This window comes from Polaribacter sp., assembly GCF_965656025.1.
GTDB lineage: Bacteria > Bacteroidota > Bacteroidia > Flavobacteriales > Flavobacteriaceae > Polaribacter.
In genome coordinates this window covers 20,532-63,778 of record NZ_CBFHJT010000001.1, presented here as the reverse complement: position 1 = coordinate 63,778, position 43,247 = coordinate 20,532, and the positions used below count along the sequence as shown (strand labels likewise).

Here is a 43,247-nt window from a genome sequence, read left to right as displayed (position 1 = left end):
TGGAAACACAAATATAAGAAATAACCACTATTTTAAAAGGCATATAGTAGCTTTTTTAGCTTATATTTTCTTTAGAAATAAACTAGTAAAAAAAATGATTAAGTGTACTAAAATAGAAATTATAAAGAGGATGATGGCAATGCCCAAAACTGTTTCAGAATTATTGTTAACAAGGTTTAATTCTTTGGGATAATTATTACCAACCCAATTCCAATGATGTTTTGTCAATAGTAATAAAAGAGAAATACTTTGTAAGAGTAAATGACTTAGTGTTAACCACATATTTGGTGTTTTTTCTGCCCAATGTAGAGAGAAATAATTAAGGCCAATTAAGGCAAAAAAAATAGCAGAAATATAGAACCAAAAATGCAATCCGACTACATAAAAAGTATCGCCAATATTAATATCTAAAAATGCACCTTTATTTATAATACCTAAGATTGTAAAAGAAATACATAACCCAAAAAAGAACAAATGTGGTTTAGCAATAATTTTCTTCACTATAATTATTTTTTAAAATAGTTGTATGATGTTCTGTGTGATGTGCAGCCCACATTACGATTTCTCTTATGGTCATTTTACCCATCAATGGATGTGGAATTACCAAAGTGTCTAAATTTAAATTACTAATTCTTTTAAACTTGAATTGTAGTTTTTTGTTTTGTATTTGCAATCTGTTTATCAATCTTTCTCTATTTTTTTGAAGTGGTTTTTTTAATTTTTTATTAAAAATAGCTGCTTTATCTTGGTTTGCTTTTAATTTTTGTTGATATTTTTCTACAATAGTGTCATAGCTTCTTGTGGGTCTATTACACACCCCAAACTTGTATTTTAAAAAAAACCTTGGGTAACTAAGCACATTATTTAATAGTTGTAAAGAGTTTACTACATGCAGGACTTGTTGTCCTGTGGTCCATTTATTATCTGGTCCTTTACCCCAATTTTCTTTAGGTTGATTGATTAACCAATCTAATAATTCTTGGTGTTTTTCTTCTAAAAGATTTAGAATAGCCTCTTTTTCCATGGTCTATTATTTACCATAGTAAGGTACAAAATTTAAGGGAAAAAAAATGAACTGATTTTTCAGCCCATTTTTTAAATATTATTTTTCTTTAGGAATAAAATTTAATGCAACACCATTAATACAATGACGTTTTCCTGTGGTTTTTTGAGGACCATCATCAAAAGAATGCCCTAAATGACTACCACAAGTATTACATTTTAATTCTGTTCTTGCGTAACCTATCTTATAATCAACATCTAACTCCACATTTCCCTTGATAGCTCTATCAAAAGAGGGCCAACCAGTTCCAGAATCAAACTTATGTTCAGATTTGTATAAAGCTGTTTTACATGCAGCACAAACATAAGTACCTTCTTTGTAGTTCTTATTTAAAGGACTTGTAAAAGCTCTTTCTGTACCAGCCTCTCTTAGTACATAATACTCTTTATCTGTTAATATTTTTTTCCACTGTTCTTCTGATTTTACAAATGCATACTTTTTACTTTCTTTTTTATTTTGTGCTTTACTATTACAACTAATAAAAAATAGGATTGCTAAAAATGGAATTAATTTATTCATTGCTATGTTTTTAGAGTTTTGTTCTTTTATTTTGGTCGAAATTGTAATCAATTTCATACACAAATATACAAACCGGTTTTCTTAAAGAAAACCCAATAAATTTTAGAGATTATGCTTTTAAGTTATTTTAAAACGTAATTGAGCACTTGTATTATAGATATAATTTTTAAATTGCTAACTTTAAATAAGAACTATAAAATTATCAATAATGAAAAAATATGCCATCCTTTTACTTACCATTTTTATACTTACAGATTGTAGTACAGTACCTATTACAGGTAGAAGTAGAGTCAATTTTGTAAGCGATTCACAAGTTTTGCCAGCAAGTTTTGCTCAATACAAAGGTTTTTTAGAAGAAAATAAATTATCTACAAATACAGCAATGACCAACCAAATTAAAAGTGTAGGTAAAAATATTTCTGCAGCTGTAGATAGGTTTATGAGGGCAAATAATATGACACAAGAAGCAAATGCATACCGATGGGAGTTTAATTTGGTTGAAGATAAAACCGTAAATGCTTGGTGTATGCCAGGTGGTAAAGTGGTTTTTTATACAGGTATTATGCCAATTTGTGCTAATGAAGATGGTGTTGCTGCAGTTATGGGTCATGAGGTTGCGCATGCTTTTGCAAAACACGGACAAGAAAGGATGTCTCAAGGTCAATTACAGCAAATTGGAGGTTTAGCAGTAGCTTTAGGAACTTCTGGAAAAGATGCCAAAACGCAACAAATTTGGAATACAGCATTTGGTGTTGGTTCTGGTTTAGGAATGTTAAAATTTAGTAGAGTTCATGAGCAAGAAGCAGATAGATTAGGCTTAGTTTTTATGATTATGGCTGGTTATGATGGTACAGAAGCTCCAGAAGTTTGGGTTAGAATGAGTCAAAGATCTGGTAAAAGTTCTCAACCAGCAATATTAAGTACTCACCCATCAAACGAATCTAGAATTAAAGATTTAAGAACTTATTTGCCAACAGCAAGAAAATATGCAGCAAAATTTAATGGAGTTGTAAATACAAACACAAATCAATAGAAAAAAACTTTTACTATATTGTATGCCGTTCAAAATAAAATGAACGGCATTTTTTATTTAAAATAATTTTTATGTTAAAAAAGGGAAGTAAAAAACTAATAAATGCTTGGGCATTTTACGATTGGGCCAATTCTGTATATTCTTTAGTAATTAGTACAGCTGTTTTTCCATTATTTTATGATGCAATTACAAAAGGCGAAACCGTTCGTTTTCTTTGGATGGATTGGGGTTACCCTGATACTTTATACAGTTATTCTTTATCATTTTCATTTTTAGTTGTAGCGCTTATGTCGCCAATATTATCTGCAATTGCAGATTATACAGGTAATAAATTAAAATTTATGAAATTTTTTTGTTGGTTGGGTGGTTTGTCTGTAATAAGTATGTATTTTTTTGAAGATGTTAGCACAACTTGGATTGGAATAATTTGTACAATTTTGGCTAGTATTGGCTTTTGGTCTAGTATCGTTTTTTACAATTCTTATTTACCAGAAGTGGCACATCCAGAGCAACAAGATGCAGCAAGTGCCAAAGGATTTATACATGGGTATGTGGGGTCTATCATACTTTTATTAATTAGTTTAGGTATGATTTTACAACCTGCATTTTTTGGGTTTGATTTAAGCATACCAGAAAATATTGCTACAAATGGCTCTGAAGAAGAAATTGCAACAGCTTTAGAAACGGCTAAAAATGTTGCTTCATTAAAAGCTATGAGAATTTCTTTTGTAATGGTTGGTTTATGGTGGATTGGTTTTGCACAAATAACTTTTAAAAAACTACCTAATAATGTGCATAATAGAAAACCCGAAAAAGATTATATATGGAAAGGGTTTAAAGAATTAAAAAAAGTGTGGATTGAGCTTAAAAATTATCCAACGTTAAAAAACTTTTTGATTGCCTTTTTTTTATTAAGTGTGGGGGTACAAACTATTATTTTATTGGCAACTATTTTTGGATCTTCAGAGTTAGGTTTGGGTACAGTTAATTTAATAGTTACCGTTTTATTAATACAATTTGTAGCTATTTTAGGCGCTTATGTGTTTTCTAATATATCTAAAAATTACGGTAATTTTAAAGCCATAAAAATTACGTTATTTATTTGGATTTTAGTCTGTTTTAGTGCTTTTATGCTAGAAAAAGAATTACCTAATGTTGAGTTTTATTTTTATGCTTTGGGTGGTTTGTTAGGCTTAGTTTTAGGGGCAATACAATCTTTAACACGTTCTACCTATTCTAAATTATTACCAAAAACACATGATAATGCAACGTATTTTAGTTTTTATGATGTTACAGAAAAAATAGCTATTGTTTTAGGAACTTTTGTATTTGGTTTCTTAATTTATTTAACAGATTCTATGCAATGGAGTGTACTATCTTTGGCTTTATTTTTTGTAGCTTCTTTTATTGTTTTAAGTAGGTTAAAAAGTACTAAACATGTTTATTAATAAAATACTTTTCTAATCAGTATAAAAACAAAAATTAATACTGAGTAACCTATAAAAAAAGGTATGATAAACTCTTTTAAATTAAAAACCAAAAGTAAACTTATTATTAGTAGTTGAAAACCCAAGCCGAAAGTAGAAACCAACGTCATCAGCCAATTAGGAAAAGGTTTTCCTAAAGATGCATTTTTATCTAAAGCATAAATTATTTTATCAAAAACACCATAAAATAAGGTATACAAAAAGTAAAGAATATTTACATTTTTTTGCTTTTCACCAGGTAATGCAATGGGTAATGAATTTTCAAAAACTCTACTTGTCGTATCTCCAGAAAATCGATTTCTAAGAATAACGTAGTAATAGTTGTATAAAGTACCTTGTAATTGAATACCGAAAAAAGCCAACAACATCCAATAAAAATTGATTTCTGTTAGTTGCCAAATGGTTATAAAAATAATAAAGTTTAAAATAATATCAGAAACTGAGTCTAAAAATCGGCCAGTATAAGAAGGTGTTTCTTTAATTCTAGCAAGTTCGCCATCTGCAGCGTCTAAAATAGATTTAAAAATTAAAAAAAATGCAGCCATCCAATAATGTCCCTGAGTAATACAGTAAACACCTATTAAACCAGAAATTACAAATGCAATGGTTACGTCTACAGGTGTAAAAGAAGTTGTTTTTAGTGAGTTTGCAATAACTTTTGCAACTGGTCTGCCATAATCTGACAAATCTATAAATTGATGTTTCTTAGGTAATTTAGACATAAAAATGCTTTTTTATTCGAGCATTTTTATCACTTTAAAAAAGATCTAAAACAGCACATTTAATAATTGCCAAAAATAAGAAAAAAGTGCTGCTTTTGAACAACACTTTTTTCAAAATTTTTATATTCCTTTAAATTGTAAAATTTAAACCTACAACAATATTTCTTCCTTGATTAAATATGCCATCATTTTTTAATCTTGATAAATGATGGATATATGTTTTATTTAATAAATTATTTACTGAAATAGAGGTAGAAACCTTGATGTTTTTAAAGTTAATATCACCACCAAAACCTACATTTAATAAATTATAACCTTCTGTAGTTGTTTCAAATGTGCTAATATTATTTTGTGCAAAAGTACTTTGTAATGTTACAGAGCTATATCCTTGTTGCAACCATTTTCCAATAGAAAATTCTGTTCTAAAAGTATTTCTCCATGTATTTGCAGGAATTAAGGGCAAATAATTTCCATTACTTTGTTTACCAATAACAGTTTCAAATACACTTTCTAAATGCAACCAATCTTGTGGATGTGGATGTAAATGAAAACCAAATTCGCCACCATATAATTTTGCATTTTCTTGAATGTAGGTAAAAACTTGTTCACCATCTTCAATTTCATTAGTTGGTGTAATAAAAATATAGTCGTTTAAATGATTGTAAAAACCATTTGCAAATAATTCAAAATGTTCTGTTTTATATTCTACAGATACATCTATTTGCGTGTTTTTTTCATTTCTTAAATTAGCATTTCCTTTTTCGAATCTATTGGTTCCATGATGAACACCATTAGAGCCTAATTCTGCTAAATTTGGTGCTCTAAAACCAGTAGCAACATTTAATCTTGCTGTAATTGCATCAGTAAAAGAAGATTTTAAACCTAAAGAAGTAGTAAAACTGTTAAAAGTTTTGTCAATAGCCTCAAAAACATGTGTTTCAGTATCGTGCACAACTTCCATTCTATCTGTTGAAATTTGTCTATTATCAAAACGAATACCAGCTTGTAAAGTGTTTTTATTCCATGTGTAATTTGCTGTAGTAAAAATACCAAAGTCTTTTACATTTGCATCTGGTATTAGAATTTCTTCACCGAAATTAGTATTTGTTTGTTGTAAGCCTTGTATACCAGAAAGTATTTCTAAATTACCAATTTTAGGAAAATGATATTTTGCATTGTAAGAAAACGTTTTTAACTTCATTCTTAAAGCAGCTTTTTCATGTTCTAAGTGTTCTTCTTCAGTTTCATTTTCGTTATGGTCTTCATGTTCTTCAAACTCTTGTCTATCATTAAAAGTATATCCTAAATCGATGTCTAACTTCGATTTTCCAAAGAAAAAATGATTGTGAGAACTCAAGATATGATTATCGATAAATTGATAAGGCTCTAACAATTCTTTACTTTTAGATTGCAAAGCAATACCTTCTGTTAAGCCCAATTTAGAACGATTAAAATTATATCGAAGTTCAGTTGTAAATTTGTTTTTAGAGTAAGCTATACCTGATTTAAAATCTTTTTCATTAAAGCGTGTATTAGTAACACTTTCATCTGAAGGTATTTTATAATCGGAATGATTTGCATAGGTACCTCTTGCTAAAAACTTCCAATTTTCTTTAGATAGTTTAGCTCCTACTGATGTGTTTGTACCTATTGTATTGCTAAAAAAACGTTGATTTATATTAAATTCCGAACTATTTTCTAAGGCAAATTTTTCTGGATTTAAATATAAAACTCCACCTAATGCATCAGAACCATAAAGCAGAGAAGCAGGTCCTTTTATCACTTCTACAGAGCTAATGCCAGCATCATTAATACCCAAACCATGTTCTCCACCAAATTGCTGGTTTTCTAAACGAATCCCTTGTGTATATACTAAAACCCTATTTCCACTTAAACCTCTTATAACTGGTTTTCCAATAGAAGTTCCTGTAGATATTTGTGAAACTCCAGCGATGTTTGTAATACCCTCAGATAATGTGGTGTTACCAAGTTTTCGAATAGAAACAGCATCTAAACGTTCTACTTTCATTACATTTTCTGACTGTAATTTATTAAATGGGGTGGATACTATAATTTCGTCTATTTGAAAAAAACTTTCTTCTAATTGAATATTTATTATTTTATTTTCCGAATTTATTTCTAGGTTTTTTGTAATTGTTTTATAGCCTAGATAGGTATAGGTAATTTTAATTTTTCCATTCGGAATATTTTTAAAAACATAGGTTCCGTTTGCTGTTGTAACAGTTCCTTTATGAATTTCTTCTATATAAATTTGTACCTTTTCTAAAGGGTTGTTTTGATTGTCTGTAACTTTTCCTGAAATGCTATTTTGTGCATTTGTGGTATATATTGCTATAATAAATAGCAGTTTTATAATTGATTTCATGTAATTATTTTACTGTTGATTGCATATAGATATATAAATCTATATGTGTTAAAAAAATGATTAGAATTATTTTTCTAAACTTATGTTAGAAAACTATTTTTTAAACAGTAAAAAAAGGTGGGCCTCTTGGAGGTTGTTTTAATTGATAAACATCTAATGATTTTTGAGGTTTATCAACAAAAGAAGTTTTATAAAAATGTTGTGGTATTACATCATAGCTTGAACCAATTTCTTGAGAAAAAACAGTTAATTGCTTATGAAATTCATCACAATTTATATCTTTTTTATGTATGTGTTGTTCACCAAAAGAAGTACAAACAGTATGTTCATGATTTTCTAAATCATGTAAAATTTCTATTGATGCTGGTAGCATCAACAGTAAAAGAAAAAAAATACTTATTAGTTTTTTATACAAAACTTTACTTTTTTCTGATTCTTAAATTCAGCATTTCTACACCTAAAGAAAATGCGATTGCAAAATACAAATATCCTTTAGGAATAGCTCCTACAGTTTTGTTAAAAATTTCTGTATGCGATAAATGAGCACCTTCTGTAATTAGCATAAACCCAATTAATATTAAAAAAGACAATGCCAACATTTGTATGGTAGGATTTCTGTTTACAAAACTACTAATTGAGTTTGCAAAAATCATCATAATTAAAATAGAAACAATTACTGCAATTATCATAATTGTAAGGGCACCATCAATTCCATTTGTCATACCCACCGCTGTTAAAATACTATCAAAAGAAAAAACGATATCTATTAATATTATTTGAATAATAATATTGGTAAAAGATATTTTTTTAGGTTCATTTAAAACTTCATCTTCATTTGTGCCTTCCATTTTCTCTCTAATCTCTTTGGTACTTTTATACAAAAGAAAAAGACCACCAAGAAATAATATTACAGATTGCCCCGTAAAACCAGCTTTAAACCAACCAGTATCTATTTCTAAAAAAGGTTCTTTTAAAGCAATTAAATAAGATACGCCAAAAAGCAACATTATTCTAGTAATCATAGCCAAAGCTAGTCCTAAAATAGTGGCTTTTTTAACTTGTTTTTCGGGTAATTTATTTGCAGCAATAGAAATAAAAATAATATTATCTATCCCTAATATTATCTCTAGAAAAGTTAGGGTTAACAAAGCAACCCAGGTATCTGCATGTGCAAAAATTTCCATATTATTTTACTTTGTAAATTGTGCCATCCGTCGCAAATTTGCTAAAGCCAATTTTAGCAGAAAAATCGTAAGAGGAATCTTTTACCTTTGTTATTTGTACATAAATAGCATCTTTATCTAATTGTTTTTTTGGAGATTTCATTTTAAGGCTATAAAAGAAATTATTTTTCCATTTTATATATAAAGTATCGATGTGTTTTACTCTTTTTTCTGAATTTACACTGTCATTAGAAATACTTATAATTTTTTCGTATTCTTCTATTTGTAAACTATCAATTCTGGTGATGATCGTTTTGCTGTAACCATCTCCAGCTGGTATTTCAAAAACACCCTCTTTAAATCTATTGCCATCTGGTTTTTCTGACGAACAAGAAATAAATAAAAAAAATGCGGTTAGAAGTAGAATGCATGAAGTCTGAATATTGTTTAAAAACTTCTCAAATTTAGCTTCACTTTTAAAGCTTTTAAAAATATTTTTAATGATTACCATTTTATTATTTTTTAAATTACTTCCAACTAAAACTATATTCCTGTATAATTAGCAGGTGTAATTGCTTTTAATTCTTTTTTAATTTCTGATGAAACCCCTAAAGTATCAATAAAATTACCTATCAATTTTTGATTGATTTTTTCATTCGTTCTGGTTAAACCTTTTAAAGCCTCATAAGGGTTTGGGTAAGCTTCTCTTCTTAAAATAGTTTGAATAGCCTCTGCTACAACCGCCCAATTATTTTCTAAGTCTTGCTCAAACTTTTCTTTATTTAACAATAATTTATTCAATCCTTTTAGGGTAGAGGTAAAGCCGATAATTGTATGTCCAAAAGGCACTCCAACATTCCTTAAAACAGTACTATCTGTTAAATCTCTTTGCAATCTAGAAATTGGTAATTTGGCAGAAAGATGCTCAAAAACTGCATTGGCAATTCCTAAATTTCCCTCAGAATTTTCAAAATCTATTGGGTTTACTTTGTGTGGCATAGCAGAAGAACCCACTTCGCCTTTTTTAATTTTTTGTTTAAAATAATCCATAGAAACATAGGTCCAAAAATCTCTATCTAAATCTACAATTATGGTATTTATGCGTTTTAAACAATCAAACAAAGCAGCCATATGATCGTAATGCTCTATTTGGGTCGTAGGAAAAGAGTGTTGCAAACCTAATTGTTCTTGTACAAAATTACTACCAAATTCTTTCCAATCAATTGTTGGATAAGCTACTTTATGTGCGTTGTAATTACCAGTTGCACCACCAAATTTTGCAGCACTTGGTATATCATTTAATAAATTGAATTGTTCTTTTAAACGAACTACAAAAACATCAATTTCTTTACCCAACCTTGTTGGAGATGCTGGCTGACCATGAGTTCTCGCTAGCATAGAAATATCTTTCCATTCAATTACTAATTCTTGTAATTTTTCTAAAACTTCAAAATAGTGTGGCACATATACATCATTCATCGCTTCTTTTATAGAAAGCGGAATTGCAGTATTGTTAATGTCTTGTGAAGTTAAACCAAAATGAATAAACTCTTTATATTGTTGTAACTCTAAATTGTCAAATTTTTCTTTTATAAAATACTCAACAGCCTTTACATCATGATTGGTTATTTTCTCTATATCTTTAATCTTTTGAGCATCTTCAGTGGTGAAATCTATATAAATTTTACGTAAAGCATCAAAAAGAGAAGTATTAAAACCTGTTAATTGTGGCAAAGGTATTTCGCACAAAGCAATAAAATATTCTATTTCTACTCGAACACGATATTTTATTAAAGCTTCTTCCGAAAAATAATTGGCTAATTTTTCAATTTTTCCTCTATAACGTCCATCAATTGGAGATACGGCATTTAGTTTTGTTAAGTTCATTTTTGTTGTCTTGTAAGCAACAAAAATAAGCATTAAAACACATTTATTAATGTGATTTTAGATGTTTTTCAATCAAATTTATAACATGTTTTCCTCGTGCTTTTGTACCCTTACTTTCGTGTATTATTTTGGTTTCTATAAGATGTTTTAATTCTGGGTGAACCCAATCTTTTTCTAAGCCAAATAGGTATAAAGTATTCATAGTATAAGCTCTAACTGCAATTTTTTGAGGCGTTATTAACCAATCAAAACCGGTTTCTACAATAGCATCTATATGTTGTTTGGTAAGTTTTTCTTTTGTTCTGTTGGGTGTTTTTGCATAATATGCTGTTGCCAAGTGTTCACATATTTTTGCACAAGGTCTAATTGCACTGTCAAATTTTAAGGCACTTATTTTACTGGTAAATTCATCTAAGTAAGGTAAAATATATTCTAAATTGTGGTGTGTGCAAATCCATTCTAATACCCAAGATGCTTTTATAGACACTTTTTCATCTATCCAAAACGTTATAGTTACCAATTCCTCTAATAAAAAAGATTGCGCTAACACAATATTAGCAACTCTTTGTCTGTTTTCCTTTTTAGCGGTTTCTAAGTTGTTTAGTTGTTCTAAAAGGTATAATTGATTTGTTTTTGGCATTATTAGTTTAAAAATGACTCTTTGGATTTTAATTCAAAGTGTCTAATTAGTTTGTTTTTCCTCTGAAAACAGGAATCTAAGTAAAGATTAAAAATAATCTTTATTGTATATTTGTATTAAAATTCTATAGAAATGATAAATATAAAAAGACTCCTTTTTATTTTTGCTTTTTTTACTTTTTATTTTTCAGTAAATGATTGTAATGCTCAGAAAATCAATCAATTTGATGAAAATAAAAAAAGAACAGGTGTTTGGAAAAAATATTATCCAAATAAAAGAATACGTTATACGGGGCAGTTCAAAAACGGTAAAGAAGTAGGTGTTTTTAAATTTTATGATATTACAACCTCAGAAAAACCAGTAATTATAAAAACTTTTTTCGAAGATTCAGATTCTCTATTTGTACAATTTTATACGCTAAAAGGACAAATAAAAACAGAGGGAATTATGAATGGTAGAGATAGAGTTGGTAATTGGAAATATTTTTATCCAGATGGCACTTTAATGTCTGAAGAGAATTACAATAAAAATGGACAGTTACATGGAGAGCAACTAGTATATTATCCTGATGGACAAGTAACTGAATTTGCCGTTTATAAAAACGGTAAATTAGATGGTGTTTCTAGTAAATACTCTAGTAAAGGAGTCCTTATAGAAGAAATTACCTATAAAAATGGCAAACCAAATGGATTGGCAAAATATTTTGAATTGAATGGCAATTTAAAAGAAACAGGCATTTATAAAGATGGAAAAAGAGTAGGTAAGTGGGAGTTTTATTTGGATGGAGAAATAGCTTCAGAAAAAGATAAAAAGAAGAAAAGTACGTTTACTAGAAAAAAAGAGAATTAGATTGAAGCTGGAAGTTTAAAGATTTAAGCTGGAAGTTGGAAGTCTGAAAAGATTGATTAAAATTTTAACCATCAACCACAAACCACAAGCCATCAACCAAAAACCATCCTACCTTTAAAAATCATTTGTAATGTTGTATCTTTGCAGCTTCAAAAATAGAAAATGAAACGAGTAGTTGTAGGTCTTTCTGGTGGTGTAGATTCTAGCGTTACAGCGCATTTATTAAAAGAACAAGGTTTTGAGGTTATTGGGCTTTTTATGAAAAATTGGCACGACGATTCTGTAACCATTTCTAACGAATGTCCTTGGTTAGAAGATAGTAATGATGCTATGATTGTTGCCGAAAAATTAGGCATTCCTTTTCAAGTAGTAGATTTAAGCGAGCAGTATAAAGAGCGTATTGTAGACTATATGTTTGCAGAATATGAAAAAGGAAGAACACCAAATCCAGATATTTTATGCAATAGAGAAATTAAGTTTGATGTTTTTATGGACATCGCCTTAAAATTAGGAGCAGATTATGTGGCAACTGGTCATTATTGTAGAAAAGGTGAAGAAATTATCAACGGAAAACCAGTTTATAAATTATTAGCAGGCAAAGATAACAACAAAGATCAATCTTATTTTTTATGTCAATTATCACAAGAACAATTGGCAAAAGCTTTATTTCCTATTGGCGAACTTACCAAGCCAGAAGTTAGAGAAATTGCCAAAAAAGCCGATTTAATTACTGCAGAAAAGAAAGACTCTCAAGGTTTATGCTTTATAGGAAAAGTGCGATTACCTGAGTTTTTACAACAAAAACTACAACCAAAAGATGGTGAAATTGTTACTATTCCTTCAGATTTTTCTCAGTACACAAAATCAATACCAAAATTTGAAAATAAAGAAGCTGAATTAAATTATTTTGCTACAAAATATAGTTATCAAAAAGAAGATGGTAAAGTTGTAGGTAAACACAATGGTGCTCATTATTTTACGAAAGGTCAACGAAAAGGCTTAAATGTTGGGGGTACAAAAGAAGCTTTGTATGTGATTGAAACAGATGTAAATAGTAATATAATTTTTACTGGAGAAGGTAAAAATCACGCTGGATTATATAGAGATGTTTTATTTGTTGCTAACGAAGAAATCCATTGGATTCGTGAAGATTTAACGCTACAAGTTGGAGAAACTTTAAGTGTGGAAGCAAGAATACGTTACAGACAAGCTTTAGAAAAAGCAACCTTATATAAAGTAGCAACTGGTTTGTATGTTGAATTTGAAAATAAACAATCTGCCATACAAGAAGGGCAGTTTGTGGCTTGGTACAAAAATGAAGAACTGTTAGGATCTGGAGTAATTTCTTAAAAACTTTTTTTAGCTTAATTAAAGTAGTATTTTTATAATTCATTTATAGAACTATGAAAAACTTTCTACTTTTTTTTACTTTTATATATACCACCACATTTTTTGCACAGCAAGAAGATGCTTGGTTGTTTTTTAAAGACAAACCTAATGCAGCTCCCTTTATCGCGAGTCCTTTAACAATGCTTTCTCAAAAAGCTATTGATAGAAGAGTAATGCAAAATGTATCTATTGATGAAACAGATGTTCCTATTCATCAAACTTATAGAGACGCAATAAAAAATACTTCTGGAATTACTATTTTAGGAAAATCAAAATGGTTGAATGCATTACATATTCAAGGTTCAGAGACTGATATTAAAAACCTTAAATCAACGTTTACTTTTGTAGATAAAATTGAATTTGCAAATAAAAATTTAAATGCAAACAACAAAAGTGCTTCAAAAAAAATAGTAGCCAATCATCTTAATAAATTCGAGAACACTCAGACAGATTTTACTTACGGAAGTACAGAAAATCAAATAAAAATGTTAAAAGGAGATTTTTTACATCAACAAGGTTTAACAGGAAAAAATCAAACTATAGCTGTCATTGACGCTGGTTTTCCAAATGTAAATACCTTACCAGCATTTAAAAGATTAAGAGACAATAATCAAATTTTAGGAGGATATAATTTTGCAGATAGAAATACTAATTTTTATACAAGACACAATCACGGAACCAATGTTTTGTCTACAATTGGAGGCTATTTAGAAAATCAATTTGTGGGTGCTGCACCAGATGCAAAGTTTTATTTATTTATTTCTGAAATTGCAGAAACAGAAACCGTTTTAGAAGAAACTTTGTGGGTAGAAGCAGTAGAAAGAGCAGACAGTTTAGGCGTAGATGTGATTAATACGTCTTTAGGTTATTCTACGTTTGACAATCCAAAACATAGTTATACTTATGCAGATATGGATGGCAAAACTACTTTTATATCTAGAGGAGCAGAAATTGCTGCTAATAAAGGTATCTTAGTTGTCAATTCTGCTGGTAATGAAGGTGGGAACTCTTGGAATTATATTACTGCGCCTGCAGATGCACTTTCTGTAATAACCGTTGGTGCAGTAGATGCAAACGGAAATATTGCCAATTTTAGTTCTTTCGGGCCAACTTCTGATGGCAGAATTAAACCTGAAATTTTAGCACAAGGAGTAAATGCAGCGATTATAAATCATGGTAATGGAACCATTGTAGGTGCTAATGGTACCTCTTTTTCATCTCCAATTATGGCAGGGTTAATTGCTTGTTTAAATGATAATGAAGGGTTTCTTTTAAAATCATCCAAACAACAAAGTAAAAACTTTAATACTTATTTAAAGGAAGCAGTGTACGAATCTGCAGATAGATTTAGCAATCCAACAGCACAACATGGTTATGGTATTCCTAATTTTGAAATGGCTTTAAATAATTATATAGGTTCTACAGGTTCTGTAGAAAATCATTTTTTTGAGAATTTAAAAATTGCTCCAAACCCAGTTCTAAATACTTTTAAAATTGAAGGGTTTAAAGGAAGTTTACAAGATTACGATTTTCAAATATTTAATGTTTTAGGAAAAATGGTGTATCAACAACAAAAATTAACCAATAATACTTTAGATATATCAACCTTAGAAAAAGGTTTGTACTTGCTTAAAATATCGAATAATAATTTCCAGAAAACTATAAAAATTATAAAAAAGTAATGCAAAATAAAATTACCAACTTATTCAATATACAATATCCAGTTATTCAAGGTGGCATGATTTGGGTTTCTGGCTATAAATTGGCTTCTGCAGTTTCCAATGCAGGTGGTTTGGGGTTAATTGGTGCAGGTTCTATGTATCCAGATGTTTTAAGAGAACACATACAAAAATGTAAAAAGGCCACCAATAAACCTTTTGGAGTAAATGTGCCCATGCTATATCCTGAAATAGAAAAAATTATGGATATTATTGTAGAAGAAGGTGTTAAAATCGTTTTTACTTCTGCAGGAAACCCTAAAACTTGGACATCCTTTTTAAAGGAAAAGGGAATTATAGTGGTGCATGTGGTTAGCTCTGTAAAATTTGCATTAAAAGCAGAAAGCGCAGGTGTTGATGCTGTTGTTTGCGAAGGTTTTGAAGCTGGTGGACATAATGGAAGAGAAGAAACCACCACTTTTACTTTAATACCAATGGTGAAAGAACAACTTAAAATACCAGTGATTGCTGCAGGTGGTGTGGGTTCTGGTAGAGGCATGCTAGCAGCTATGGTTTTAGGTGCAGATGGTGTGCAAATAGGAAGTAGGTTTGCAGCAACTGAAGAATCTTCTGCTCATAAAAACTTTAAAGACACTATTGTTAATGTAAAAGATGGTGGCACACATTTAACTTTAAAAGAATTGGCGCCAGTACGTTTGGTAAAAAATAAATTTTATAATGATGTACAAGAATTGTATCAACAAAAACCAACTTTAGAAGATTTAAAAAAATTATTAGGTAGAGCACGTGCAAAAAAAGGAATGTTTGAAGGAGATTTAGATAATGGAGAGCTAGAAATAGGTCAAATTGCAGGATTAATTCATCAAATAAAGCCCGTAAAAGAGGTTTTTAAAGAAATTATTGAAGAATTTAATGATGTTAAAGCCTTTATTCATAGGCTTTAAGAGATTTAATTAAAAGAAAATCAATAATTTACATTACTTTAACATAATTGGTATTATCTTTGCGTTATAATAAACGTTGTTAGTAATTAAACTAATAACACAATAATTTTTTATAATGAATAAAGGTACCGTAAAATTTTTCAATGAATCTAAAGGATTCGGATTCATCACTGAAGAAGGAACAAACAAAGAACATTTTGTACATGTGTCAGGATTAGTAGACGAAATTCGTGAAAACGATGAAGTTGAATTTGACTTACAAGATGGAAGAAAAGGATTAAACGCAGTAAACGTAAGAGTTATATAACAATATATATTACTAGTTAATTTTTTATCTAAAAGCCTATCAATAATTGATAGGCTTTTTTTATTTTCGTTTTTTTAAAAATAACTATGATTGACGGAAGACAAAGAAAAAACATTAAAATAGGGTTGTTTGTAGAGATTGTACAAAAACCACATCAAAAATCTGGGGAATTAACAAGTGGTAAGATCGCCAAAATACTTACAAAGTCTCCAAATCATCCTCATGGAATAAAAGTACAATTAGAATCTGGTATTGTGGGTAGAGTAAAAAATATTTTAGAATAATTATTTTTCTAAAGGTACTTTGATATGGTATAATTTTCTACTTTTATTATTCAGTTTATTCTCTCTTAACCAAGGGTTTAATATCTTTAGCTCTTTATAATTCATGCCAAAACCTTTAGCAAAAACAGCTAAATTACGAATTACAGTATCAACTTCAACTGTTCTAGTTGGTTCTAAACTGTATAAATCTGTTTTTTCGAATACAAAACCGTATTTTTTTGGGTTCGAAATAATTTCTTTCAGCGCTAAAATTCTAAAAACATATCTTTCTGTTTCGTCTGGTAAAAGTGCTTCATAATAAGAATTTACTTGCTGAGTTTCTAATCTTTTAGAAACGCCATAATTACCTGCGTTGTAAGCAGCTGCAGCAAGTGTCCAGGTTCCTAAACGTTCTTTAGACTTTTTTAAATATTCAGCAGCAACTTTAGTAGATTTTTCAATATCATATCTTTCATCTACGTTTCTATTTATTTCTAAACCATATTCTCTACCAGTAGCTTTCATAAAATGCCACATACCTGCTGCACCTGCAGAAGAAGTTTCGTCTATAAAACCACTTTCTGCTAAGGCTAAAAATTTAAAATCGTCTGGTAAATTGTATTTTTTTAAAAGTGGTTCTAATATAGGAAAATACTTGTTAGCTCTTTTTATTAGTAATAAGCCATTAGATTGCCAATAAGTATTTACTAACAATTCTCTTTCCATTCTTTCTCTTACATCTGGTATTTCTACAGGAACTCTCTCACCTGCCAAATTTAAGTTATCTGGTAGTTTTAAAGATTTAATTTTATAGGTCTTGTGAGTTTGTATTTCTGGTTCTTTAGATATATGGCTATCTTCTACTAATTGATTTTTGTTAATAGCATTATAAAACAGAATCGTTACAATAACAATACTTAAAAAAGAGAATATACGTTTAGATGTTTTCATATTTTTTTACAATTATTTAGCATAAAAATAAGAAAACATGGTTGTTTTAACAAGTTAAAACGTCATCAATAATTTTAGATATTTTTTTAGCTTTTGTTAAAATCATGGTATGGTTACCGCCTTTAATTGCTATTGGGTTTTTAATGTTTTCTATAGGAAAAACAGTGTCTTTAGTACCATGTATATGCACAATATCTTTTAAATTACTTTTTTGTTCCCATTTTATAACATTATAAATAGACCACTTTAAATACTTTTTACCTCTTACATATAGATATTTATTATACAAAGCAGCTTTCTTTTTAAGTGATTTTCCTAAAAAGTAACGCGCATATTCCTCAAAATTTTCTACAACTACAGTTGGAAAAAACTTATAGATTTTTGTAAACCTTGCAAATTTGAATTTTTTAGGAAGTTCATCCTCATGCTTAACACTAGAAATAATAATAATTTTTTTAGGATTCACAAATTTTGCCAATTCTTGTACCATAATTCCACCAAAAGAAACGCCCACCAAAACAGGATTTTTCTCTTTTATTTCATCACACAATCTGCAAGCATAATTATCTATATCTTCATCTACAGATAAAGGTTTTATCCATTTTAAATAATGTAAACTATATTTTTCCGTATCTAATTCTAATTTTTCAAAAATATTTGGACCAGCAGCTAAACCAGGTACAAAGTAAATAGGGGTTTTCTTCATATTATTTTTTTAAATTTATTTTCTAATCATCAAATAAGATGCCAATATTAAATTTTTAAAATTGCTTTTTTATTTTTTTCAAATTGTAATCTTACCAAACCATCATCGTCTATTTCTGTAAGTTTTATTTGATGTAATGTGTTAACCAAATCTGGATTCCAAGGTGTTTTTACTTTTACATAATTTTCTGTAAATCCATGTATATATCCTTCTTTGTTTTCACTTTCAAAAAGTACTGTTAACGTATTTCCTAGTTGAGATTCGTAAAAAGCGCGTCTCTTTTTAGCAGATAAGCCACGCAACATTTTACTACGTTTTGCACGCACTTTTTTAGGAACAACACCTTCCATTTTAATGGCCTCTGTATTTGGTCTTTCAGAATAGGTAAAAACGTGCAAATAAGAAATATCTAACTCATTTAAATAATTGTAGGTTTCTAAAAATAATTCTTCTGTTTCTCCAGGAAAACCAACAATAACATCTACACCAATGCAAGCGTTAGGCATTACTTGTTTAATTCTAGTAACTCTATTTGTGTAGGTATCAGATAAATATCTACGTTTCATTTTCTTTAACAATTCATCACTACCAGATTGCAAAGGAATATGAAAATGAGGTACAAAAGAATTAGAAGAAGCGACAAAATCAATAGTTTCGTCTTTTAGTAAATTGGGTTCAATAGAGGAAATTCGTAAACGATGAATGCCGTCAACTCTATCTAATTCTTTTACCAGCTCTAAAAAAGTGTGTTCGTGTTTTTTATTACCAAACTCACCTTTTCCATAATCACCAATATTAACCCCTGTTAAAACAATTTCTTTTATACCTTTTGATGATATTTCTTTGGCATTATCTAAAACATTTTGCAAAGTATCGCTTCTAGAAATACCTCTCGCTAAAGGAATTGTACAATAGGTACATTTATAATCACAGCCATCTTGTACCTTTAAAAAAGCACGAGTTCTATCTCCAATAGAGTAGGAGCCTACATAAAAATCTGCATCAGAAATTTCACAAGAATGTACTTCTCCAACATTATTTTTAGTTAAATCGTTAATATAGCTAGTAACATTAAATTTTTCTGTAGCACCTAAAACCAAATCTACTCCATCTACATTTGCTAGTTCTGCTGGTTTTAATTGGGCGTAACAACCCACAGCAATTAAAAAAGCATCTTCATTATTTTTAAGAGCGTTTTTTACAATACTTTTAAAGCGCTTATCTGCATTGTCTGTAACAGAACAAGTATTTATTACATAAATATCTGCCTTTTCATTAAAATCGACTCTATCAAAACCTTCACTTTCAAAATTTCGGGCAATAGTAGACGTTTCAGAAAAATTTAATTTGCAACCTAAAGTGTAAAAAGCAACTTTTTTATTCGCATTCATTTTGTTACATTTAAGACTTGCAAAAATACGATATTATTCATGATTTTTGAAACAGAAAGATTACTAATTAGAAAACTGAAATTTATAGATTTAGATGGTTTTCATAAATTAGAGAGTAATCCAAATGTGCTTAAGTTTTCTGATGGAGAAGTAAAGTCATATCATCAAAATAAAAAAGAATTGAAAGATTTAATATCTAAATATGCTAATGCTTCTAATGATTTTTGCCATAGAAAGAAAATCTGACAAACAAATTTTAGGCACATTAGCTTTGGTAAAAGATGGTAAAGATGATGAAATTGGTTATCGCTTTTTAGAAAAATATTGGGGACAAGGTTATGGATTTGAAGTTTGTGAGGCTGTAATTAAATATTGTAAAAAATTAGGAATTCGTAAAATAGTCGCTTTTGTGGCTGATGAGAATAAAGCTTCCTCTAAAATTTTAGAAAAATTGAATTTTAAGGCTGCACATAAAACTATTATTAAAGACATTAAGTTGCCAGAAACAAAATATGAATTAGAATTATGATTGTAGATCATTTAAAACCTCCTTATTATGCTGTAATTTTTACCACAGTGATGTCAGATGATACAGGAGGATATATAGAAACTGCAGAAAAGATGGAAGTATTAGCTAAAAAACAAAAAGGCTATTTGGGTATTGAATCTGCTAGAAAAGAGGTTGGTATTACAGTTTCATATTGGCAAAATTTAGATGACATTGCTGTTTGGAAAAACAATATAGAGCATGCAGAAGCTAGAATTTTAGGAAGAAAAAAGTGGTATAAAAAATACCAATTACGTATTTGTAAAGTAGAGCGTGAGTATGGTTTTGATAATTTAACAAGCAACTAATTTATGGATAGTATTATAAAAACAGATGTTTGTATTATTGGAGCTGGTCCTTCTGGGGCAGCAACTTCTATGCAGTTAGCAAAGTCTAAAATTACGCATTGTATTATTGATAAGGCTGTATTTCCTAGAGACAAAACCTGTGGAGATGGTTTGATATTATACGCTTATAAAGCGATGAAATTATTAGATGAATCTCTTTTTACCGACTTTTTAAAAAGCCCAAAGTTTTTACATTCTAAAACCATCAACTTACATATAAATAATAATTTAAAAGTAAGTTTTAAAGAAACAGAAGATAGAGAAATGGTAATTTCTTATGCAAAACGCATCGATTTTGATAATTTTTTGGTGGAACGTATTTCGAATACATATGCTCAAAAGTTTTTTGGAAATAGAGCTGTGAGTTTGCAAGAGCAAGAAAATGGAATTCTTATAAAACTAAAGGATGGTACTAAAATTTTAGCAAAAATGATTGTTGGTGCAGATGGTGCTCAATCTATAGTTTCCAAAAAATTAGCAAAAAATAAAATTGAAAACACCTTAAAATCTACTTTTATTAGTGCTTATTTTTCTGGTGTAGAAAATATGGTAGCCAATTACGAGGCAGAAGTTAGAATTATTTATAAAAAAGTACCCTTATTTTTTTATGTTTTTCCACTTGCAGATGGGCAAGTAAATGTAAGTCTTGGTGGACGAACAGATCAAATAACAAAATTAAACATCAATTTAATAGATGAAATTGAGCATATCTTAAAAACACATCCATTTGCAAAAAATATGTTTAAAAATGCTAAAATGGAAAGTAAATGGAGGGGTTGGCTGATTCCTTTTCAATTTGATAAACAAAAAATTATAGGAAATAGATTTTTATTAGTAGGTGATGCTGCAGGTTTGGCAAATGCCTTTTACAAAGAGGGTGTAGGTACAGGTATGATGTCTGGTATTTTAGCAGCAAATACTATTGAAAAATGTATTATTGCAAACGATTTTTCTCAGAAAAAATTAACTGAATACAAAAAAAACATCCAAAAAGAATTTAAAAAACTTTTAAGATTTAGTCATTATGCATTAAGGTTTGCTAGATTTAAAAGTCTTTTTTCAAACATGGTAACTGTATTTAAAAAAACAATAGAACGTAAATCTTTTAAATTGATAAAAAACAGAAGTTATTAAATACTTACCAGTTAATTTTACTTTGAATGGCAAAATGGTCTGAATATTTTTCTGAAAAAGTTGAAAACTTATTTACAATTGCATCATTATCAGTTAAAATAAAATCGATTCGCATAGGAAACCAATAATTAAATGTTTTACCAAATCCTTTACCAGCTTCTATAAAAGCATCTTTTTTATTTTTAGAAATTTTATCATACATCCAAGAATAACTAGTATTATTAAAATCTCCACAAATTATTTTTTTTCCTTTCCAGCTTTGTTCGTGCTTTAAAAACAGCTCTGTTTGTAAGGCTTGTTTTTTAAATGCATTTGAAACTCGTTTTAATAATTTTTCAGAATCAGATTCCCCAAAATTATCCTCATTGGGTTTTATTCTTAAAGATTCAAAATGTGCGTTATAAATTCTAATAGTATCTTTTTGTTTTAAAATATCGGCAAAAATGATATTGTTTCCATCGCTTTTTAAATTTAATGTACCCGAATTTATAATTTTGTATTTCGAATAAATAGCCAAACCATATTTTCCTCTTTTTGTTTTTATATATTGATAAGGAAATTCAATATCTATTTTAGATGATTTGTAATACTCTTGTACGGCTAAAATATCTGGATTTTTCTCTTTTAAAAAAGCAAAACCATTTACGGTGCTATCCTCTTTTTTGGTAAATAAATCAAAAGTTTTTACATTATAACTCATCAACTTTAAATCTGAATTTAAAGAAGAGTTTTTACCAGATAATTTATAAAAAGGAGTCATAATCATCCAACCTAAAATTAAGATGAGAAAAGATAAAAGAAACTGTTTTTTTAATTTTAGCAACCAATAGATTACAAAAAATATATTTACAATTAATAGTACAGGTACAAAAAGACTTATTACAGCAAAATCCGGAAAACTTTTAGGTGATATATGAGGTAACAAAAAAGATAGCAGCAGTAATACAGCTAGTAAACTGTTTATTAGGTAAAGTATTTTATCTAAAAAAGCTAACTTTTTCATTTAATTTTTGCCTTGCTTAAATAAAAACTCTTTTTCCGCTTTTGTTAAGGTGTCATAACCAGATTTGCTAATTTTATCTAAAATAGCATCTATTTGTTGTTGGCTGGGTGCTTTGGTTTTTTTTGCTGTTTTTTTAGTTTTCGATTTATAAACAGTTTGTAAAGGTTTTTCTTTTCTTTTAAACAAAGAAAAAAAGCTGCCCAAAATATCTATTTTTTTGTTACTAGCCTGATTAACATATAAAAAACCAAATAGAGCACCTCCTAAATGCGAAAAGCTTCCACCCGCATTGGGGCCAATTAAACCAATAAAATCGAATGCCAACCAAATTGCAGCCAAATGCCAAACTTTTACAAAACCAATAAACCGAATACTTATTTGGTAATTGGGCATATAGGTGGCTAAACCGATAAATATAGCAGAAACACCTGCAGAAGCACCGACTAAACGTGACGAACTACCTTCGAATAATGGAAAATAGTTCTGACTTAAAAGATAAAAGATACCGCCAAAAACAGTTCCTAAAATATAAAAGTTTAAGGCTTGTTTTTGTGTAAAATACTGAATGAACAAATTACCAATAAAATACAAACCAATCATATTGAATAATAAATGGATAAAGCCTGAATGTAAGAAACCGTAAGAGACAATGGTCCAAGGTTTTGTAAGTAGATTGTTAAAATTATCGTCTAAAGAAAACCACTCTATAATAAAGCTTGTTTGCCCTCTATACAAACCTTGTAAAACTGTAATTAATAATGTTAGCGCAAAAATACCAATATTAATATAGATTAGTTTCTCTATAATGCTACCCGTTTTAAACTTGTATTTTATGTTTTCTATAAAGCTCATTAATATCTCTTAAATTGATTTTTTTTCCAATAATAAGCAATGATAAAGCCAATTAAAGCCCCACCAACGTGTGCAAAGTGTGCAATATTTCCTACAGAGTATTTTGTCATTCCAAAAAATAAATCACCCAAAATCATCACAGGAATAAAATATTTTGCTGCTATAGGTACTGGAAAAAAGATTAAGGCTAATTTGGCATCTTTAAAATACAAACCAAAAGCTACTAAGACACCATAGACTGCACCTGACGCACCAACAGCAGGTGTACTGTAAAGCATTGAAATTTTGTTAAATTGTTCTTGAGAAATTGCATTTATTACTCTCGAGTCGTTTGTACTTCCTTTTTCTAAAATTGATAAAATTTCTGAAGGATTTAATCCTGCATTTATAAAGAGATCATAAATTCCATTAAATTGATAATAATTAACCAAAGTATAAATTAATCCAGCACCAATACCTGCAGAAAAATAGAAGAAAATAAATTTATTTTTACCCCACATTTGCTCTAAAGGTCCACCAAAAGCCCATAAACCATACATGTTGAATAATATATGAGGAAAACTACCATGCATAAACATATGGGTAACGTATTGCCAAATGCCAAAATGTTCATTTTCAGGAAAATGCAAAGCCAAAATATTTGTAAAATCTAATTGTAAAAACTGTGGAGCTACAAATAAAATTACATTTATAATAATTAAGTGTTTTATGGCGTCTGTAAGTTTCATCATATAATTAACTATTAAATAAATTATCTATTTGGTTTAATGTTAATGTTTTAAAGGTTGCTTTTCCGAAAGGAGATGCACTTGGTTCTTTGCATGAAAATAAATCGTTTACCAAACTTTCTTGCTCTTTTTCAGACAATAAGGTACCAGTTTTTATAGACAATGTTTTTGCAAATGATTTTGCCATAATATCAAAATGACTAAAACTGGTATCTGGTACTTCTAAATTAATGTCGTTTAACAATTCTTCTAAAATGATGGTAATTTTACTTTCGGTTACAGAAACTGGTATTCCTTTTATAGTAACACTATCTTTTGTAAATTCATCAAAAGAAAAACCAGCATTTTCTAATTCTGTTTTAATGGTGTAAATCATTTCTATTTCTGCAGAAGAAAAAGAAATTTTAACAGGAAACAATAATTGTTGGCTATTGGCTTCTTTAACAGTGATACTTTCTAAAAATTGTTCGTATAAAATTCTTTGGTGTGCCAAAGATTGATTGATTAAAACCACCCCAGATTTTATCAAACTCATCACATATTTACGTTGTATTTGAAAGGTTTTTTGTGTTTTTTCTGCTTCTTGATGCTCAAATAAACTTTCTGTAGTTGTTTCAGTAGAATCTACAGAGGTATATAAAGCTTCCCAATTTTGGGTTTGTTTTTCTTTTTTTGAAGAAAAATTATTATTGTTTTGTTTGTCCTCTTTAAACGGATTAAAATCTGGATCCACAGAAATTTTTGGTACTGTTGCAGTTTTAGCAGCTGTTTTAAAGTGGTAAGGCGTATCTAAATTGGCATCTCTATTAAAATCTAAAACAGGTGCAACATTGTATTGTCCTAAACTGTGCTTTACAGTAGCTCTTAACATGGCATACAAAGCCTTTTCATTATCAAACTTTATTTCTGTTTTTGTAGGATGTATATTAATATCTATCGTATTTGCAGGTACTGTTAAATATAAAAAATAGGAAGGATGTGCACCTTGTTCTAACAAACCGTCAAATGCATTTACCACTGCATGATTTAAATACGAACTTTTTATAAAACGATTGTTTACAAAAAAGAATTGTTCGCCTCTTTTACGCTTAGAAAATTCTGGTTTTGCAACAAAACCTTCTATATTTACAATATCTGTAGTTTCGTTTATGGGTACTAACTTTTCGTTCATTTTACTACCAAAAACAGCTACAATACGTTGCCTAAAATTACCACTTTTTAGATGATACACTTCATTGTTATTGTGATGTAATAAAAAGGCAATATCAGGATGTGCCAAAGCCACTCTTTGAAACTCGTCTATAATATGTCGTGTTTCTACAGTATCTGATTTTAAAAAATTTCTTCTTGCTGGTATGTTGTAAAATAAATTTTTTACAGCTAAACTGGTACCTTTTGCGGTAGAAATAAAATCTTGAGAAACTACTTTACTACCTTCAATTTTAATACAAGTACCTAATTCTTCTTTTGAGGTTTTTGTTTTTAGCTCTACATGTGCAATGGCCGCAATAGATGCCAAAGCTTCTCCTCTAAAACCTTTGGTACACAAATTAAATAAATCTTCTGCTTTTTGTATTTTAGATGTTGCATGTCGCTCAAAACACATTCTTGCATCTGTGGCGCTCATACCTTTGCCATCGTCTATTACCTGAATTAAGGTTTTACCTGCATCTTTAATTAATAATTTAATATTGGTTGCACCCGCGTCTATTGCATTTTCTAATAGCTCTTTTACTACAGAAGCTGGTCTTTGTACTACTTCTCCTGCAGCAATTTGGTTTGCAACATGATCTGGTAAAAGTTGAATGATATCAGACATTAATTATTTTATAAATATAGATAAATCAAAATCTATGATGTACAAAAAGATAAATACTAAAATACTAATGATAATGATTAGTGTTTTGTTTACACCTTTGTCTGGTGTTTTTAAATCTTCGATAGCATCATTAAATCGGCCTTTAAGTCCTTTGTTTTTTCCAGCAGTTTTTCTAAATTGATCTAGTTTATGCTCAATTTTAAAAGGATTTCCTTCTCCTTTATAATAGCGTGGTTTGTAATCAAATTTTTTATTTGTTCTTTTTAAAAATCCCATAGTTTTAGAAATAATTGGTACATAGATGTAAGGCTAAGTCAATTTTTATGCCAATTTTAAAAGCAAATCAAATTTAAAGAATTAAAAGGAAAATGCCTAAGATAGATGTTAAAAGTATTCTTAATTTATTCTAAAAATAAAAGGATACAACGTTTGCTAGTAAAGATGATTGGTTTATAGTATTTTAAAACAAGGCTTTTTAAAAACCAATACTTTCTTTTTGTAAATCTGTATTTTTTATAGCTGCCATTTTTACAGCGGCTACAGCACATTCAATACCTTTGTTACCAAGTTTACCACCAGATCTATCTAAAGACTGTTGTTTGGTATTATCTGTTAATACACAGAAAATTACAGGCACATCATACTTCACATTTAAATCTATAATGCCTTGTGTAACACCTTCGCAAACAAAATCGAAATGTTTGGTTTCTCCTTGGATTACGTTGCCAATAGCAACAATGGCGTCTACATTTTTAGACTGAATCATTTTTTTACAACCGTAAACGAGTTCGAAACTACCAGGTACATCCCATGAAATAATATTTTCTTTTGTTGCACCACAATCTATTAAAGTTTCTATTGCTCCTTTTTTTAGATTTTCTGTAATTTCAGGATTCCATTCAGAAACAACAATCCCAAATCGAAAAGGTTTCGCATTTGGGATTGTAGCTTTATCGTAATAAGATAAATTTGTTGTTGCCATATTTTCAGTATTCAGTATTCAGTATTCAGTATTCAGTTGGCTATAAAGACTGCCAACTGCAACTACTTTACTGCCTACTATTTTCCAGCGTATTTAGCAGCATTTATAAATTTTTCTACATCTCTACCTTGGTCAGATGTAGGGTGATTTTCTTTAATCTTTGTAAATAAAGAAGCTGCTTTATCATACTTTTCTAATTGCATAGCAGTTTGCCCAGCTTTGTATAAGAAAAGAGGTGTTGTAAATTCGTTATCTTGCTTGTTAGCTGCTTTTTCGTAATATTCTAAAGCTTGTTCTGGTTGATTGATATCTGCAAAAGCATCTCCAATTGCACCCAAAGAAACAGGACCTAACAAAGCATCGTCTGAATTAAACTTCTCTAAATAAGTAATTGCTTTTTCGTATTCTTTCATTTGTAAATAAGAAACACCTGCATAGTAGTTTGCTAAATTACCAGCATCTGTACCACTGTAAGATTCTGCAATATCTAAAAAACCATATTTACCGTCTGCACCTTCTAAGCCTAAATTTAGTAAAGAATCTATACCAGAACCTGCAGTTGCAGCTTCATCGAAATATTTTCTTGGAAAAGCCAATTCATTAGAAGCTTCTATTTCGTTTGGTTCTACGATGTATTTATTGTAGCCTAAATAAGCTAAAAACAATACTACAACACTTACCAAAGCTATAAATAGCGGTTTGCTATTTTTTTCTATCCATTGTTCAGATTTAGAAGCAGTTTCATCGAGAGTGTTAAACACTTCAGCAGTTGTGCTTTCCATTTCTTCAACTCTTTGTTGGTCTTTTTTATCTTTAGGTTTGTATCCTCTTTTCTTGTATGTTGCCATATTTGGTTAAAAATTAGTGGCGACAAAAATAGTTTTTTTAATTGGATTTTAAAAGGAGATAATTCGCAAAATTTTCAATAATTTGCAAAACCTTTTTAATAACTTATTTAATTCATGTATTTACAAAAGCTTTCTTTAGTCAATTTTAAAAATATAACCTCACAATCTTTTGATTTTCAGGAGAAAATAAATTGTTTTGTAGGTAATAATGGCGTGGGTAAAACCAATATTTTAGACGCTATTTATTACTTATCTTTTGCAAAAAGCTATTTTAATTCTGTTGCCATACAGAATATTAAACATGGTGAAGCCTTTTTTATGGTAGAAGGAGATTATATTTTAAACGATAGAAATGAAAAAATTGTTTGCAGTTTAAAAAAAGGACAAAAGAAGGTTTTAAAGAGAAACGGAAAAAGTTACGATAAGTTTTCTGAACACATAGGCCAATTACCTTTGGTAATTATTTCGCCTGCGGATAGAGATTTGGTTACAGAAGGCAGTGATACTAGAAGAAAGTTTATAGATGGTGTAATTTCTCAACAAAACAAAGAATATTTAAAAGACTTATTGGCTTATAATAAAGTGTTGAGCCAAAGAAATGCTTTGTTAAAATATTTTGCCGCAAATAGAACTTTTGATGCTGTAAATATTGGAGTGTATAATGAACAGTTGTCTGAATATGGAGCTAGAATTTACGAAACTAGAAAAGCATTTTTAAATACCTTTATACCTATTTTTAATCAAAAATATAAAGAAATTTCTGGCGATAATGAGCAAGTAAACTTAAATTATAAAAGTCAGTTGCATGATTTTACAATGGATGATTTAATGGCAAAATCTTTAGAAAAAGATAAGATTTTACAATACACAACCTCTGGAATACATAAAGACGATTTAAATTTTGAAATAGGAGAGTACCCGATTAAAAAGTTTGGCTCTCAAGGCCAACAGAAATCATATTTAATTGCTTTAAAATTAGCACAATTTCAATTTATTAAAGAAAAATCTAAAATAACGCCTATTTTATTATTAGATGATATTTTTGATAAGTTAGATGAAAATAGAGTTTTACAAATTGTAAATTTGGTCAATAATGATGAATTTGGGCAAATTTTTATCACGGATACACATTCAGAAAGAACCGAAAATATAGTAAAGCAAGGCGATAAATCATATCAAATATTTAAGCTTTAAGCTCTCAGTTTTAAGTTCAATGTTTTGAATTAAAATCAATATTTTTAAACCACAAACCACAATAAACCTTGTAATCAAAGTATGTCAAAAAGAGAAAACGATTCTATTTCTATACAAGATTTAATGCAGTCTTTTATTAAAGAAAATAATTTAAGCAAAGGCATGCAAAAAATTAAGGTAGAAGAAACTTGGACTAAAATGATGGGGCCAGGTGTAGCAAACCATACAACCTCTGTGAAATTGCAAAACAAAACTTTAATTATACAACTAACTTCTTCTGTTTTGCGTGAAGAGTTAAGTTATGGGAAAGAAAAAATTATAAAAATGATGAATGAAGAACTGGGTGACGAAGTAATCTCTAAATTAATGTTGGTTTAATTTATCTCAAATCGTTGTTTACTTCAATCCAATAGCCATTTGGGTCTTGAAAGTAGACTTGTATAATACCATCATTTCTAACATAATCTTTTTGAACAGTACCCAACCAATCACCATATTCTATTTCTAAAGTTATTAAATGATTTATAAATGCTTGAATATCTTTCGTAGAAATAGCAAAATGTACAGCCTTGTTAGTTTTTACAACTTCATTGGGTCTTGGTATCAAGTGTAATTGCCTATTATCATTAAAAACCAACCATCTTGTTTTAGAGTTAGAAGCTGTATTTTTTATTTCTTTCAATTGAAATACTTTTTGATAAAATTCAATTGATTTTACTACGTCTTTAACGGAAATTGCAATATGGTTTACGGTAAACTTAAACATAAATCATTTTTTCATAAAAGTAAATAAATAAGCCATTTTGTAGATTGTTTTTTGCTAAAAATCTTCTAGAAAATTTCATCACAAAAAAAACTCACAGCAAAAGCTATGAGTTTTTTAACTAAATATATTTGTACTGAAGTTTTTCCAGTATTTTTAACTAAGAATTCTAATTTAGAATTGCTCTCTTCCAGAAAAATGAAAATTACCTTCTATGGCTGCATTTTCATCAGAATCTGAACCATGTACAGCGTTTTCTCCCATAGAAGTTGCATACAATTTTCTAATTGTGCCTTCTGCAGCATCCGCAGGATTTGTAGCACCAATTAAAGTTCTAAAATCTTCTACAGCATTGTCTTTTTCTAAAATTGCTGCAACAATAGGTCCACGAGTCATAAATTCTACTAACTCACCAAAAAACGGACGCTCATTATGCACAGCATAAAAAGTTTCTGCGTCTGCTTTTGTCATTTGTGTTTTTTTCATTGCTACAATTCTAAATCCTGCAGCATTTATTTTTTCTAAAATTGCACCAGTATGTCCGTTTTCTACTGCATCTGGTTTTAACATGGTAAATGTTCTATTTGTTGCCATTATATAGACTTTTTTATTTCTAATTTATTAGTAAAATTTTGCATTACAAATTCGGCGCGAAATTACACAATTTTTTTAATTAAATTGTATCTTCGCCAACTATGATTTTAAAAGGATTTGAAGAATTAAAAAAATTTCTTGACAAACCAAGAAATATTGTGATTGTAGGACACAGGAATCCAGATGGAGATGCTATGGGTTCTACCTTAGCTTTGTGCCATTATTTTTCAAAAAAGGGACATCAACCTACAGTGGTTGTGCCTAATGAATATCCAGACTTTTTACATTGGTTACCTGGTTCAGATCATACGTTTCGTTTCGATTGGCAAAATTCTCAAGCTCAAAAAGCTATTAAAAATTCTGATATTATTTTTCTTTTAGATTTTAATGCATTGCACAGAGTTGGTAGCGATATGCAAAATACATTAGAAAAATATGAGAACGATTTTGCAATGATAGATCATCATCAACAACCAGATGATGTAACATATATGTATTCTGATACCGAAATTTGTTCTACTTGCCAAATGGTGTATCAATTTATAGAAATGAATAACGATTTAGACTTGATTGATGCAGATATTGCTACTTGTTTGTATACAGGTATTATGACAGATACTGGCTCTTTCAGGTTTAGGTCTACTACAAGTAAAACACATAGAATTATTGCAGATTTAATAGATAAAGGTGCTCAAAATGACAAAATACACAACAATGTGTACGATGCTAATTCTTACGGTAGATTGTTGTTGTTAGGGCAAGCATTAAGCAATTTACAAATTTTACCTGAATTTAAAACTGCATTTATCACTCTAACAGAAGCAGAAAAGAAAAAGTTCAATTTTGAAAAAGGAGATACAGAAGGTGTTGTGAATTATGCACTTTCTTTAAAAGGAATTATTTTTGCAGCCATATTTATAGAAGATACTGAACAACAAATTATTAAAATTTCGTTTAGATCTAAAGGTAGTTTTTCTGTAAATAAGTTTGCTAGAAGTTATTTTAATGGAGGTGGACATGACAATGCTGCTGGTGGTAGATTTGATGGTAGTATGGAAGAAGTAATTGAAAACTTTAAAAGCTTGTTACCTAAATATACAAAAGAACTTAATGTGTCTTATGAAGCATAGTTTTTACATTATATCTATAGTATTTATACTTTTTGGTTGTACAAAAACACAACCCAGAAGACCTATTAACCCAAAACCTTCTACTACAATTTTTAAAACGAATATAGAAACTTCCAAAAAACTAATTGAATCAGAAAACAAAAAAATAGCAGATTATATTGCAAAAGATACTACAAAAACCTATATAAATTCTAATAACGGTTTTTGGTATACATATATTAATAAAGTTGATACAGATACGATTACACCTAAAGTAGGGGATGAAGTAGTTCTAAATTACAATGTAAGTGATTTAAATGATGAAATTATTTATAGCAAAGAAGATTTAGGATTAAAAAACTACAAAGTAGATAAAGAAGATTTTATTTCTGGTTTACAAAGGGGAATAAAGTTGATGAAAGAAGGAGAAACCATTACATTTGTAATTCCATTTTACAATGCCTTTGGTATTTCTGGTGATGGCAATAAAATTGGATTAAAACAAACAATAAAAAGTACAGTAACATTAATTAAATTAAATAAATCAAATTAAAAATGAAGAGTATAAAAAATTTAGCAATTGTAGCTATTTCAGCAACCTTATTTTCTTGTGGTAATCAAGTAAAAGAAGTAAAATCTTTAAATTCAGAATTAGATTCTGTAAGTTATGCAGTAGGTATGAGTATGTCTATGCAATTAAAATCTAATTTTAGTGAAGTAAATAAAGACTTATTATCACAAGGAATTAGAAATGGTTTAGATTCTACCAATTTATTGATAGAAACTAAAGACATTCAAAAAATACTGAGCACTTATTTCCAAAAGAAACAAATGGCTAAGCAGAAAGAGATGCAAGAAAAAGCAGCAAAAGAAGCAGAAGCTAAGTTTGGTGAAAATAAAAAAGCAGGACAAGAATTTTTAGCTGCAAACAAATCTAAAGATGGTGTAAAAACCACAGAAAGTGGTTTACAGTATATAGTTATGAAAGAAGGTAGCGGAGATTTAGTGAAACCTACGGATAAGGTTAAAATTCACTATCATGGTTCAACTATAGATGGTAAAGTTTTTGATAGTTCTGTAGATAGAAATCAACCTTATGAGTCTAATGCCAATATTTTTGTACCAGGTTTTAATGAAGCTTTAGCATTAATGAAAAAAGGTTCTAAATACAAAGTGTTTATTCCACAAGAATTAGCTTATGGTCCACAACAAAGAGGTGCAGATATCAAACCATTTTCTACATTAATTTTTGAAATAGAAGTTTTAGATATTTTAGATAAATAATGAGAAAAATCTTTTATCTTTTAATAGCAATACTGTTTCTAAATTCTTGTACTTCAGAAAAGTACAAGAATTTAGACGACGGTTTGTATGCAGAAATACAAACCAGTAAAGGAGATATACTATTAGAATTATATGCAAAAGAAGTATCCAAAACAGTAGCAAATTTTGTTGCATTGGTAGAAGGTACACACACAAGGTTACCAGATTCTTTACAAGGAGATAATTTTTATGAGGGAATTATTTTCCACAGAGTAGTCCCTAATTTTGTAATTCAAGCAGGTGGTTTTACTCCAAATGGTAGAAAAAGCACTGGGTATTTATTTGGTGATGAGTTTCCAAAAGATACTGATGGTAATTTTATTTTTAAGCATGATGATAAAGGAGTACTTTCTATGGCAAATGGTGGGCCAACAACAAATAACAGCCAATTTTTTATTACACACAGAGCCATTCCTCATTTAAATGGTAAACACAGTGTTTTTGGTAAAACAACAGTAAATTCTTTACAGCTAAAAGATTTACAAACAAAATTTACAGACTCTTTAAAATTGCAACAAGCTATTGATTCTGTAAGTATGTTAGTAGTTAATAAAATTGCACAAAAAGATACTATTAAAACCATTGATATTGTTAGAGTAGGCAGTTTTGCCAACAATTTTGATGCTGCAGAAGTTTTTGATAGAGAAGTTCTTAAATCTAACAAATCTCAAGAAGACAAAATTAAAGAAGAAAAAAAGCTAGAAGAAAAAAGATACTCTAAATATTTAGAGCAAAAGAAATTGTTTTTAGCAAAAATGGATGAAGCCAAAGCAACTAAAACAGAATCTGGTCTTCGAATTTTAAAATTAAAAACTGCTAACGGAAAAAAAGTAGTTGCTAATAAACCAGTTACAGCAAACTATACCATTTACATTGCAGATGGTAAAAAAATACAATCTACAGAAAACAGTGGGCAACCTTTAGTTTTTCAGTTAGACGATGAAAAAAAACCCATGATTACAGGTTTTAAAGAAGGTGTTTTAACTTTAAGAGAAGGCGAAAAAGCAAGATTATTTATCCCTTATTATATCGGTTTTGGTAAAGATAAATATGGCCCTTTTCCTGCAAAAGCAGATTTAGTTTTTGAAGTAGAAATCTTAAAAGTAGGCAAGTAATTTGATAGATACACTCATACAAAAAGATAAAGAATTACTCGTATTTTTAAATAATTTAGGAAATGAGCAATGGGATTCTTTTTGGTTAATTGTTACCAATCAATTTTATTGGGCGCCTTTATTTATTCTTATATTTTATCTAGTAATCAACGCTTTTGGTTGGAAACGTGGTGGTTTCATGATTCTTTCTTTAATTGTGTTAGTAGCAATTTCAGACCAATTTACGGTATTTATTAAAGATTACACACAAAGGTTAAGACCTAATAACGACCCAGAAATTAAAAATCTTTTAAGAACTTTAATTAAACCAGGAAGCTATAGTTTTATGTCTGGTCATGCAACAACTTCAACTTTTTTTGCAGTATATACAATACTGCTTTTAAAAAGAAAGTACAAATACATCTATTTCATTCTCTTTTTTCCTGCTTTATTTGCCTACAGCAGATTGTATTTAGGTGTTCATTTTCCTCTAGATATTTTTGTGGGTATCATTACAGGAACTATTTTGGGTAACTTGTACTTTACACTTTATAAAAAATTAGATAAAGTTTCTTTTTCTTAATACTTCTCATAGTTTAAATTTTTATAACATCACTTTAAAAGATGTTTTATTTTATAGATCTTTATTGATAATTAGTATCTATTACTAAGAAAAAAACTTATTTATTGTTTTTTACATAAATTAATTACCATAAATATTATTGTGAATAAACTAACGTCTTTTAAGTTAGAAAATGGTCTTTAAAAAAGATAAAAATCAGTAAATTTGCCATCGAAAACATCAAAAGAAAAAGATGAAAATATCATACAATTGGTTAAAGCAGTTTTTACAAACAGATTGGGATGCTGTAAAAACAGGGGAATTATTAACTGATTTAGGTTTAGAAGTAGAAGGTATAGAAACTATAGAATCTATAAAAGGAAGTCTAAAAGGCATTGTAATTGGCGAAGTTTTAACTTGTATACAACATCCAAATGCAGACAGATTAAAAATTACTACAGTAGATTTAGGACAAGGCGAACCTGTACAAATAATTTGTGGTGCACCCAATGTTGCTGCTGGCCAAAAAGTACCTGTTGCAACAATTGGTACTATTTTATATGATGATAAAGGAGCTCCTTTTAAAATCAAAAAAGGCAAAATAAGAGGAGAAGAAAGTCATGGAATGATTTGTGCAGAAGACGAACTAGGTTTAGGTTCTAGCCATGATGGAATTATGATTCTTGATGAAACATTGGAAGTTGGTAAACCAGCAGCAGAAGTTTTTAATATAGAAACAGATCAGGTTTTCGAAATTGGTTTAACGCCAAATAGATCAGATGCCATGAGTCACTTTGGGGTTGCAAGAGATTTGCGTGCTGGTTTTATTCAAAATGATATTAATTTAGAACTTATATCTCCTTCTGTAAGTGATTTTCATGTAGATGAAAGAACTTTACGTTTTGACGTAGAAGTAGAAAACAAAGAACAAACACCAAGATATTGTGGAATTACCATTACAGATGTAGAGGTAAAAGATGCTCCTGAATGGATACAAAATCGATTGAAAGCTATTGGTATTACACCAAAAAATAATATAGTTGATATAACAAACTATGTGTTGCACGAACTTGGGCAACCCTTGCATGCTTTTGATGCTCAAAAAATTAAAGGCAATAAAATTTTAGTTAAAAACTTAGCAGAAGGCACAAAGTTTACAACTTTAGATGAAGTTGAAAGAGAATTATCATCAGAAGATATTATGATTTGTGATGCAGAATCAAATCCACTGTGTATTGCAGGTGTTTTTGGAGGATTAAAATCTGGTGTAACAGAACATACAAGTGCTATATTTCTAGAAAGTGCTTATTTTAATCCTGTTTCTGTTAGAAAAACAGCCAAAAGACATGCTTTAAACACAGATGCTTCTTTCCGTTTCGAAAGAGGTATAGATATTAATATGACAGAATATGCATTAAAACGTGCAGCTTTGTTAATAGAAGAATATGCAGGTGGTAAATTGGCTTCAGATATTTCTGACTTTTACCCAGAAAAAATGGAAGATTTTCAAGTTTTTCTATCTTATGAAAATTCTTACAGGTTAATAGGACAAGAAATTCCGAAAGAAACCATTAAAAATATTTTAGCTTCTTTAGAAATTAAAATAAATAGCGAAACTGAAGGTGGTTTAGGTTTAACGATACCATCTTATAGAACAGATGTACAACGTGAAGCTGATATTATAGAAGAAATTTTAAGAGTATATGGTTATAACAATATTGAGTTTTCTCATAAACTAAATACTTCTATTTCTTTTGATTCATCTAAAGATACTAAAATCGAAAATGTTGTTGCCAATCAACTAACAGCCTTAGGCTTTAATGAAACCATGGCAAACTCATTAACTAAACCAAGTTATATTGAGTTGTCTGAACAATTAAATGAAGCTGCAAATGTAGAAATGTTAAATCCCTTAAGTAACGATTTAAAGGCCTTAAGACAATCTTTACTTTTTAGTGGTTTAGAATCTGTTGCTTATAACATCAACAGAAAAAACAACTCTTTAAAGTTTTATGAGTTTGGAAAAACGTATCATAAATACAACGAAAAATACCAAGAAAATAAACATTTAAGTTTATTTGTAACAGGTAATAGAACTATAGATAGCTGGAAAACAACAACTAATAATTCAGACTTTTTCTATACAAAAGGAATAATAACTACTGTTTTGCAAAGATTAGGTATTCAAAACTTAAAAACTACTCCTACCAAACAAGATGTTTTTTCTGAAGGTGTAACCTTAAGTTTAGGAAAAATGAAGTTGGTAGAATTTGGTGTTATAAAAAATACTTTATTAAAAGAATTTGGTATCAAACAAGAAGTTTTATTTGCAGACTTTAATTGGGATACTATTTTAAAATTAACAGGTAATAAAAATATTAAGGTTGCTAATTTGCCAAAATTTCCAACCGTAAAAAGAGATTTAGCTCTATTGTTAGATACTAAAATTGAATTTAAAGAAATTTATAATTTAGCTTTTCAGTCAGAAAAGAAATTACTGAAAGAAGTAGATTTATTTGACGTATATGAAGGAGACAAATTGCCAGAAGGCAAAAAATCTTATGCCGTAAGTTTTTTATTACAAGACGATACAAAAACGCTAGCAGACAAGCAAATAGATAAAATTATGCAAAAATTACAGCAAACTTTTGAGAAGAATTTAAATGCTGTTTTAAGATAACAGAAAAGCTCCAATATAATTGGGGCTTTTTTTTAATAATAGAAATTAATTTTCGATCATTAAAATAGATAAATTACATTTATGTACAAAACACTTATAAGACCCATTTTATTTTTATTCGACCCAGAAAAAGTACATTATTTTACTTTTTCTTTAATAAGAATGCTGTGTAAAATACCTTTTGGAGCCTCTATATTTAGAAGTTTGTATCAAATTAATGATACTCGTTTAGAGAAAAATTTATTTGGTTTGTCTTTTAAAAATCCTGTTGGTTTGGCTGCAGGTTTCGATAAAAATGCAGTTTTGTATAACGAATTGGCAAACTTTGGTTTTGGTTTTATAGAAATAGGAACAGTTACTCCAAAAGGACAAGTTGGAAACCCTAAAAAAAGGTTATTCAGATTAAAAGAAGATAAAGGTATTATTAACAGAATGGGGTTTAATAACGATGGTATGGCTGCTGCTATTAAAAACCTTAAGAAAAATAAACACAAAGTTATTATTGGTGGTAATATTGGTAAAAATACAGACACCTTACCAGAAGATTATACACAAGATTATTTACAGGTTTTTAAAGAGTTACATCCTTTTGTAGATTATTTTGTACTAAATGTTAGTTGTCCGAACGTGGGAAGTCATGCAAAATTGAACGACAAAGAGTATTTGTTAGAATTAATTACCGCTTGTCAAAATCAGAACAATCGTTTTAAAATAAAAAAACCAATACTTTTAAAAATTGCGCCAGATTTAAATAACACACAATTAGATGAAATTATAGATTTGGTTGCAGAGACAAAAATTGATGGTGTTATAGCCTCAAACACTTCTACAACAAGAGATAATTTAAAAATATCTAAAGAACGTTTAAAAGAAATTGGTAATGGAGGTGTAAGTGGGCAACCTATTAAAAATCAGAGTACAAAAGTAATACAATACTTGTCTAGAAATTCTAACAAAGCTTTTCCAATTATTGGAGTAGGAGGCATACATAGTGCAGAAGATGCTTTAGAAAAATTAGCAGCTGGTGCAGATTTAGTACAAGTATACACAGGTTTTATTTATGAAGGACCTAGTTTAATAAAAAATATAAATAAGGCTGTTTTAAATAATTTATAAATAATCTAGCTGGCTTTCTTTATATTTTAATATTGAATATAATTTAAATGATAGAAACGCTACTGTCTTTTGCTTTTGCTACTTTTGTTTTAGCAATTTCTCCTGGTCCAGATAATATTTTTGTACTTACACAAAGTATTGTAAATGGTAAAAAATACGGTTTAGCTACTGTTTTTGGCTTAATTTCTGGATGTTTAGTACATACTACATTATTAGCATTTGGTGTATCAGCAGTTATTAAAGAATCTGAAAATTTATTTTTTGCGATTAAATTTTTTGGTGCTATTTACTTACTCTATTTGGCTTACAAAGTTTTTAAATCTGATGGAAAAATAACTTTATCTTCTGAAAGTTCACCTTTAAAAACTACAAAGCAATTGTTTAAACAGGGATTTATTATGAATGTATTAAACCCTAAAGTATCTATATTCTTTTTAGCTTTTTTTCCTGGTTTTTTATATAGTACAACCTTAAATACTGTGATTCAGTTTTATGTTTTAGGCTTTGTATTTATGTTGGTTTCTTTTATTGTATTTGCTTTAATTGCCTTACTTGCAGGTAAAATATCTTCTACCATATCAGAAAATGCACGTATCGGTTTTTACTTAAAATATTTACAAATTGTAGTTTTTATAGGTATTGCCATATTTATTTTGGTATAAAAAAAACCAAGCAAAAATGCTTGGTTTTTAATAATTAAAATATTGTTTTATTATGGTGCAGCAGTTACAGCTCCTAATGTATATAACTGTTCTAGAGTAGGAGAATCGCTACCACCTTCTGGTTCTAACGTAATACCAAATGCTTCTGAGTCATTTGCATTTTCTATCGTAAATATTTTATTAGCATCTGCTGTAAAAGTATCTATTGTACCTAAACTTGTAGGCGTTAAAGGAGATAATTTTAAAGACCACACTTGATAAACTTTACCTTTAGGCGGTTCTGGTAAACCTTTAGCATCTAAATATATAGAATTGGTTTTCTTATCCCAATATACTTTTGCATAAGAGTTTGGAGATACTTTTTGACCTGCTAATGGTATAGATATAATGTCTTTATCTCTAAATACTTCTATTAACTTTTCTGCTTCTGCTAAATTCGTAGAGGCTTTATCTATTTGCTCTTCTAATTCTTGTTTTTCTGTTGCTATTTGTTGTTTTAAACTATTATTTTGAACAACTGTGTAAATTAAGACACTACCAAATATAAATGCTGCAGCCCAACCAGTTAATAAGCTCCAATTTGTTTTAGGCTTGGTAATTGGTATTACTTTAGTATTATTAGTATTTTCTAGTTTATTTACAATCTGTTTAAAACTATCTTTTGAATTATTTTTTGAAGCTGCTGCAGTTAATTTTACAATAGCATTTTCTATAGACAACACTTCCTCTAATAATTCTGGATATTTTTTTATAGCCGCTGTTACTTCTTCACTTTCTTTTTCAGATAGTGAACCTGCAACATAAAGTTCTAAAACTCCTGATTCTATGTAATTTTTAATATTCATTTTTAAACACCTAACATGGTTCTTAACTCTGTTATACAATTTCTATTTCTAGTCTTGATAGTGCCTAAAGGCATTTCAAGTTCTTCAGAGGCTTCTTTTTGTGTAAAGCCTTTAAAATACAAAAGTTCTATTACAGATTTACATTTGTCTCCTAATTTTCTGACAAATTCTTTTATACCTATTGCATCAGTAGAATTATCTAAACTTTGGCTAGTTTCTAATATATCTACGAAATAATCTGAGTTAAGGTTTTGTTTTGATTGTTTATATTTTTTTGAACGCGTATAATCTATAGCCGCATTTCTTGCTATATTTAATATCCAGGTGAAAAAACGCCCTTTTTTAGAAGCGTACATGTCTGATTTGTTCCAAGCTTTTATAAATACGTCTTGTGTAATTTCTTGAGCAACATCGTCATTTTTTACGATGGTATTAATAACACCAGAAATACTATCACAATACATATTGTACAATTTTTCATAGGCTTTTATATCCTTAGCTTGAAATTGTTTTACTAAAAGTTCGTTATCTACCATATATTTGTAAAAGTATCGAAAATAATTGTTTTATTCTGATATAATTACTTTTTTATAAAGATAAAATCTCCACCTTCATCACCAGTATTACTAATTGGCGCGTATTGTGGTTGGTTGTCTCCTGTTGTATTATTGATTACAGGGTCTTCTATCATGTTAAAAAGTTGTCTAGCAGACAAATATTGAGATTGATTTTGTGTTAATCTTTTTAATAAATACTTCATAAATACACTTTTATTTGGTACCGTTGTTAATGTACCACTGGTAATTGCTCTTCTACTTGGCAAAGAATATTTTTTTTGTACTGCTTTAGAAGCTGTTTTGTAAGATCTATCCGTTTTTAAAATACTACCACTAAAACAAGCATCAGAAATTAAAAGTGTATGTTTAGAATTTATAGATTTTATATACGATACTACACTTGTGTTTAAAATTACATTTCCTTCAAATTCCATATTAGTATCAGAAGGCATCCAGTAACCTTTTTCGCTCACTTCGTCATAATTTCCGTGTCCTGCGTAAAATATTAATACATTGTCATTTTTACCTACTTTTTTCTTAAGATTATAGAATTCTTTAATAATTTCATTTTCTGTAGGACTTTTTAAAATTGTCACATTTTCATCATCAAAATTATAATTATTCACCAAAACATCTGCTAAATCTTGTGCATCTTTGGTAGGTTCTCCTTTTAAGCCTTCTATTGTTTTATCTGTATAATCACTAACACCAATAATTAAGGCATAGTATTTACCAAAACCAATATCTAATTTTTCTGTTTCGTCTACTGTGGTAATAATAGTATTATTAATATCTGCAGATTTTCTTTTAATGGTAAAAGTTTTAGTTGATGATGCTTGTTTAATATCTGTAGCTTTTACAATTAAATCATTTTTACCATATTTTAATGGCACATTTGCTATAAAAGTACCATCTTCTGTAACACTAGCTTCTACTCCATTTACAGTAATCTCGTATATACCATCTGCATCAGTTGCTTTACCTTTAACTAATACTTTTTTTGCTTCAACAATTTTAAAGCCTCTGCTTGTTTCGATGTTTGGTTCTGTTATAACAACTGTTGGTGGATTATTAAAATTAGAAGATTGATATTTAATATCTAAATAATCTACAGCAATTTTTTTATCATAATAAATAGTGTACCCAATTTTGTTACCAAAAAATGGCTCAAAAGGTGTTTCGTTTACATATTTATTATTGATATAAAAACGTAATAAACCTCCAGATTTTACAATTTTTATTTTATTGAATTGGTTTAACCCAGTTTTCATGCTTTTAGCAGCTGTATAGGGTATAATTTTCTTATAAACATCGTTGTCAAATTTTCTAAAACTATAACCACCATTGCTATACAATAAAAATGTAAATTCGTTAGAAGAGTTTTTTCTACCAAATGTAATACCATATAAACCCTCGTCTGACGTTGCTGTTTTTGCTAAAGAGGTTTCTATAATAAAGTCTTTACTATCATCTAATTCAAAAGCGTTACTAATAAAAATCCCTCCTTTTTTCTTTTTGTTTAACTGTAATTTACCACTAGTAATGTTAGCAGAATAATCTTCTGAATTTTCTATTTGCCATGCACTTTTATTACTATCAAAATTGTCTATAAAAGGCACTTTTAATACTTTACTAGCAATTACATTTGTATTGTTTTCTTTGTATTTAACCCTTAAATAATCTATCGCAATTTCTTGGTTGTTGTACACTACATAACCAATTTTGTTACCATAAAATTGCTCGAAATCTGTGGAGTGTACAAAGTGATTGTTTATATAGAATTTTGCACTACTGCCTTCTTTTACTAATTTTAATACGTTCGATTTTTGGTTTCCAGTTTTTACATGACTGGTAGTGGTCCATTTTTGGATGATTTGTTCTTTATTATTTACTACTCTAACAATTTTATAATATCCACTAGAAGATATGTAGAATCTAAAATCATCGTCATTTTTTCTACCATATATTAAACCATAACCATAATTAGTAACACCGCTAATTTTGTCTATTTTAGTTTCAATTTCAAAATCTTTAGAGGTATCTATATCTTTATCTATATAAGTAGACCAACCTTTTTCTGTTCTTTTGTGTTTTAGGTAGTATTTTCCTTTATTTATTTTAAAGTCAATGTTTGTATCACTTTTTTCAAACCAACTGTTATTATTACTGGTATATTGCTCACTAAAATGGTAACCTGAATCTGAATAATTAAAGGTGGTTATATTGTCTGTAGTATTAAAATTATTATTTATTGTAGTTTTTTTATCTAAATAACCTACGCTTAAATATGCGATAGAAATTTTTTGTTTATTGTAAATAATATATCCTAACCTGTCTCCAAAAAACTCTGGAGAGTAATCTGTGTAAACTTTGGTGTTGTTTATGTAATATTCTAAATTTTTACCATTTTTTACAACTTTTAAAACGTTGTAAGCACCATTTCCTTTTCTAATCGAACTAGAAGATGTCCAGTTTTTTAAGTAATTATCGCTACCATTTTTCACTCTTTTTATAGAATAAGAACCATTACCATTTATATAAAATAAATTTTGATTGCTAGAGTCTTCTCTCCCAAAAATGATACCATAACCATTGTTTTGGATACCACTAATTTTTTTAATGTCTGCTAAAATCTTAAAATCTCTGTCTGTATTAATGTATTTACTGATGGTAGAAGACCAACCACCTTTGTCTCTATTGTGTGCAAAATCGTAATTGCCATTTTTTATTTCTAAGGTAGCGTTATTATTATTGCTTAAAGCCCAATCATTTATATTACTTGTATAACCATCAAAAAGTATACTTTCTTTTGTAATGTGGCTGTTTTTGGTAATTGTTGTATTTGTATTGGTTTTGTTGTCTGTATACATCATACTTAAATATCCAACAGATATTTTTATTTTATCGTAAACAATAAAACCTACTTTGTTACCATAAAGCTTTGTGTAGTAGCTGGTATGTACTAATTTACTATTAATGTAAAAGTTGTACTTGCTTCCTTTTTTTTCTATTTTTAAATAATTGTACTTTCTATTTCCTGTTTTTATATGGCTACTATTGGTCCATTCTTTTACATAAGTTCTTTTACCATTTACAGTTTTATTTATGA

The 43,247-nt window shown here is 29.0% G+C and carries 47 protein-coding genes; 23 read left to right on the top strand and 24 right to left on the bottom strand.

What is annotated here, in order from left to right:
• Nucleotides 1-193 (top strand): hypothetical protein (locus ACTG3S_RS00335; protein WP_439127383.1); only part of this gene is annotated, 193 nt, incomplete at its 5' end.
• A gap of 288 nt (nucleotides 194-481) precedes the next feature.
• Here ACTG3S_RS00335 and ACTG3S_RS00330 read toward each other — a convergent pair.
• Complete coding sequence (locus ACTG3S_RS00330) at nucleotides 482-1,024, bottom strand: DinB family protein (protein WP_439127382.1); 543 nt, start codon at nucleotides 1,022-1,024, stop codon at nucleotides 482-484.
• 78 nt (nucleotides 1,025-1,102) lie between these two features.
• A complete protein-coding gene (gene msrB / locus ACTG3S_RS00325; protein ID WP_439127381.1) occupies nucleotides 1,103-1,582 on the bottom strand; it encodes a peptide-methionine (R)-S-oxide reductase MsrB in 480 nt (159 codons plus the stop codon).
• 208 nt (nucleotides 1,583-1,790) lie between these two features.
• On the opposite strand from msrB, the gene ACTG3S_RS00320 reads away from it, so the two are divergent.
• Both ACTG3S_RS00320 and ACTG3S_RS00315 read left to right on the top strand, forming a co-directional pair.
• A complete protein-coding gene (locus ACTG3S_RS00320; RefSeq protein WP_439127380.1) occupies nucleotides 1,791-2,615 on the top strand; it encodes a M48 family metallopeptidase in 825 nt (274 codons plus the stop codon).
• A 71-nt stretch (nucleotides 2,616-2,686) separates the two neighbouring features.
• A complete protein-coding gene (locus ACTG3S_RS00315) occupies nucleotides 2,687-4,063 on the top strand; it encodes an MFS transporter (protein ID WP_439127379.1) in 1,377 nt (458 codons plus the stop codon).
• Here the strand turns inward: ACTG3S_RS00315 and ACTG3S_RS00310 are convergent.
• From ACTG3S_RS00310 to ACTG3S_RS00280, 7 genes are all read right to left on the bottom strand, one after another.
• Nucleotides 4,060-4,824, bottom strand: a complete 765-nt coding sequence (locus tag ACTG3S_RS00310; RefSeq protein WP_439127378.1) for a CDP-alcohol phosphatidyltransferase family protein — start codon at nucleotides 4,822-4,824, stop codon at nucleotides 4,060-4,062. The two genes, ACTG3S_RS00315 and ACTG3S_RS00310, sit on opposite strands and share 4 nt — an antisense overlap.
• Nucleotides 4,825-4,954: 130 nt before the next feature.
• Entirely contained in the window at nucleotides 4,955-7,210 is a 2,256-nt protein-coding gene (locus tag ACTG3S_RS00305) for a TonB-dependent receptor (protein ID WP_439127377.1), read from the bottom strand.
• A 100-nt stretch (nucleotides 7,211-7,310) separates the two neighbouring features.
• Nucleotides 7,311-7,625: a hypothetical protein gene (locus ACTG3S_RS00300; protein ID WP_439127376.1), complete on the bottom strand. Its 315-nt coding sequence runs from the start codon at nucleotides 7,623-7,625 to the stop codon at nucleotides 7,311-7,313.
• Between the two features lie 4 nt (nucleotides 7,626-7,629).
• Nucleotides 7,630-8,394, bottom strand: coding sequence for a TerC family protein (locus ACTG3S_RS00295; RefSeq protein WP_439127375.1), 765 nt, complete (start codon nucleotides 8,392-8,394; stop codon nucleotides 7,630-7,632).
• Between the two features lies 1 nt (nucleotide 8,395).
• On the bottom strand, nucleotides 8,396-8,884 hold the full coding sequence (locus tag ACTG3S_RS00290) for a hypothetical protein (RefSeq protein WP_439127374.1): 489 nt from the start codon (nucleotides 8,882-8,884) through the stop codon (nucleotides 8,396-8,398).
• Nucleotides 8,885-8,916: 32 nt separating this feature from the next.
• Nucleotides 8,917-10,260, bottom strand: a complete 1,344-nt coding sequence (gene purB / locus ACTG3S_RS00285) for an adenylosuccinate lyase (RefSeq protein ID WP_439127373.1) — start codon at nucleotides 10,258-10,260, stop codon at nucleotides 8,917-8,919.
• Nucleotides 10,261-10,306: 46 nt separating this feature from the next.
• Nucleotides 10,307-10,900: an adenylosuccinate lyase gene (locus ACTG3S_RS00280; RefSeq protein WP_439127372.1), complete on the bottom strand. Its 594-nt coding sequence runs from the start codon at nucleotides 10,898-10,900 to the stop codon at nucleotides 10,307-10,309.
• A 132-nt stretch (nucleotides 10,901-11,032) separates the two neighbouring features.
• On the opposite strand from ACTG3S_RS00280, the gene ACTG3S_RS00275 reads away from it, so the two are divergent.
• The 6 genes from ACTG3S_RS00275 (at nucleotide 11,033) to ACTG3S_RS00250 (ending at nucleotide 16,352) form a co-directional block, all read left to right on the top strand.
• A complete protein-coding gene (locus ACTG3S_RS00275) occupies nucleotides 11,033-11,749 on the top strand; it encodes a toxin-antitoxin system YwqK family antitoxin (RefSeq protein WP_439127371.1) in 717 nt (238 codons plus the stop codon).
• A 162-nt stretch (nucleotides 11,750-11,911) separates the two neighbouring features.
• Nucleotides 11,912-13,099 carry a tRNA 2-thiouridine(34) synthase MnmA gene (gene mnmA, locus ACTG3S_RS00270; protein WP_439127370.1) on the top strand — a complete coding sequence of 396 codons (1,188 nt, stop codon included), beginning with the start codon at nucleotides 11,912-11,914 and terminating at the stop codon, nucleotides 13,097-13,099.
• A gap of 53 nt (nucleotides 13,100-13,152) precedes the next feature.
• The gene (locus ACTG3S_RS00265; protein WP_439127369.1) at nucleotides 13,153-14,820 is read left to right on the top strand and encodes a S8 family serine peptidase; all 1,668 of its coding nucleotides are present in this window, start codon (nucleotides 13,153-13,155) and stop codon (nucleotides 14,818-14,820) included.
• The gene (locus tag ACTG3S_RS00260) at nucleotides 14,820-15,761 is read left to right on the top strand and encodes an NAD(P)H-dependent flavin oxidoreductase (protein ID WP_439127368.1); all 942 of its coding nucleotides are present in this window, start codon (nucleotides 14,820-14,822) and stop codon (nucleotides 15,759-15,761) included. Before ACTG3S_RS00265 ends, ACTG3S_RS00260 begins: the two co-directional genes overlap by 1 nt.
• Nucleotides 15,762-15,876: 115 nt before the next feature.
• The gene (locus ACTG3S_RS00255) at nucleotides 15,877-16,068 is read left to right on the top strand and encodes a cold-shock protein (protein ID WP_077809452.1); all 192 of its coding nucleotides are present in this window, start codon (nucleotides 15,877-15,879) and stop codon (nucleotides 16,066-16,068) included.
• Between the two features lie 86 nt (nucleotides 16,069-16,154).
• Nucleotides 16,155-16,352 carry a YwbE family protein gene (locus tag ACTG3S_RS00250; RefSeq protein WP_439127367.1) on the top strand — a complete coding sequence of 66 codons (198 nt, stop codon included), beginning with the start codon at nucleotides 16,155-16,157 and terminating at the stop codon, nucleotides 16,350-16,352.
• On the opposite strand, the gene ACTG3S_RS00245 is transcribed toward ACTG3S_RS00250, so the two are convergent.
• Genes ACTG3S_RS00245 through mtaB form a run of 3 tightly spaced genes read right to left on the bottom strand, consistent with a single transcriptional unit; the run spans nucleotide 16,353 to nucleotide 19,379 of the window.
• Entirely contained in the window at nucleotides 16,353-17,282 is a 930-nt protein-coding gene (locus ACTG3S_RS00245) for a lytic transglycosylase domain-containing protein (protein ID WP_439127366.1), read from the bottom strand.
• Nucleotides 17,283-17,328: 46 nt separating this feature from the next.
• Nucleotides 17,329-17,988, bottom strand: coding sequence for an alpha/beta hydrolase (locus tag ACTG3S_RS00240; protein ID WP_439127365.1), 660 nt, complete (start codon nucleotides 17,986-17,988; stop codon nucleotides 17,329-17,331).
• Nucleotides 17,989-18,035: 47 nt separating this feature from the next.
• Entirely contained in the window at nucleotides 18,036-19,379 is a 1,344-nt protein-coding gene (gene mtaB, locus ACTG3S_RS00235; RefSeq protein ID WP_439127364.1) for a tRNA (N(6)-L-threonylcarbamoyladenosine(37)-C(2))-methylthiotransferase MtaB, read from the bottom strand.
• A 39-nt stretch (nucleotides 19,380-19,418) separates the two neighbouring features.
• Between mtaB and ACTG3S_RS00230 the strand changes: the two genes are divergently transcribed.
• Genes ACTG3S_RS00230 through ACTG3S_RS00215 form a run of 4 tightly spaced genes read left to right on the top strand, consistent with a single transcriptional unit; the run spans nucleotide 19,419 to nucleotide 21,407 of the window.
• Entirely contained in the window at nucleotides 19,419-19,625 is a 207-nt protein-coding gene (locus ACTG3S_RS00230) for a hypothetical protein (protein WP_439127363.1), read from the top strand.
• On the top strand, nucleotides 19,597-19,908 hold the full coding sequence (locus ACTG3S_RS00225) for a GNAT family N-acetyltransferase (protein WP_439127362.1): 312 nt from the start codon (nucleotides 19,597-19,599) through the stop codon (nucleotides 19,906-19,908). Before ACTG3S_RS00230 ends, ACTG3S_RS00225 begins: the two co-directional genes overlap by 29 nt.
• A complete protein-coding gene (locus ACTG3S_RS00220; RefSeq protein ID WP_439127361.1) occupies nucleotides 19,905-20,234 on the top strand; it encodes an antibiotic biosynthesis monooxygenase family protein in 330 nt (109 codons plus the stop codon). Before ACTG3S_RS00225 ends, ACTG3S_RS00220 begins: the two co-directional genes overlap by 4 nt.
• A 3-nt stretch (nucleotides 20,235-20,237) precedes the next feature.
• Entirely contained in the window at nucleotides 20,238-21,407 is a 1,170-nt protein-coding gene (locus ACTG3S_RS00215; protein WP_439127360.1) for a geranylgeranyl reductase family protein, read from the top strand.
• Between the two features lie 4 nt (nucleotides 21,408-21,411).
• On the opposite strand, the gene ACTG3S_RS00210 is transcribed toward ACTG3S_RS00215, so the two are convergent.
• From ACTG3S_RS00210 to ACTG3S_RS00180, 7 genes are all read right to left on the bottom strand, one after another.
• Nucleotides 21,412-22,410 (bottom strand): endonuclease/exonuclease/phosphatase family protein, encoded by a 999-nt coding sequence (locus tag ACTG3S_RS00210; protein WP_439127359.1) that lies wholly within the window; start codon nucleotides 22,408-22,410, stop codon nucleotides 21,412-21,414.
• Nucleotides 22,411-23,262 carry a rhomboid family intramembrane serine protease gene (locus ACTG3S_RS00205; RefSeq protein WP_439127358.1) on the bottom strand — a complete coding sequence of 284 codons (852 nt, stop codon included), beginning with the start codon at nucleotides 23,260-23,262 and terminating at the stop codon, nucleotides 22,411-22,413.
• The gene (locus tag ACTG3S_RS00200) at nucleotides 23,262-23,993 is read right to left on the bottom strand and encodes a rhomboid family intramembrane serine protease (RefSeq protein ID WP_439127357.1); all 732 of its coding nucleotides are present in this window, start codon (nucleotides 23,991-23,993) and stop codon (nucleotides 23,262-23,264) included. The genes ACTG3S_RS00205 and ACTG3S_RS00200 overlap by 1 nt, the downstream gene beginning before the upstream one ends.
• Before the next feature lie 4 nt (nucleotides 23,994-23,997).
• Complete coding sequence (mutL, locus tag ACTG3S_RS00195; RefSeq protein ID WP_439127356.1) at nucleotides 23,998-25,809, bottom strand: DNA mismatch repair endonuclease MutL; 1,812 nt, start codon at nucleotides 25,807-25,809, stop codon at nucleotides 23,998-24,000.
• A gap of 3 nt (nucleotides 25,810-25,812) precedes the next feature.
• Nucleotides 25,813-26,085 (bottom strand): riboflavin synthase subunit beta, encoded by a 273-nt coding sequence (locus ACTG3S_RS00190; RefSeq protein ID WP_439127355.1) that lies wholly within the window; start codon nucleotides 26,083-26,085, stop codon nucleotides 25,813-25,815.
• A 199-nt stretch (nucleotides 26,086-26,284) separates the two neighbouring features.
• Entirely contained in the window at nucleotides 26,285-26,791 is a 507-nt protein-coding gene (gene ribH / locus ACTG3S_RS00185) for a 6,7-dimethyl-8-ribityllumazine synthase (protein ID WP_439127354.1), read from the bottom strand.
• A gap of 77 nt (nucleotides 26,792-26,868) precedes the next feature.
• Complete coding sequence (locus ACTG3S_RS00180) at nucleotides 26,869-27,639, bottom strand: tetratricopeptide repeat protein (RefSeq protein WP_439127353.1); 771 nt, start codon at nucleotides 27,637-27,639, stop codon at nucleotides 26,869-26,871.
• A 114-nt stretch (nucleotides 27,640-27,753) separates the two neighbouring features.
• Here ACTG3S_RS00180 and recF point away from each other — a divergent pair, with 114 nt between their 5' ends.
• Entirely contained in the window at nucleotides 27,754-28,833 is a 1,080-nt protein-coding gene (recF, locus tag ACTG3S_RS00175) for a DNA replication/repair protein RecF (protein WP_439127352.1), read from the top strand.
• An 81-nt stretch (nucleotides 28,834-28,914) separates the two neighbouring features.
• A complete protein-coding gene (locus tag ACTG3S_RS00170) occupies nucleotides 28,915-29,211 on the top strand; it encodes a DUF721 domain-containing protein (protein ID WP_439127351.1) in 297 nt (98 codons plus the stop codon).
• 1 nt (nucleotide 29,212) lies between these two features.
• Here ACTG3S_RS00170 and ACTG3S_RS00165 read toward each other — a convergent pair whose 3' ends face one another.
• Both ACTG3S_RS00165 and ACTG3S_RS00160 read right to left on the bottom strand, forming a co-directional pair.
• Nucleotides 29,213-29,599 (bottom strand): VOC family protein, encoded by a 387-nt coding sequence (locus ACTG3S_RS00165; RefSeq protein WP_439127350.1) that lies wholly within the window; start codon nucleotides 29,597-29,599, stop codon nucleotides 29,213-29,215.
• Nucleotides 29,600-29,770: 171 nt separating this feature from the next.
• Nucleotides 29,771-30,190, bottom strand: a complete 420-nt coding sequence (locus ACTG3S_RS00160; RefSeq protein WP_439127349.1) for a nucleoside-diphosphate kinase — start codon at nucleotides 30,188-30,190, stop codon at nucleotides 29,771-29,773.
• A 101-nt stretch (nucleotides 30,191-30,291) separates the two neighbouring features.
• Between ACTG3S_RS00160 and ACTG3S_RS00155 the strand changes: the two genes are divergently transcribed.
• The 8 genes from ACTG3S_RS00155 (at nucleotide 30,292) to ACTG3S_RS00120 (ending at nucleotide 38,736) form a co-directional block, all read left to right on the top strand.
• The gene (locus ACTG3S_RS00155) at nucleotides 30,292-31,320 is read left to right on the top strand and encodes a DHH family phosphoesterase (RefSeq protein WP_439127348.1); all 1,029 of its coding nucleotides are present in this window, start codon (nucleotides 30,292-30,294) and stop codon (nucleotides 31,318-31,320) included.
• The gene (gene gldI / locus ACTG3S_RS00150; RefSeq protein ID WP_439127347.1) at nucleotides 31,310-31,852 is read left to right on the top strand and encodes a gliding motility-associated peptidyl-prolyl isomerase GldI; all 543 of its coding nucleotides are present in this window, start codon (nucleotides 31,310-31,312) and stop codon (nucleotides 31,850-31,852) included. The genes ACTG3S_RS00155 and gldI overlap by 11 nt, the downstream gene beginning before the upstream one ends.
• Before the next feature lie 2 nt (nucleotides 31,853-31,854).
• On the top strand, nucleotides 31,855-32,583 hold the full coding sequence (locus ACTG3S_RS00145; RefSeq protein ID WP_439127346.1) for an FKBP-type peptidyl-prolyl cis-trans isomerase: 729 nt from the start codon (nucleotides 31,855-31,857) through the stop codon (nucleotides 32,581-32,583).
• Nucleotides 32,583-33,737 carry a peptidylprolyl isomerase gene (locus ACTG3S_RS00140; protein ID WP_439127345.1) on the top strand — a complete coding sequence of 385 codons (1,155 nt, stop codon included), beginning with the start codon at nucleotides 32,583-32,585 and terminating at the stop codon, nucleotides 33,735-33,737. The genes ACTG3S_RS00145 and ACTG3S_RS00140 overlap by 1 nt, the downstream gene beginning before the upstream one ends.
• Before the next feature lies 1 nt (nucleotide 33,738).
• Nucleotides 33,739-34,299, top strand: coding sequence for a phosphatase PAP2 family protein (locus tag ACTG3S_RS00135; RefSeq protein ID WP_439127344.1), 561 nt, complete (start codon nucleotides 33,739-33,741; stop codon nucleotides 34,297-34,299).
• Nucleotides 34,300-34,531: 232 nt separating this feature from the next.
• Nucleotides 34,532-36,958, top strand: a complete 2,427-nt coding sequence (pheT, locus tag ACTG3S_RS00130) for a phenylalanine--tRNA ligase subunit beta (protein ID WP_439127343.1) — start codon at nucleotides 34,532-34,534, stop codon at nucleotides 36,956-36,958.
• Between the two features lie 81 nt (nucleotides 36,959-37,039).
• On the top strand, nucleotides 37,040-38,074 hold the full coding sequence (locus tag ACTG3S_RS00125) for a quinone-dependent dihydroorotate dehydrogenase (RefSeq protein ID WP_439127342.1): 1,035 nt from the start codon (nucleotides 37,040-37,042) through the stop codon (nucleotides 38,072-38,074).
• 47 nt (nucleotides 38,075-38,121) lie between these two features.
• Complete coding sequence (locus tag ACTG3S_RS00120; protein WP_439127341.1) at nucleotides 38,122-38,736, top strand: LysE family translocator; 615 nt, start codon at nucleotides 38,122-38,124, stop codon at nucleotides 38,734-38,736.
• A gap of 50 nt (nucleotides 38,737-38,786) precedes the next feature.
• Here ACTG3S_RS00120 and ACTG3S_RS00115 read toward each other — a convergent pair whose 3' ends face one another.
• From ACTG3S_RS00115 to ACTG3S_RS00105, 3 genes are all read right to left on the bottom strand, one after another.
• Complete coding sequence (locus ACTG3S_RS00115; protein ID WP_439127340.1) at nucleotides 38,787-39,581, bottom strand: anti-sigma factor; 795 nt, start codon at nucleotides 39,579-39,581, stop codon at nucleotides 38,787-38,789.
• Between the two features lie 2 nt (nucleotides 39,582-39,583).
• Nucleotides 39,584-40,117, bottom strand: coding sequence for an RNA polymerase sigma factor (locus ACTG3S_RS00110; RefSeq protein WP_439127339.1), 534 nt, complete (start codon nucleotides 40,115-40,117; stop codon nucleotides 39,584-39,586).
• Nucleotides 40,118-40,161: 44 nt separating this feature from the next.
• Nucleotides 40,162-43,247: hypothetical protein (locus ACTG3S_RS00105; RefSeq protein ID WP_439127338.1), on the bottom strand; the 3,086-nt coding region annotated here is incomplete at its 5' end.

Bases quoted from the DNA above. Each gene is read 5' to 3' on its own strand.
- ACTG3S_RS00330 (WP_439127382.1), bottom strand. From the start codon at position 1,024: ATGGAAAAAGAGGCTATTCTAAATCTTTTAGAAGAAAAACACCAAGAA.
- msrB (WP_439127381.1), bottom strand. From the start codon at position 1,582: ATGAATAAATTAATTCCATTTTTAGCAATCCTATTTTTTATTAGTTGT.
- ACTG3S_RS00320 (WP_439127380.1), top strand. From the start codon at position 1,791: ATGAAAAAATATGCCATCCTTTTACTTACCATTTTTATACTTACAGAT.
- ACTG3S_RS00315 (WP_439127379.1), top strand. From the start codon at position 2,687: ATGTTAAAAAAGGGAAGTAAAAAACTAATAAATGCTTGGGCATTTTAC.
- ACTG3S_RS00310 (WP_439127378.1), bottom strand. From the start codon at position 4,824: ATGTCTAAATTACCTAAGAAACATCAATTTATAGATTTGTCAGATTAT.
- ACTG3S_RS00305 (WP_439127377.1), bottom strand. From the start codon at position 7,210: ATGAAATCAATTATAAAACTGCTATTTATTATAGCAATATATACCACA.
- ACTG3S_RS00295 (WP_439127375.1), bottom strand. From the start codon at position 8,394: ATGGAAATTTTTGCACATGCAGATACCTGGGTTGCTTTGTTAACCCTA.
- ACTG3S_RS00290 (WP_439127374.1), bottom strand. From the start codon at position 8,884: ATGGTAATCATTAAAAATATTTTTAAAAGCTTTAAAAGTGAAGCTAAA.
- purB (WP_439127373.1), bottom strand. From the start codon at position 10,260: ATGAACTTAACAAAACTAAATGCCGTATCTCCAATTGATGGACGTTAT.
- ACTG3S_RS00280 (WP_439127372.1), bottom strand. From the start codon at position 10,900: ATGCCAAAAACAAATCAATTATACCTTTTAGAACAACTAAACAACTTA.
- ACTG3S_RS00275 (WP_439127371.1), top strand. From the start codon at position 11,033: ATGATAAATATAAAAAGACTCCTTTTTATTTTTGCTTTTTTTACTTTT.
- mnmA (WP_439127370.1), top strand. From the start codon at position 11,912: ATGAAACGAGTAGTTGTAGGTCTTTCTGGTGGTGTAGATTCTAGCGTT.
- ACTG3S_RS00265 (WP_439127369.1), top strand. From the start codon at position 13,153: ATGAAAAACTTTCTACTTTTTTTTACTTTTATATATACCACCACATTT.
- ACTG3S_RS00260 (WP_439127368.1), top strand. From the start codon at position 14,820: ATGCAAAATAAAATTACCAACTTATTCAATATACAATATCCAGTTATT.
- ACTG3S_RS00255 (WP_077809452.1), top strand. From the start codon at position 15,877: ATGAATAAAGGTACCGTAAAATTTTTCAATGAATCTAAAGGATTCGGA.
- ACTG3S_RS00250 (WP_439127367.1), top strand. From the start codon at position 16,155: ATGATTGACGGAAGACAAAGAAAAAACATTAAAATAGGGTTGTTTGTA.
- ACTG3S_RS00245 (WP_439127366.1), bottom strand. From the start codon at position 17,282: ATGAAAACATCTAAACGTATATTCTCTTTTTTAAGTATTGTTATTGTA.
- ACTG3S_RS00240 (WP_439127365.1), bottom strand. From the start codon at position 17,988: ATGAAGAAAACCCCTATTTACTTTGTACCTGGTTTAGCTGCTGGTCCA.
- mtaB (WP_439127364.1), bottom strand. From the start codon at position 19,379: ATGAATGCGAATAAAAAAGTTGCTTTTTACACTTTAGGTTGCAAATTA.
- ACTG3S_RS00230 (WP_439127363.1), top strand. From the start codon at position 19,419: ATGATTTTTGAAACAGAAAGATTACTAATTAGAAAACTGAAATTTATA.
- ACTG3S_RS00225 (WP_439127362.1), top strand. From the start codon at position 19,597: ATGATTTTTGCCATAGAAAGAAAATCTGACAAACAAATTTTAGGCACA.
- ACTG3S_RS00220 (WP_439127361.1), top strand. From the start codon at position 19,905: ATGATTGTAGATCATTTAAAACCTCCTTATTATGCTGTAATTTTTACC.
- ACTG3S_RS00215 (WP_439127360.1), top strand. From the start codon at position 20,238: ATGGATAGTATTATAAAAACAGATGTTTGTATTATTGGAGCTGGTCCT.
- ACTG3S_RS00210 (WP_439127359.1), bottom strand. From the start codon at position 22,410: ATGAAAAAGTTAGCTTTTTTAGATAAAATACTTTACCTAATAAACAGT.
- ACTG3S_RS00205 (WP_439127358.1), bottom strand. From the start codon at position 23,262: ATGAGCTTTATAGAAAACATAAAATACAAGTTTAAAACGGGTAGCATT.
- ACTG3S_RS00200 (WP_439127357.1), bottom strand. From the start codon at position 23,993: ATGATGAAACTTACAGACGCCATAAAACACTTAATTATTATAAATGTA.
- mutL (WP_439127356.1), bottom strand. From the start codon at position 25,809: ATGTCTGATATCATTCAACTTTTACCAGATCATGTTGCAAACCAAATT.
- ACTG3S_RS00190 (WP_439127355.1), bottom strand. From the start codon at position 26,085: ATGGGATTTTTAAAAAGAACAAATAAAAAATTTGATTACAAACCACGC.
- ribH (WP_439127354.1), bottom strand. From the start codon at position 26,791: ATGGCAACAACAAATTTATCTTATTACGATAAAGCTACAATCCCAAAT.
- ACTG3S_RS00180 (WP_439127353.1), bottom strand. From the start codon at position 27,639: ATGGCAACATACAAGAAAAGAGGATACAAACCTAAAGATAAAAAAGAC.
- recF (WP_439127352.1), top strand. From the start codon at position 27,754: ATGTATTTACAAAAGCTTTCTTTAGTCAATTTTAAAAATATAACCTCA.
- ACTG3S_RS00170 (WP_439127351.1), top strand. From the start codon at position 28,915: ATGTCAAAAAGAGAAAACGATTCTATTTCTATACAAGATTTAATGCAG.
- ACTG3S_RS00165 (WP_439127350.1), bottom strand. From the start codon at position 29,599: ATGTTTAAGTTTACCGTAAACCATATTGCAATTTCCGTTAAAGACGTA.
- ACTG3S_RS00160 (WP_439127349.1), bottom strand. From the start codon at position 30,190: ATGGCAACAAATAGAACATTTACCATGTTAAAACCAGATGCAGTAGAA.
- ACTG3S_RS00155 (WP_439127348.1), top strand. From the start codon at position 30,292: ATGATTTTAAAAGGATTTGAAGAATTAAAAAAATTTCTTGACAAACCA.
- gldI (WP_439127347.1), top strand. From the start codon at position 31,310: ATGAAGCATAGTTTTTACATTATATCTATAGTATTTATACTTTTTGGT.
- ACTG3S_RS00145 (WP_439127346.1), top strand. From the start codon at position 31,855: ATGAAGAGTATAAAAAATTTAGCAATTGTAGCTATTTCAGCAACCTTA.
- ACTG3S_RS00140 (WP_439127345.1), top strand. From the start codon at position 32,583: ATGAGAAAAATCTTTTATCTTTTAATAGCAATACTGTTTCTAAATTCT.
- pheT (WP_439127343.1), top strand. From the start codon at position 34,532: ATGAAAATATCATACAATTGGTTAAAGCAGTTTTTACAAACAGATTGG.
- ACTG3S_RS00125 (WP_439127342.1), top strand. From the start codon at position 37,040: ATGTACAAAACACTTATAAGACCCATTTTATTTTTATTCGACCCAGAA.
- ACTG3S_RS00120 (WP_439127341.1), top strand. From the start codon at position 38,122: ATGATAGAAACGCTACTGTCTTTTGCTTTTGCTACTTTTGTTTTAGCA.
- ACTG3S_RS00115 (WP_439127340.1), bottom strand. From the start codon at position 39,581: ATGAATATTAAAAATTACATAGAATCAGGAGTTTTAGAACTTTATGTT.
- ACTG3S_RS00110 (WP_439127339.1), bottom strand. From the start codon at position 40,117: ATGGTAGATAACGAACTTTTAGTAAAACAATTTCAAGCTAAGGATATA.